53 protein-coding genes, 1 tRNA gene, 4 pseudogenes and 1 riboswitch (1 of these 59 running past the window's edge) are annotated in these 56,405 nt (G+C 63.2%); of the genes and pseudogenes, 32 read left to right on the forward strand and 26 right to left on the reverse strand.

What is annotated here, in order from left to right:
• The first annotated feature begins 11 nt into the window (after positions 1–11).
• Both AC3WLT_RS26625 and AC3WLT_RS26630 read left to right on the forward strand, forming a co-directional pair.
• A complete protein-coding gene (locus AC3WLT_RS26625) occupies positions 12–1,106 on the forward strand; it encodes a YheT family hydrolase (RefSeq protein WP_492594727.1) in 1,095 nt (364 codons plus the stop codon).
• Positions 1,099–1,671: a DUF2946 family protein gene (locus AC3WLT_RS26630; RefSeq protein ID WP_492594672.1), complete on the forward strand. Its 573-nt coding sequence runs from the start codon at positions 1,099–1,101 to the stop codon at positions 1,669–1,671. Before AC3WLT_RS26625 ends, AC3WLT_RS26630 begins: the two co-directional genes overlap by 8 nt.
• Before the next feature lie 120 nt (positions 1,672–1,791).
• Here the strand turns inward: AC3WLT_RS26630 and AC3WLT_RS26635 are convergent, their stop codons facing one another.
• A complete protein-coding gene (locus tag AC3WLT_RS26635; RefSeq protein WP_492594673.1) occupies positions 1,792–3,528 on the reverse strand; it encodes a M48 family metalloprotease in 1,737 nt (578 codons plus the stop codon).
• 230 nt (positions 3,529–3,758) lie between these two features.
• Between AC3WLT_RS26635 and moaC (AC3WLT_RS26640) the strand changes: the two genes are divergently transcribed.
• A complete protein-coding gene (gene moaC / locus AC3WLT_RS26640; protein ID WP_492594674.1) occupies positions 3,759–4,238 on the forward strand; it encodes a cyclic pyranopterin monophosphate synthase MoaC in 480 nt (159 codons plus the stop codon).
• A 217-nt stretch (positions 4,239–4,455) separates the two neighbouring features.
• Here the strand turns inward: moaC (AC3WLT_RS26640) and AC3WLT_RS26645 are convergent, their stop codons facing one another.
• A complete protein-coding gene (locus AC3WLT_RS26645) occupies positions 4,456–4,968 on the reverse strand; it encodes a hypothetical protein (protein ID WP_492594675.1) in 513 nt (170 codons plus the stop codon).
• 189 nt (positions 4,969–5,157) lie between these two features.
• Here AC3WLT_RS26645 and moaC (AC3WLT_RS26650) point away from each other — a divergent pair.
• Positions 5,158–5,250: pseudogene (moaC, locus tag AC3WLT_RS26650) on the forward strand (cyclic pyranopterin monophosphate synthase MoaC); the annotation flags it as partial.
• Between the two features lie 57 nt (positions 5,251–5,307).
• Here moaC (AC3WLT_RS26650) and AC3WLT_RS26655 read toward each other — a convergent pair.
• From AC3WLT_RS26655 to recA, 8 genes are all read right to left on the reverse strand, one after another.
• A complete protein-coding gene (locus AC3WLT_RS26655; protein WP_492594676.1) occupies positions 5,308–7,092 on the reverse strand; it encodes a PglL family O-oligosaccharyltransferase in 1,785 nt (594 codons plus the stop codon).
• A 122-nt stretch (positions 7,093–7,214) separates the two neighbouring features.
• The gene (locus tag AC3WLT_RS26660; protein WP_492594677.1) at positions 7,215–7,838 is read right to left on the reverse strand and encodes a pilin; all 624 of its coding nucleotides are present in this window, start codon (positions 7,836–7,838) and stop codon (positions 7,215–7,217) included.
• A gap of 135 nt (positions 7,839–7,973) precedes the next feature.
• Positions 7,974–8,678: a TerC family protein gene (locus tag AC3WLT_RS26665; RefSeq protein ID WP_492594678.1), complete on the reverse strand. Its 705-nt coding sequence runs from the start codon at positions 8,676–8,678 to the stop codon at positions 7,974–7,976.
• Positions 8,679–8,823: 145 nt separating this feature from the next.
• On the reverse strand, positions 8,824–9,705 hold the full coding sequence (gene sucD, locus AC3WLT_RS26670; RefSeq protein ID WP_492594679.1) for a succinate--CoA ligase subunit alpha: 882 nt from the start codon (positions 9,703–9,705) through the stop codon (positions 8,824–8,826).
• Positions 9,706–9,820: 115 nt separating this feature from the next.
• The gene (gene sucC, locus AC3WLT_RS26675) at positions 9,821–10,987 is read right to left on the reverse strand and encodes an ADP-forming succinate--CoA ligase subunit beta (protein ID WP_115098982.1); all 1,167 of its coding nucleotides are present in this window, start codon (positions 10,985–10,987) and stop codon (positions 9,821–9,823) included.
• Positions 10,984–11,757, reverse strand: a complete 774-nt coding sequence (locus tag AC3WLT_RS26680; protein ID WP_492594728.1) for a DUF2889 domain-containing protein — start codon at positions 11,755–11,757, stop codon at positions 10,984–10,986. The genes sucC and AC3WLT_RS26680 overlap by 4 nt, the downstream gene beginning before the upstream one ends.
• Positions 11,758–12,009: 252 nt before the next feature.
• Complete coding sequence (gene recX, locus AC3WLT_RS26685) at positions 12,010–12,690, reverse strand: recombination regulator RecX (RefSeq protein WP_492594680.1); 681 nt, start codon at positions 12,688–12,690, stop codon at positions 12,010–12,012.
• Between the two features lie 7 nt (positions 12,691–12,697).
• Positions 12,698–13,774 carry a recombinase RecA gene (gene recA / locus AC3WLT_RS26690; RefSeq protein ID WP_492594681.1) on the reverse strand — a complete coding sequence of 359 codons (1,077 nt, stop codon included), beginning with the start codon at positions 13,772–13,774 and terminating at the stop codon, positions 12,698–12,700.
• Between the two features lie 232 nt (positions 13,775–14,006).
• Here recA and AC3WLT_RS26695 point away from each other — a divergent pair, with 232 nt between their 5' ends.
• The 4 genes from AC3WLT_RS26695 (at position 14,007) to AC3WLT_RS26710 (ending at position 18,367) form a co-directional block, all read left to right on the forward strand.
• Positions 14,007–14,765: a response regulator gene (locus tag AC3WLT_RS26695; RefSeq protein WP_492594682.1), complete on the forward strand. Its 759-nt coding sequence runs from the start codon at positions 14,007–14,009 to the stop codon at positions 14,763–14,765.
• A 13-nt stretch (positions 14,766–14,778) separates the two neighbouring features.
• A complete protein-coding gene (locus tag AC3WLT_RS26700; RefSeq protein ID WP_492594683.1) occupies positions 14,779–16,317 on the forward strand; it encodes a sensor histidine kinase in 1,539 nt (512 codons plus the stop codon).
• Positions 16,318–16,545: 228 nt separating this feature from the next.
• Entirely contained in the window at positions 16,546–18,204 is a 1,659-nt protein-coding gene (locus AC3WLT_RS26705; protein WP_492594684.1) for an MFS transporter, read from the forward strand.
• Positions 18,205–18,290: 86 nt separating this feature from the next.
• A tRNA-Met gene (locus AC3WLT_RS26710) sits at positions 18,291–18,367 on the forward strand.
• A 179-nt stretch (positions 18,368–18,546) separates the two neighbouring features.
• Here the strand turns inward: AC3WLT_RS26710 and mqo are convergent.
• Positions 18,547–20,193, reverse strand: coding sequence for a malate dehydrogenase (quinone) (gene mqo / locus AC3WLT_RS26715; RefSeq protein ID WP_492594729.1), 1,647 nt, complete (start codon positions 20,191–20,193; stop codon positions 18,547–18,549).
• Between the two features lie 492 nt (positions 20,194–20,685).
• Here mqo and AC3WLT_RS26720 point away from each other — a divergent pair, with 492 nt between their 5' ends.
• Positions 20,686–21,009, forward strand: coding sequence for a hypothetical protein (locus AC3WLT_RS26720; RefSeq protein WP_492594730.1), 324 nt, complete (start codon positions 20,686–20,688; stop codon positions 21,007–21,009).
• A gap of 149 nt (positions 21,010–21,158) precedes the next feature.
• Here the strand turns inward: AC3WLT_RS26720 and AC3WLT_RS26725 are convergent.
• Positions 21,159–21,284 (reverse strand): annotated as a pseudogene (locus AC3WLT_RS26725) (MarR family transcriptional regulator); the annotation flags it as partial.
• A gap of 23 nt (positions 21,285–21,307) precedes the next feature.
• Between AC3WLT_RS26725 and AC3WLT_RS26730 the strand changes: the two are divergent.
• A pseudogene (locus AC3WLT_RS26730) lies at positions 21,308–21,415 on the forward strand (multidrug transporter); the annotation flags it as partial.
• A gap of 23 nt (positions 21,416–21,438) precedes the next feature.
• Here AC3WLT_RS26730 and AC3WLT_RS26735 read toward each other — a convergent pair.
• Positions 21,439–22,116: a FadR/GntR family transcriptional regulator gene (locus AC3WLT_RS26735; protein ID WP_492594731.1), complete on the reverse strand. Its 678-nt coding sequence runs from the start codon at positions 22,114–22,116 to the stop codon at positions 21,439–21,441.
• Positions 22,117–22,341: 225 nt separating this feature from the next.
• Between AC3WLT_RS26735 and dgoD the strand changes: the two genes are divergently transcribed.
• The 3 genes from dgoD (at position 22,342) to AC3WLT_RS26750 (ending at position 24,317) form a co-directional block, all read left to right on the forward strand.
• A complete protein-coding gene (gene dgoD / locus AC3WLT_RS26740; protein ID WP_492594685.1) occupies positions 22,342–23,490 on the forward strand; it encodes a galactonate dehydratase in 1,149 nt (382 codons plus the stop codon).
• Positions 23,491–23,773: 283 nt separating this feature from the next.
• Entirely contained in the window at positions 23,774–24,076 is a 303-nt protein-coding gene (locus tag AC3WLT_RS26745; protein ID WP_492594686.1) for a hypothetical protein, read from the forward strand.
• A gap of 28 nt (positions 24,077–24,104) precedes the next feature.
• A complete protein-coding gene (locus AC3WLT_RS26750; protein ID WP_492594687.1) occupies positions 24,105–24,317 on the forward strand; it encodes a YodC family protein in 213 nt (70 codons plus the stop codon).
• A 171-nt stretch (positions 24,318–24,488) separates the two neighbouring features.
• Here the strand turns inward: AC3WLT_RS26750 and AC3WLT_RS26755 are convergent, their stop codons facing one another.
• Positions 24,489–25,418, reverse strand: coding sequence for a CopD family protein (locus AC3WLT_RS26755; RefSeq protein ID WP_492594688.1), 930 nt, complete (start codon positions 25,416–25,418; stop codon positions 24,489–24,491).
• Positions 25,415–25,792 carry a copper homeostasis periplasmic binding protein CopC gene (copC, locus tag AC3WLT_RS26760; RefSeq protein ID WP_492594689.1) on the reverse strand — a complete coding sequence of 126 codons (378 nt, stop codon included), beginning with the start codon at positions 25,790–25,792 and terminating at the stop codon, positions 25,415–25,417. Before copC ends, AC3WLT_RS26755 begins: the two co-directional genes overlap by 4 nt.
• 391 nt (positions 25,793–26,183) lie before the next feature.
• Here copC and AC3WLT_RS26765 point away from each other — a divergent pair, with 391 nt between their 5' ends.
• The 4 genes from AC3WLT_RS26765 to AC3WLT_RS26780 all read left to right on the forward strand — a co-directional run bounded on the left by AC3WLT_RS26765 (position 26,184) and on the right by AC3WLT_RS26780 (position 30,778).
• On the forward strand, positions 26,184–26,915 hold the full coding sequence (locus AC3WLT_RS26765) for a c-type cytochrome (protein WP_492594690.1): 732 nt from the start codon (positions 26,184–26,186) through the stop codon (positions 26,913–26,915).
• 21 nt (positions 26,916–26,936) lie between these two features.
• The gene (locus tag AC3WLT_RS26770) at positions 26,937–28,235 is read left to right on the forward strand and encodes a c-type cytochrome (protein WP_492594691.1); all 1,299 of its coding nucleotides are present in this window, start codon (positions 26,937–26,939) and stop codon (positions 28,233–28,235) included.
• Between the two features lie 132 nt (positions 28,236–28,367).
• Positions 28,368–28,988 carry a PAQR family membrane homeostasis protein TrhA gene (trhA, locus tag AC3WLT_RS26775; RefSeq protein ID WP_492594692.1) on the forward strand — a complete coding sequence of 207 codons (621 nt, stop codon included), beginning with the start codon at positions 28,368–28,370 and terminating at the stop codon, positions 28,986–28,988.
• Positions 28,989–29,230: 242 nt separating this feature from the next.
• Positions 29,231–30,778 carry a DEAD/DEAH box helicase gene (locus AC3WLT_RS26780; RefSeq protein WP_492594693.1) on the forward strand — a complete coding sequence of 516 codons (1,548 nt, stop codon included), beginning with the start codon at positions 29,231–29,233 and terminating at the stop codon, positions 30,776–30,778.
• A gap of 41 nt (positions 30,779–30,819) precedes the next feature.
• Here AC3WLT_RS26780 and AC3WLT_RS26785 read toward each other — a convergent pair whose 3' ends face one another.
• The 5 genes and pseudogenes from AC3WLT_RS26785 to AC3WLT_RS26805 form a co-directional block, all read right to left on the reverse strand.
• A complete protein-coding gene (locus AC3WLT_RS26785; RefSeq protein ID WP_492594694.1) occupies positions 30,820–31,344 on the reverse strand; it encodes a hypothetical protein in 525 nt (174 codons plus the stop codon).
• 125 nt (positions 31,345–31,469) lie between these two features.
• Entirely contained in the window at positions 31,470–32,297 is an 828-nt protein-coding gene (locus tag AC3WLT_RS26790; RefSeq protein ID WP_492594695.1) for a ferritin-like domain-containing protein, read from the reverse strand.
• Positions 32,298–32,644: 347 nt separating this feature from the next.
• Positions 32,645–32,974, reverse strand: a complete 330-nt coding sequence (locus AC3WLT_RS26795; protein WP_492594732.1) for a hypothetical protein — start codon at positions 32,972–32,974, stop codon at positions 32,645–32,647.
• Positions 32,931–33,131, reverse strand: a pseudogene (locus AC3WLT_RS26800) (MFS transporter); the annotation flags it as partial. The gene AC3WLT_RS26795 and the pseudogene AC3WLT_RS26800, both read right to left, overlap by 44 nt.
• Positions 33,132–33,190: 59 nt before the next feature.
• On the reverse strand, positions 33,191–34,828 hold the full coding sequence (locus AC3WLT_RS26805) for a gamma-glutamyltransferase family protein (RefSeq protein WP_492594696.1): 1,638 nt from the start codon (positions 34,826–34,828) through the stop codon (positions 33,191–33,193).
• A gap of 308 nt (positions 34,829–35,136) precedes the next feature.
• On the opposite strand from AC3WLT_RS26805, the gene AC3WLT_RS26810 reads away from it, so the two are divergent.
• The 3 genes from AC3WLT_RS26810 to AC3WLT_RS26820 all read left to right on the forward strand — a co-directional run bounded on the left by AC3WLT_RS26810 (position 35,137) and on the right by AC3WLT_RS26820 (position 37,254).
• A complete protein-coding gene (locus AC3WLT_RS26810; protein WP_492594697.1) occupies positions 35,137–35,916 on the forward strand; it encodes a DeoR/GlpR family DNA-binding transcription regulator in 780 nt (259 codons plus the stop codon).
• 310 nt (positions 35,917–36,226) lie between these two features.
• The gene (locus AC3WLT_RS26815) at positions 36,227–36,424 is read left to right on the forward strand and encodes a hypothetical protein (RefSeq protein WP_165847895.1); all 198 of its coding nucleotides are present in this window, start codon (positions 36,227–36,229) and stop codon (positions 36,422–36,424) included.
• 203 nt (positions 36,425–36,627) lie between these two features.
• The gene (locus tag AC3WLT_RS26820) at positions 36,628–37,254 is read left to right on the forward strand and encodes a TetR/AcrR family transcriptional regulator (RefSeq protein ID WP_492594698.1); all 627 of its coding nucleotides are present in this window, start codon (positions 36,628–36,630) and stop codon (positions 37,252–37,254) included.
• 61 nt (positions 37,255–37,315) lie between these two features.
• Here the strand turns inward: AC3WLT_RS26820 and AC3WLT_RS26825 are convergent, their stop codons facing one another.
• Positions 37,316–37,690, reverse strand: a complete 375-nt coding sequence (locus AC3WLT_RS26825) for a hypothetical protein (RefSeq protein WP_492594699.1) — start codon at positions 37,688–37,690, stop codon at positions 37,316–37,318.
• A 202-nt stretch (positions 37,691–37,892) separates the two neighbouring features.
• On the opposite strand from AC3WLT_RS26825, the gene glpD reads away from it, so the two are divergent.
• From glpD to AC3WLT_RS26845, 4 genes are all read left to right on the forward strand, one after another.
• A complete protein-coding gene (glpD, locus tag AC3WLT_RS26830) occupies positions 37,893–39,428 on the forward strand; it encodes a glycerol-3-phosphate dehydrogenase (protein ID WP_492594700.1) in 1,536 nt (511 codons plus the stop codon).
• Positions 39,429–39,595: 167 nt separating this feature from the next.
• On the forward strand, positions 39,596–41,095 hold the full coding sequence (gene glpK, locus AC3WLT_RS26835) for a glycerol kinase GlpK (RefSeq protein ID WP_492594701.1): 1,500 nt from the start codon (positions 39,596–39,598) through the stop codon (positions 41,093–41,095).
• 94 nt (positions 41,096–41,189) lie between these two features.
• Positions 41,190–41,903 (forward strand): MIP/aquaporin family protein, encoded by a 714-nt coding sequence (locus AC3WLT_RS26840; RefSeq protein WP_492594702.1) that lies wholly within the window; start codon positions 41,190–41,192, stop codon positions 41,901–41,903.
• Between the two features lie 140 nt (positions 41,904–42,043).
• Positions 42,044–42,730: an HAD family hydrolase gene (locus AC3WLT_RS26845; protein WP_492594703.1), complete on the forward strand. Its 687-nt coding sequence runs from the start codon at positions 42,044–42,046 to the stop codon at positions 42,728–42,730.
• A 159-nt stretch (positions 42,731–42,889) separates the two neighbouring features.
• Here the strand turns inward: AC3WLT_RS26845 and ribB are convergent, their stop codons facing one another.
• The 4 genes from ribB to AC3WLT_RS26865 form a co-directional block, all read right to left on the reverse strand.
• Entirely contained in the window at positions 42,890–43,663 is a 774-nt protein-coding gene (ribB, locus tag AC3WLT_RS26850) for a 3,4-dihydroxy-2-butanone-4-phosphate synthase (RefSeq protein WP_492594704.1), read from the reverse strand.
• Positions 43,664–43,807: 144 nt separating this feature from the next.
• Positions 43,808–43,991, reverse strand: a riboswitch (FMN riboswitch).
• A 135-nt stretch (positions 43,992–44,126) separates the two neighbouring features.
• Complete coding sequence (locus tag AC3WLT_RS26855) at positions 44,127–44,816, reverse strand: helix-turn-helix domain-containing protein (RefSeq protein WP_492594705.1); 690 nt, start codon at positions 44,814–44,816, stop codon at positions 44,127–44,129.
• Between the two features lie 177 nt (positions 44,817–44,993).
• Positions 44,994–46,160, reverse strand: coding sequence for an MFS transporter (locus tag AC3WLT_RS26860; RefSeq protein WP_492594706.1), 1,167 nt, complete (start codon positions 46,158–46,160; stop codon positions 44,994–44,996).
• A gap of 16 nt (positions 46,161–46,176) precedes the next feature.
• Positions 46,177–46,584 (reverse strand): VOC family protein, encoded by a 408-nt coding sequence (locus AC3WLT_RS26865; RefSeq protein ID WP_492594707.1) that lies wholly within the window; start codon positions 46,582–46,584, stop codon positions 46,177–46,179.
• 117 nt (positions 46,585–46,701) lie between these two features.
• On the opposite strand from AC3WLT_RS26865, the gene AC3WLT_RS26870 reads away from it, so the two are divergent.
• The 7 genes from AC3WLT_RS26870 (at position 46,702) to lnt (ending at position 54,662) form a co-directional block, all read left to right on the forward strand.
• Positions 46,702–47,685: a LysR family transcriptional regulator gene (locus AC3WLT_RS26870; protein WP_492594708.1), complete on the forward strand. Its 984-nt coding sequence runs from the start codon at positions 46,702–46,704 to the stop codon at positions 47,683–47,685.
• A gap of 186 nt (positions 47,686–47,871) precedes the next feature.
• Entirely contained in the window at positions 47,872–49,245 is a 1,374-nt protein-coding gene (gene miaB / locus AC3WLT_RS26875; protein WP_492594709.1) for a tRNA (N6-isopentenyl adenosine(37)-C2)-methylthiotransferase MiaB, read from the forward strand.
• 94 nt (positions 49,246–49,339) lie between these two features.
• Positions 49,340–50,407: a PhoH family protein gene (locus tag AC3WLT_RS26880; RefSeq protein ID WP_492594710.1), complete on the forward strand. Its 1,068-nt coding sequence runs from the start codon at positions 49,340–49,342 to the stop codon at positions 50,405–50,407.
• Between the two features lie 69 nt (positions 50,408–50,476).
• Entirely contained in the window at positions 50,477–50,938 is a 462-nt protein-coding gene (ybeY, locus tag AC3WLT_RS26885; protein WP_492594711.1) for an rRNA maturation RNase YbeY, read from the forward strand.
• 58 nt (positions 50,939–50,996) lie between these two features.
• Entirely contained in the window at positions 50,997–51,782 is a 786-nt protein-coding gene (locus AC3WLT_RS26890) for a gamma-glutamylcyclotransferase (RefSeq protein ID WP_492594712.1), read from the forward strand.
• A gap of 245 nt (positions 51,783–52,027) precedes the next feature.
• The gene (locus AC3WLT_RS26895; RefSeq protein ID WP_492594713.1) at positions 52,028–52,921 is read left to right on the forward strand and encodes a CorC family transporter; all 894 of its coding nucleotides are present in this window, start codon (positions 52,028–52,030) and stop codon (positions 52,919–52,921) included.
• A gap of 49 nt (positions 52,922–52,970) precedes the next feature.
• A complete protein-coding gene (lnt, locus tag AC3WLT_RS26900; RefSeq protein ID WP_492594714.1) occupies positions 52,971–54,662 on the forward strand; it encodes an apolipoprotein N-acyltransferase in 1,692 nt (563 codons plus the stop codon).
• Positions 54,663–54,888: 226 nt separating this feature from the next.
• On the opposite strand, the gene AC3WLT_RS26905 is transcribed toward lnt, so the two are convergent.
• A complete protein-coding gene (locus AC3WLT_RS26905; protein WP_492594715.1) occupies positions 54,889–55,503 on the reverse strand; it encodes a glutathione S-transferase C-terminal domain-containing protein in 615 nt (204 codons plus the stop codon).
• Between the two features lie 327 nt (positions 55,504–55,830).
• Between AC3WLT_RS26905 and AC3WLT_RS26910 the strand changes: the two genes are divergently transcribed.
• A protein-coding gene (locus AC3WLT_RS26910) for an aminopeptidase P N-terminal domain-containing protein (RefSeq protein WP_492594716.1) crosses the window boundary here: on the forward strand, positions 55,831–56,405 show its 5' portion. Its footprint extends 832 nt past the window's final position; 575 of the gene's 1,407 nt are visible here — the first part of the coding sequence; its start codon is at positions 55,831–55,833; the stop codon falls past the right edge of the window.

The raw sequence follows: 56,405 nt of genomic DNA on the forward strand, positions 1-56,405 counted from the left end.
GGATTGGGGGATTGGGGGGTTGGGGGACGACGCACGACAAATCCGCTTCTTCCGGCACGGCGCACGCCGCGGCTGCCGTCGAGGCAACGGTCCATCTGCTCTACCGTGCGCCGCTCTGGCTGCCGAACCGGCATATGCAGACCATCGTCCCGTCGCTGTTCGCTCGCCGTCCGGCGGTCGCGTTCCGGCGCGAGCGCTGGGACACGCCGGACGGCGACTTCATCGATCTCGATTGGGTGGTGCATGACGATCCGTCCGCCGGTCTGTCAAGCGCTTCCGTTCCTCGGCTAGCTCCTGCCGACGAGGCCCCGCTGTTCGTGCTGTTTCATGGGCTCGAAGGCAGTTCGGCATCGCACTATGCGATGTCGCTGATGGCCGGGGCGCGCGAGTGTGGCTGGCATGGCGTGGTGCCGCACTTTCGCAGTTGCAGCGGAGCGTTGAATTTGCTGCCGCGTTTTTACCATCTCGCCGACAGCAACGAAGTGGACTGGGTGCTGCGGCGGCTGCGTGCTGCGCATCGCGGGCCGATCGTGGCCGCTGGCGTGTCGCTCGGCGGCAATGTGCTGCTGCGCTGGCTCGGCGAGCGGGGCGAGGACGCGTCGTCGGTGATTTCGGCCGCCGCCGCGATTTCGACGCCGATCGACGTGCATGCCGGCGGACGCGCGCTGTCGCAGGGATTCGGCATGGTCTATACGCGCAGCTTCCTGAAGACGCTCAAGCAGAAAGCCGAACAGAAGCTCGTCCAGTTTCCGGGTCTGTTCGACCGTGACGCGATGCGCGCGAGCCGCACGATGTATGAGTTCGACAACGTGGTGACGGCGCCGCTGCACGGCTTTCGCGATACCGACGACTACTGGAGCCGCGCGACCACGTGGCCGTTGCTGCCGCACATTGCCGTACCGACGCTAGTGCTGAACGCGCGCAACGACCCGTTCCTGCCGGGCGAGGCGTTGCCATCGCGGCATGACGTGTCGGCGGCCGTGGAACTCGATCAACCTAGGCACGGCGGCCACGCCGGCTTTATGACCGGACCGTTCCCGGGCCGCATCGACTGGTTGTCGCGGCGCGTATTCGGCTACCTGGAGCGGTACCTCGATCATGGATGACATCGTCAAGCAGGCCTTGGCCAAATGGCCGAATGTGCCGAGTTGCACGGGCTGGCTGTTGCTCGACCGGCGCGGCAACTGGCGCATGAGGGATGAGGCTGCGCAGGCTAGCGGCGCTGCCGGCACGCCGATCCGGCATACGGCGCTGCTGGCGTTCATCAATCGGAATTACGAGGCGGATGAAAGCGGGCAGTGGTTCTTTCAGAACGGGCCGCAGCGGGTTTATGTCGAATTGGGTTATACGCCGTGGGTGGTGAGGTTGTCCGCCGATGCTGGCGGAGCGCTTTCCTTGACTGATCAGGCTGGCGGTGTCTTCGAGCCTTCGGCAGTGTATGTCGACGATGAAGGCGGGCTTCTGTTTGTCGATCGCTCGGCGCCGCAGAGAGTGGCTGTTTTGCATGATCATGATCTGGAAGTTTTTTCTGATCATGCACAGTTGGCTGACGACGCCGTCAGTGGAGAGTTTTTCTGGCGAGACGGGGTTGTTTTGCCGCTGCAGGCTGTGCGGCGGGCGGATGTTGCCGGACGGTTTGGATTTGTTGTCAGCCCGGCAACGAGGGCTTAGATTTTTGCCTTTGGCTGCGGCATGGTCTGGTGTTCAGGGACCTCGGGACGCGCGGCGCGCGGGACCACCTGCGGCGTAGACACAACAACCCGCGCCACCGGCAAAAGTAAAAACCCCCGCTTAACTCTTCTCATCGAGCCGCTCCTCCCGATAGCGGCTCTCCATCTCATGTAACCGCGCATCGACGGTGGCGAGATCGTAGTATCCAATGGCCTTCATATCCCGTGCCTCCTTCAGTTGCCGGATGGCAGAAAGCCAGACTCCCTCGAGAGCGAACTTTTCAGCCAACGCGCGATGCTGCGCCAGCGCATCCCCCTTCCCGGCACTCGCCTGCGCGAGATACAACCACCACGCCGGCTGCTCCGGATCAGCTCGCGTTTCCTTCAACGCCAACGCCTGCGCATCGGCAAACCGCCGCATCGTCAGCAAGGTTCGAATATGTATGTCGATCGCCGCATTCGACTGCGGCCAGCGCTTCTGCGCAAGCGCGGCAAGACGAGTGGCCTCGTCATCACGCCCGGCGCGGCGCGCAATATCGGCAGCCAGCACATCCAGACTCGGCGAACTGCGCGCCGCCTCGCCTTCACTGCGCTCGCCGGCGACAAAAACCGCACGCGAAGTAGCCAGCGACGCCGCTGCGTCGTCATAACGCTCGAGCAGCATCTGCCCATACGCTATGCCGTACCAGTTCGCGGCAACGTTCAGCGCCGTACGGTCCTCGATCTCGGAGCGCAGCCGCGAAATCTCATCGGCGTATTCACTACGCGAGCGATCCTGCAGCAAGCGTGCCCTCGCCCGCACGAAACCATATTCGGACGCCTGGTGCGGTTGCCGGTACGGCGCGCGACGCGCACGGTCCGCCATGTCGGCGATCCGCTCACCCGTCAGAGGATGCGTGCGCGCGTACGCCGGCACGCCCGTGTCGCTCATCGAAGCACGATCGAGCCGGTCGAAAAACGTCGTCATCGCGTACGGGTCGTAGCCGGCGCCGGTCAGCAACAGAAAACCGACGCGATCCGCCTCGTGCTCGGCGGAACGCGAAAAGCGCAACTGATTGTCGACCGCATACGCCTGGCCGCCGATCGCAATCGCACTGCCAAGGTCGCCGCTATGCGCGAGGACGCCCGCCAGCACGCCGAACAACACGCCGGCGAGCGCCGCATAACCGCTGCGCTCGCCGGTCGTGATCATCCGCGAAATGTGCCGCTGCAAGACGTGCCCCATCTCGTGCCCGAGCACGGCCGCGAGTTCCGACTCGGTCTGCGTCGTCACGATCAAACCGGTGTTCACGCCGATGAAGCCACCCGGCATCGAGAACGCGTTGATCTGCGCGTCGCGAACCGCGAATAGCTCGAAGTCCGGCCGATAGCCGCCGATGTATTGCGCGCTCGCCGCCGCGGCAAGTTTCGCAGCGACCGAGTTCAGGTAGTCGCGCACCAGCCAGTCATCGAGATAGTCAGGGTCGCGGCGCAACTCGCGCATCACGCGCTCGCCGAGCTTGCGCTCGGCTTGCGGCGTCAGCGAACCGGTGCCGCCATTGCCGAGATCGGGCAGTTGCTGCGTGACGATCGGCGCGCGCCAGCCGTTGTTCGCGCCGGCGCCCCGAAGGAAGTCCCCTTGGGGGACGTTACCCGAGAGGCGGCTCTGCGCGCCACCGTAGACGCCGAACACGCCCTGCGCGATCGCCGGCGGCACGACGGGCTCGGCATAAGCATTCAGCGGGCCGATTTCCATCGGCGGTTCTTCAGTCTGCGTGTTGGGGCCGACGGCCGAAGCGCTGCGGGATTGCGCGAACGCGCCCGGCTGCGCGAAGAGCGCGACGGACAGCAACGCAGCAAGAAACCGTTTCGGACGCATCGCGAGATCGGTAGAACGGAGTCGAAAGGCGACGCTCGCCACTCGGACTAAGATAGCGGGCATACGGCAATTGTAGTCAGTCACCGCGGCGATATGAGCCATTCCGGCGCGAGGCTCATGACCAGGCTCGTGAAGTGCGACCTGCCGACGCGCTCAAATCCGCATCGGCGCCAGCTGCCGGCCGGCGTCGTCACGCTGCTATGATAGGCGCCCTCTGAAGGAGCCCAACCATGCCTGAACTCACCCATTTCGACGCCGCCGGCCAGGCGCATATGGTGGACGTCGGCGGCAAGCAGGAGACCAGGCGCATCGCTGTCGCGCGCGGCTCGATCCGCATGCTGCCGGACACGTTCGCGCTGATCCGCGACGGCAACGCCAAGAAGGGCGACGTGATCGGCATCGCGCGCATCGCCGCGATCCAGGGCGCAAAGCGCACCGCCGACCTGATTCCGCTATGTCATCCGCTCGCGCTGACGCGCGTCAAGGTGGACTTCGAACTCGATGAAACGCTGCCCGGCGTGCATTGCACGGTTCAGGCGGAGACGCTCGGACGCACCGGCGTGGAGATGGAAGCGCTAACCGCCGTGCAGGTCGGGCTGCTGACGGTCTACGACATGTGCAAGGCGGTGGATCGCGGGATGACGATCACCGACGTCAAGGTGCTGGAGAAGCACGGCGGGAAATCGGGGGATTGGGTGGCGGCGGGTTAAAGACCGACAGGGCGACGTCGCCGCACACTATCCGTTGTGACGACGGGGCCAAGATCCGCTTCGCAAGCTAATCGTTAAAGACGCGTTCCGAAATCCAGAGACAAAACGCGTACAAAGTCTGGATGCACCATCTGACCTTCGATGATGCCGCGCGCGCAAATCGTCCGCGGCCGCTTGCGCCAGTCCTTCAGCGCCCTTCCTGGCAGCGTCTTGTGCGTCAGTCGTCAATCGGCATTCCGGCCACCAGCGCGATACCGTTCGCTGCCTGTTGACCGACCGCTTCGGCGACGTCCGTAATGGTGCGAAAGCCCGTAAAGAGCCAATACATCCAGGTGTCTTCCTCAACCTGGAAACTCTTGTCGCCCACCTGAACGACGGCACTGAGATGGTCCGCCCCATCCATATACCCGAAAAGGATTCGAGCCGTTTCGGACCGACTTCTTACCCCGGTAATGCGAATGGTTACCGGCACTCCGTCCCCGTTCTGATTGACTTTCAGTCCGAGGTGCGCCGCTCTCTCGTAGAACGCATGCATCATCGTGACGCGTATCCATGGCGTCACCAGATAGCCGTTTGCGTCAAACTTCGGGGGCTGGATGCCGTTGGCAATCGCATGTTTTGTCTCGACGCTCGCAGCGAGTTGGGCGTCAATTTGAGGAACAGTGGTCATGCAGCCAGCAAGGAGCGCGCATGCGAGTCCTAACGTCCAGGCCAGAAGTTTGCTTCTCATGCGTCACCTTTGTGGTGAGTAGTCTGTGTCAATCTATATTTACGACCGATGGCCTGTTTTTCTTTAGGCTCAGGGTGAACATCACGCTGTCCAGATTCATCAACGAAATTGGGCAAGATCGAACCGGGTGCGTTCCGGACGTCTTTGATTTATATGACCGTCACCTCAGGCTACGAACGGTACCCCGGCATGTGCAAGGCGGTGGATCGCGGGATGACGATTAACGACGTCAAGGTGCTGGAGAAGCACGGCGGGAAGTCGGGGGATTGGGTGGTGGCCTGATACGGCCACCATCGGCGCCCCGCTCCAGCGCTGAAGCTCACGGACGACAGCGCGGCATCACTCCTCTTCGCTGTCGTCGTCCTGATTGACATCGCTCGGCGGCATGCCGTACCGCTTCATCAATGCTGCCTTGAAGCCGGTCAGCGTCTTCTGCTCGTCGCACAGTTCATACAGATAGCTGAGCTGCGACGGCCAATCCTTCAATTCCTCGGCAAAAATCTTCAGGCGTTCGACCGTGTCGAATGCCGCCGCCGTATCGCCGCTCAATGCCTGCAGCACCGCGTAACGGCGCAGCACGGTTTCGCCCGGCAACAGCGCCATCGCCTGCTTGTGCATCGCGAGCTTGTGTTGCAGGTCCATTGAATTCATCGGCAGCAGCGTCGCGAGGCCATACTCGCCCCACGCCTGGAACAGGAATGACGGGTCCGCGCGGTACTGTTCGGCGGGACGCGAGCCGTAATACAGCACCTCGGCGCGGGCATAGTCGCGATACACCGGATACAACGCCGCCAGCCCGCCGAACACCACCACCGCGAACGTACCGAACGCCAGGCGGCCGGGCACGAGGCGCAGCGGACGCGTCTCCAGCAAACCGAACACGAACATTGCCGGCAGCAGAAAGAACATGTACTGCTGCGGATACTCGACCAGCGCATGCATGACCAGCACGCCGATCAGCGCAATGCCGAACACGCGCGCGGAGGTGTGCGGCACACGCACCACGCGCACCAGCCAGGCGACCAGGCCGAACAGCACGATCGCGAGGCCGATCAAGCCGGTTTTCGCGAGCAGATCGATGAAGATGTCATGCGAGTTATTGGCGATCTCGACACCGCCGAGCGTCTTCGCATACTCGTACTGGTAGTTTGGAAATTCGCCCCAGCCGACACCCAGCAACGGATGCGTCTTGAACATCGTCCAGCCGTACTTCCACAGCGCGAGGCGTGGCGCGATCTGGCCGGCGTCCTTGAAACGATCGGCAGCCGACTGCCCGAGCTCGAGGTGGTAGTGCACGTTGGCCCAGCGGATCAACGCGTTGATGACAAAGAACAGCACCGCCAGCGCGATCGGGATCAGCCATTCGCGGTTGCTGCGGCGTAGAAGCGGCTCATTGCGCGTCTGCGCAAACGCCATCCAGAAACCCGCCACCACGATCACCCCCATCTGCAGCCAGGGACCACGCGACACGGTCAGCGCGAGGCCGACCGCGAAGATCGTCGACACCAGCAGCCAGACGCCGATAGCAAGTTGCCGCGTCTGCGCGAGAAACAGCGTGCCCGCCATGGCGAATGCAATATAAGTGGCGAGGTGATTCGCCTGCGCCATATTGCCGAACGGCCGGCGCTCGACGGTCACGTTATAGGCGACGACGAGCGGCGACACCTTCGCTTCGAGGTGAAACAACTGGATGACCTGGCAGAACACCGCGTAAAGGCAGCCGATGATCAACGCCCAGGCCGCCCAGCGCAACGCGGTTTCGGTAAGTTTTGCGCGTGTGAAGCCATAGCCGGCATGCGCGGCCACGAAAGCCGCGAGCAGATAGCCGCCGCCGAGCCAGTTCATCGACGGCTGCCTGACCGGCAGCAACACCGACTGCGCGACCAGCACCAGTCCGAAAAACAGCGGCACCAGCGCGACGACCGGCGATGCGAACGAAATACGCGGCTTGGCGCTCCACACCAGCAGCACGACGCCCGCGCCGGTCAGCAGGTACAGCGCGAGCGCCGTGAATTCAGCGTAGAACGTCGGAATCGGATATGTGTGGTTGACGACTGCATAAGGCAGCACCAACGCGAGAGCCAACAGAATGAGAGACAGGTAGCGCGCGAATGGGGTGGGCATTGAGTAACCGGAGGCGTCAGCAACCGGCGCACTATACAAAAAAATTCTTCTGCTGTGCGCCGGGCGCGCCGAAATATCCTGAGAATCAGCCTTTTACGTTCGACTACCTCTCACACAGCGGCTCATGCGCGGCACTCCGGTGGTGCAAGATTCGACGGCAACGTCGGCGCATCGGCCGGCGCGGGACCGGCACCCGGCGCAGGCAACGAAGACGCCGTCTTGCCGCCGGCAAAACATTCCCAAGTGACCGCGCCAGGCTGCACCGAACTCTTGCTCAACGCGATCCGCGCGGTGGGCGCGTCCACGTTGTCGGGCACCGAAGGCACCAGCGTGAGCGTGTTCGAACCGGCCTGCGCCACGCGCGTCGTGAAGGCGACGGTGATCTGGCCGGTGTCGTCGTCGACGCGAATCGATTCGACGTTGCGGGTGGCCGGCGGCGACGCATAACCGCCGCCGAACGCATTGCCGCTGGCGGCGTTCTCGGACACCGCGAGACGCGCGGACGCAGCCAGCGACAAGCCTTCGCCAACGCGGCTGCGAGCCAGATAGTCCTGATACGCCGGAATCGCGTAAGCAGCGATTACGCCGACAATCGCCAGCACGATCATCAATTCGATCAGCGTAAAGCCGAAGCCGACACTGCGGCAGGCGCGTGCGATTCGCGCAGGCCACTGCGCTCGCCGGGAGCTTGAGCGCGGGGAACGCGTGGAGTGTGGATAAGGGGAATACGGCAAAGTAACGATCATCGGCAGGCTCCTGAAACGAAAAACGCCTGCCCCGCGAATCGGGGACAGGCGTTTCCATCGTAGCCAGCAGCGCTTGCTCTACACAGTCAGCCGGATGGCTAACGTTGCGCTATCACCGCGATGTTCCGCCAAGGTTCAGGCCGCCGCGCGTTTGGCGTTGCGGCGCTTGAGCAAATAGCCCAGCACCACGACGAACACCGCACCCGCGATGCTCGTACCGTATTCGGCCACCGGCGTATCGAGGATCGGCCAACGGTCGCCGGCCGGGTCGTTGATGATCAATCCACCCGCAATCCAGCCGAGCAACGCGGCGCCGAGCGTGACGACGATCGGAAAGCGGTCGAGCAGCTTCAGCACCAGCTGGCTGCCCCACACGATCAGCGGAATGCTGACCACCAGCCCGAAAATCACCAGCGCGAGACGATGTCCTGGATCCGCTGCCTCGGCCGCGCCGGCAATCGCGATCACGTTGTCGAGGCTCATCACCGCGTCCGCAATGATGATGGTCTTGATCGCCGACATCAGCTTGTCGGCCGGCTTGATATTCTCATGAACATCGTGCGCGGGCGCCAGCAGGCGCACGCCGATCCACAGCAGCAGCAGACCGCCGGTAAATTTGAGCAGCGGCACGTCGAGCAGCGCGACCGCGAACGCGATCAGCACGACCCGCAGCAGGATGGCGCCGGCCGTGCCCCACAACACGCCTTTCGTACGCTGCGCGGGCGGCAGCTTGCGGCAGGCCAGCGCGATCACGACGGCATTGTCGCCCCCGAGCAGGATGTCGATGACGATGATCTGGATGACTGTGCCCCAATGGAGCGTGGAGAAGAACTCGAACATGAGTGGAAGAATAAGAGGAGGTCGAACGCGCGGCCAACAAAAAAGCGGAGGAGTCGAAAACTCCCCCGCTTTTTAAGACCGCACGCTTACGAAAGGGTTTCGTAAGCGTATCAAAAACGCGCCGCTACAGCACGCGAATTTCGATTTACAGCATCGCCTTCAGAAGACGCGCCATTTCCGACGGGTTCTTCGTGACCTTGATGCCGCAGGCGTCCATGATTTCCAGCTTCGCTTCGGCCGTATCGGCACCGCCCGAGATCAGCGCGCCGGCGTGGCCCATGCGCTTGCCCGGAGGCGCCGTCACACCGGCGATAAAGCCAACCACCGGCTTCTTCATGTTGTCCTTGATCCAGTACGCAGCGTTCGCTTCGTCCGGACCGCCGATCTCGCCGATCATGATGACGGCGTCCGTGTCCGGATCGTCGTTGAACATCTGCATCACGTCGATGTGCTTCAGACCGTTGATCGGGTCGCCGCCGATACCGACTGCCGACGATTGGCCGAGGCCGATCGCCGTCAATTGACCGACCGCTTCATACGTCAGCGTGCCCGAACGCGACACGACGCCGATGCGGCCCTTGCGGTGGATGTGACCCGGCATGATGCCGATCTTCAGTTCGTCCGGCGTGATCGTGCCCGGGCAGTTCGGTCCGAGCAGCAGCGTCTTGCGGTTTTCGCGACGCATACGGTCCTTGATCTCGATCATGTCGCGCACGGGGATGCCTTCCGTGATACAGATCGCCAGATCCAGATCGGCTTCGACCGCTTCCCAGATCGCGGCAGCAGCGCCTGCCGGCGGCACGTAGATCACCGACACGGTCGCGCCCGTTTCAGCCTTGGCTTCAGCGACGCTCGCGTAGATAGGAATGCCTTCGAAGTCTTCGCCGGCGCGCTTCGGGTTCACGCCCGCAACGTAGGCTTCACGGCCGTTTGCATATTCACGGCAAGCACGCGTGTGGAACTGACCGGTCTTGCCGGTGATGCCCTGCGTGATGACCTTGGTGTCTTTGTTAATCAGAATCGACATGTATTGACCTCTGTTCGTTTGGCGTCGCGCGATTGCGCCACACGGCGAAACGTTCTCCGCCCGCGTCGCTCACGCGCCGCCATTCGTAATCCTGGGTTCCTGGTAAACGCGCTCTTTACTTGCCTTGAGCGGCCGCGACGACCTTCTGAGCAGCTTCTTCCATGCTGTCCGCCGAGATGATCGGCAGGCCGGATTCAGCGAGCATCTTCTTGCCGAGGTCTTCGTTCGTGCCCTTCATGCGCACGACGAGCGGCACCTGCAGATGAACCGCCTTCGACGCGGCGATCACGCCTTCCGCGATCACGTCGCAGCGCATGATGCCGCCGAAGATGTTGACCAGGATCGCCGTCAGGTTCGGGTTCTTCAGCATCAGCTTGAACGCTTCGGTGACCTTCTCGGTCGTGGCGCCACCGCCCACGTCGAGGAAGTTCGCCGGTTCGCCGCCGAACAGCTTGATGGTGTCCATCGTCGCCATGGCGAGGCCAGCGCCGTTCACGAGGCAGCCGATGTTGCCGTCGAGCGAGATGTAGGCGAGGTCGAACTTCGATGCTTCAACTTCAGCCGGATCTTCTTCGTCCAGATCGCGGTACGCGACGATTTCCGGGTGACGGAACAGTGCGTTCGAATCGAAGTTGAATTTGGCGTCCAGCGCGATGACCTTGCCGTCGCCGGTCAGGATCAGCGGGTTGATTTCCGCGAGCGATGCGTCGGTTTCCCAGAATGCCTTGTACAGACCTTGCAGGATCGCGCGCGCTTGCGGGATCGATGCGTCGGGCACGCCGATTTTCTTCGCGAGGTCGTCAGCTTCAGCGTCCTTCAGGCCGGTCGACGGGTCGACAGCAACCTTGTGGATCAGCTCGGGCGTCTTTTCCGCGACTTCTTCGACGTCCATGCCGCCTTCGCTCGATGCCATCACGACGATCTTCTGCGACACGCGATCGATCACGAGGCCGACATACAGTTCCTTCTTGATGTCAGCGCCTTCTTCGATCAGCAGGCGATTCACCTTCTGGCCTTCCGGACCGGTCTGGTGCGTGACGAGCTGCATGCCGAGGATCTGGTTCGAGTATTCGCGAACCTGTTCCAGCGACTTGGCGACCTTCACGCCGCCGCCCTTGCCACGGCCACCCGCGTGGATCTGAGCCTTCACAACCCATACCGGGCCGCCGAGCTCTTCCGCGGCCTTGACCGCATCATCCACCGAGAAGACCGGCTTGCCGCGCGGTACCGCGACGCCGAATTTCCGCAGGATTTCCTTACCCTGGTACTCGTGAATCTTCATGCGTGATTCCCTTCAGTCTGAGAGTTGGATTGAACTTCGTTTCCGCTGCCGTCGTTCATGCCGGACGCGCCGCTGCCGTTGCCAGTCAGACGGGACGCTCCGTCGTCCGAGCCGGCCGCGCGATCCGCTGAACGCGGCGCGTGGCCATACCAGCGCGGATAAAACTGTTGCACCGCCTCGCCGTCGAAACGCAGCGCGTGGCAGCGTCCCAGCTGGAATGGCAGTTTGTCGTTGGAATGCTCGCCAGCGCCGTTTGTGCTGTCTGCGCTTGTGGCCTGCCCGGTCCCTGAACTCGCCGCTGCGCGTGGCGTGCCTTCGCCAGGCGCGCCGTCATCGGTGTTCCATACATCGCCGGCGAACGCCTGAATCGCGGCAGTCGGCAAAAGCGCGCACAACTCGGTGAGATGCGTGCAGCCAGCCGTGCCGGCCAGCAAACGGGCGGCATCGCGACGGAAGTTCTGGAACAGATTGAGCCCGATAAGGGCACGGTAGGCGGGATTACTGGCTTGGCACAAACCTGGATAGGGCACCCAGTCGGACGACGCTTCTGCGTCGACGACATTGAGCTTGCGATCGATGGTGATGCGAAGCCAGAGTTCATGGATCGGCTGACCCTTGGGCCGGACGCCCGACGCAAGCACCACATCGCGCGGTTTTTCGTCGGTCAAGCACGCCTCCACATCCCACAGGCCATCGGCTCGCTCATAGGCTTCCGCTCTGATTGCGCGACGATGGCGCAACTGACGGGAGACTGGTGGAGAGAGCGGCATGCGGAAAGGAAAGGCCGGATTGGAAAACCAGCGAATTTTAGCATACTGGGTATTTGAGACAGGTCGGAATGCGCTGGGCCGCTGGCGGGCGCGCTCGAGCACGAGGGACCTTATCTCGAAGGGGGGCTGGCGATAAGGCGAAGCGTGGGTTTGCTTCGCGCGGCGCGCGCCAGGTTGACGGCAAACGGCAAGGCGCACCGCGGCCGGCATGTCATTCGAAGCGCTGACCGGACTACGCAGCGAGTCGCCGCTTCACTCTTCGTCGATACCTTTGAGGATTTTGCCGATCGTGGCGCCCGAGAAACCGCGCGACGCCAGAAAGCGCGCCTGCCTGGCACGCTCGGCGGGGGTTTCGGGAAGCTGACCGAACTTCTTTCGCCAGACGGCTTGAGCGCGCGCCAGTTCGGTTTCGCGCAATTGCGCGCTGACTTCTTCGACCAGCGCCTGGTCGACTGCATGCTGCTTCAGTTCGCCGACAATCCGACTCGCTCCCAGTCGCGACGAGCGCCGATGGATCAGACTTTCTGCAAAACGCGAATCCGACAGCCAGTTTTCGGCTTCAAGTGTGTCGAGCAAGGTGTCGAGCGAATCGGTTTCTTCAACGAAAGGCTTGAGCTTGCGCGCGAGTTCGGCGCGGCTGTATTCACGCCGGGACAGATAGCCGAGCGCGCGGCCTTTTAGAGAGCGGGCGGGACGCTGGGATTTTTTGGAATCGTCCTGATCCGGTTTCGCTTCGCCTGGTGCGCGGCGCGAACGAGTGTAGGTAGTTTCAGATGGATCCGCTGCGGACCGTGCGGAAGAATCGGGCTGCCGGCTCCGGCCTGCGGCCCGATCATGTGCGTCAAACGACTCAAACGGATCGAACGGATCGTCGTCACGCGGGCCGCCCGCGTGATGTCCAGCATTGGACAACGGCCGGCCCTTGCGTATCACGTGATGGTTACTCTTTTTCGTCCGCGACTTCGGCGCTTGCGCCGGTCACCGTTTCCGCCATGGCATTCACGCCCAGCGACTCACGGATACGGTTTTCGATCTCACGGGCGATGTCCGGATTTTCGCGCAGGAATTCGCGCGCGTTGTCCTTACCCTGACCAATACGTTCGCCGTTGTAGCTATACCAGGCACCGGCCTTGTCGACGATCTTCGCCGACACGCCGAGGTCGATGATTTCGCCCTGACGCGAAATACCTTCGCCGTACAGAATGTCGAAAATCGCTTCGCGGAACGGTGGCGACACCTTGTTCTTGACGACCTTCACGCGCGTTTCGTTGCCGATCACTTCGTCGTTCTTCTTGATCGAACCGATCCGGCGAATGTCCAGACGCACCGACGCGTAGAATTTCAGCGCGTTACCGCCCGTGGTGGTTTCCGGGTTGCCGAACATCACGCCGATCTTCATGCGGATCTGGTTGATGAAGATCACGAGGCAGTTCGTGCGCTTGATCGTACCGGTAAGCTTGCGCAGCGCTTGCGACATTAGACGCGCTTGCAGACCCGGCAGCGAGTCGCCCATTTCGCCTTCGATTTCAGCCTTCGGCACGAGTGCCGCGACCGAGTCGATCACGATCATGTCGATCGAGCCCGAGCGCACCAGTGCGTCGGCGATTTCGAGCGCCTGTTCGCCGGTGTCCGGCTGCGAAACCAGCAGGTCGTTCACGTTCACGCCGAGCTTGCCCGCGTACTGGATGTCCAGTGCGTGTTCCGCGTCGATAAACGCTGCCGTGCCGCCGATCTTCTGCATTTCGGCGATGACTTGCAGCGTGAGCGTGGTTTTACCGGACGACTCCGGGCCATAGATTTCGACCACACGGCCACGCGGCAAACCGCCGACGCCCAGCGCGATGTCGAGGCCGAGCGATCCGGTTGAGACCACCTGGATGTCTTCGACTACCTCACCTGCGCCGAGCCGCATGACCGACCCTTTGCCGAACTGCTTTTCGATCTGCGCGAGTGCGGCAGCGAGTGCCTTGCTCTTTTCAGCAGTCAGTCCAGCCGAGCCTTTCTTGCTTTCTTCCATGAATCGTCCTTTGCTATGATGAACGGCGTCTGAGGCAGATGTGCAGCCCCCTTCTAGCGGACAGCACACGAAACCCAGACACTGTATAAAAAAACAGTAGTTTTGGCAAGCGCGATTCTCATGTGAACGCGCATTTTTACCGTCGCGCTGCCCAACTACCCACAATTATTTTCGGAGACCGCTGTGCGCCGGGGGACACCCCACGGTGCCGGCAAAGGCAGGCTGGCGCATCATGCGAATTCTGATTGCCGAAGACGACAGCATACTCGCGGACGGTCTGGTTCGATCACTCCGCCAATCGGCCTATGCTGTCGATCACGTGAAGAACGGCGTCGAAGCGGATACCGCGCTATCGATGCAAACTTTCGACCTGCTGATTCTCGATCTCGGCCTGCCGCGCATGTCCGGGCTCGAGGTGCTGCGCCGTCTGCGCGCGCGTAATTCGAACCTGCCGGTGCTGATCCTGACCGCTGCGGACAGCGTCGACGAACGCGTCAAAGGACTCGATCTCGGCGCCGACGACTACATGGCCAAACCCTTCGCGCTGAACGAACTCGAAGCGCGCGTGCGCGCCTTGACGCGGCGCGGCGCGGGCGGCGGCCCGACGGTGGTGCGGCATGGCTCGCTGTCGTTCGATCAGGTCGGCCGGATCGCCTCTGTCAATGAGCAGGTAATCGATCTGTCGGCGCGCGAACTGGGTTTGCTCGAAGTACTGCTGCAGCGGATCGGCCGGCTGGTGTCGAAGGAACAGCTCGTCGACCATCTGTGCGAATGGGGCGAAGAAGTCAGCAACAACGCGATCGAGGTCTACGTGCACAGGCTGCGCAAGAAAATCGAGCCGAGCGGCGTACGCATCATCACCGTGCGCGGCTTAGGTTACTGTCTCGAGAAAGCCGCGCAGCCCGTGAATCCGACGCCCCCCGCAGCCGACCCCGAGCCGCCCTCCTCGCCCTTGTCCGGCGCGATGCCGGCGAGCCACCACTACAAATAGAGGGAGGTCGCCCATGTCCGCACGCGCAGACCGCGCTACGGCGCACGCGGCGGACCTCGACGAAGCGCGCGACGAGCGCTACGCCAATCCGTTCGCCCCGCCCGACGAAACCGAAGCCGCCGCCGAGGCGCGCCCACGCTCGCTGTTTGGCGAGATTCTCGACTGGATGCTGGCGCCGCTGCTGCTGCTCTGGCCGATGAGCCTCGCGGTCACCTATCTGGTCGCCAAGTCGATCGCCAATGGGCCGTTCGACCGCGCGCTCGAAACCGACGCCTACGTGCTCGCCCGGCAGATTCATCCGGTCAACGGCGTAGCGGAGTTGTCGCTGCCCGACTCCACCCGCGACTTTCTGCGCGCCGACAACGTCGACAGCGTGTTCTACCAGGTGCTCGGCACCCGCGGCGAACTGGTGGGCGGCGAGCGCGACATGCCGCTGCCGCACGAGGAAGACCGGCCGCAGCCCGGCCTCGTCGAATTTCGCGACGACGTGCTGCGCGGCAACGATATCCGCGTCGCCTATACGACCGTCGAGTTTCCGCAGACGCCCGGCGCGCAACCGGTGCTGGTGCAAGTCGCCGAGACGCTCGACAAACGCAGCCAGTTGGCCAACGACATCATCAAAGGCGTGATCCTGCCGCAGTTCGTGATTCTGCCGCTGGCGATCCTGCTGGTGTGGTTCGGCCTGTCGCGCGGCCTCGCGCCGCTGCACGCGCTGCAAGCGCACATCCGCGCGCGCCGTCCCGACGATCTGTCGCCGCTCGAAGCGCGCCGCGCGCCGCCGGAAATCGAACCGCTGGTGACGTCGTTCAACGATCTGCTGACGCGCCTCGAACAGAACATGGAACTGCAAAAGCGCTTCATCGCCGACGCCGCGCATCAGATGAAAACGCCGCTCGCCGGACTGCGCACGCAGGCCGAACTCGCGCTGCGCCAGGACGCCTCTGATGAAGTACACCGCTCGCTCGAACAGATCGCCACCAGTTCCGAACACGCGGCGCGCCTCGTCACGCAGCTGCTGGCGTTGGCGCGCGCGGAAAACCGCATGTCGGGGCAGATTTTCGCGCCGGTCGAAGTGATCGAGGTAGCGCGCAACGCCGTGCGCGACTGGGTTCAAGCCGCGCTCGTCAAGCAGATGGATCTCGGCTACGAAGCGCCCGACGAACCGGTCGAAGTCGACGGCAATCCGGTCATGCTGCGCGAAATGCTGTCGAATCTGATCGACAACGCGATCCGTTACACGCCGGCTGGCGGGCGCATCACAGTGCGGGTACGTCATGACGCGGCGGCGCGGCTCGTGCATCTGGAAGTGGAAGACACCGGACTCGGCATTCCGATGGCGGAGCGTGCGCGTGTCATCGAGCGCTTCTATCGGATTCTCGGCCGCGAAGGCGACGGCAGCGGCCTCGGGCTTGCGATCGTCCGCGAGATTGCGACGATGCACGGCGGCGAGCTGTCCATCGACGACAACGTCTACCAAACCTCGCCGCGGCTCGCCGGAACGCTGGTGCGCGTCAGCTTGCGCGTGCTCGAACGGGCACGGGACTTACCCTAAGGCGCGCACGACGCAAAACACCAGATCAATAAAAATACAGACACTTAGAGACAAATTAACGAAATTTGCCATTTGTTGAACGACGTTATCAAAATCTCTCGAGATCACCCCACCCTGGCATTTCACCCTGCCACGTCAGTACGCCGTAAGTTTCCACTCCAATAATCGGTTCCACGGGAACGCCTTTGCCGGCGAACCGCGTGCACATATCAATATTGGAGACGATATATGGCTACCGTTGGCGGGCAACTCTCGCATGCGCCGATGACACGCGAAGAGAAGCGGGTGATCTTCGCATCGTCGCTGGGTACGGTTTTCGAGTGGTACGACTTCTATCTGGCCGGGTCGCTGGCCGCCTTCATCAGCAAGAGCTTCTTCTCCGGCGTCAATCCGACCGCCGGCTTCATCTTCACGCTGCTCAGCTTCGCCGCGGGTTTCGCGGTGCGGCCGTTCGGCGCGATCGTGTTCGGGAGGCTCGGCGATATGGTCGGACGCAAGTACACCTTCCTCATCACGATCGTGATCATGGGTCTGTCGACTTTCCTGGTCGGCTTCCTGCCGGGCTACGCGACAATCGGCATTGCATCGCCGGTGATCTTCGTCGCGATGCGGATGCTGCAAGGCCTCGCGCTCGGCGGCGAGTACGGCGGTGCTGCAACGTACGTGGCCGAACACGCGCCTGCGGGACGCCGCGGCTTCTACACCGCATGGATCCAGACGACCGCCACGCTCGGCCTGTTCCTGTCGCTGCTAGTGATTCTCGGCGTGCGCACGGCGATGGGCGAGGACGCGTTCGGCGTCTGGGGCTGGCGCATTCCGTTCGTCGCGTCGGTCATCCTGCTCGGCGTGTCGGTGTGGATCCGGCTGCAACTGAATGAATCGCCGGTATTCAACCGTATCAAGGCCGAAGGCAAGACCTCGAAGGCGCCGCTGACCGAAGCATTCGGCCAATGGAAGAACCTGAAGGTCGTGATTCTCGCGCTGATCGGCCTGACCGCCGGCCAGGCCGTGGTCTGGTACACGGGCCAGTTCTACACACTGTTCTTCCTGACGCAGACGCTGAAGGTCGACGGCGCCACCGCCAACATCCTGATCGCGATCGCGCTCCTGATCGGCACGCCGTTCTTCGTGTTCTTCGGGTCACTGTCGGACCGGATCGGCCGCAAGCCGATCATCATGGCCGGTCTGCTGATCGCCGCGTGCACGTACTTCCCGCTGTTCAAGGCGCTCGCGCACTACACGAACCCGGCATTGGAAACCGCCACTGCGAAGTCGCCGATCGTCGTGATCGCGAATCCGGACGAGTGCTCGTTCCAGTTCAACCCGGTCGGCACGTCGAAGTTCACGACCTCGTGCGACATCGCGAAGAGCGCGCTGTCGAAAGCAGGCTTGAACTACGAGAACGTCGCGGCGCCGACGGGCACGCTGGCGCAGATCAAGGTTGGCGATACCGTGGTCAATACGTATGACGGCAAGGCAGCCGACGCGAAAGACCAGGGCAAGGTGTTCGACAAGACCCTCGCCACGACGCTGAAGACCGCCGGCTACCCGCCGAAGGCCGATCCGTCGCAGATCAACTGGCCGATGAGCGTGGTGATCATGACGATCCTGGTGATCTACGTGACGGCGGTGTACGGGCCGATCGCGGCCATGCTGGTGGAGATGTTCCCGACGCGCATCCGCTACACGTCGATGTCGCTGCCGTATCACATCGGCAATGGCTGGTTCGGCGGGTTCCTGCCGGCAACCGCATTCGCGATCGTCGCGGCGAAGGGCAACATTTACTCGGGACTGTGGTATCCGATTGCGATTGCGTTGATCACCTTCGTGATCGGCATGCTGTTCGTCAAGGAAACCAAGGACTCGGACATCTACGCCCGCGACTAAAAACCTTGGCGGACCGGCCAAGTTGAAAAAATTGGGTGCTGGGGGTTGACAGCCTCCGGCCCCATCCGCATAATCTCGCTTCTTTCGGCGAATTAGCTCAGTTGGTTAGAGCGACGGAATCATAATCCGCAGGTCCGGGGTTCGAGTCCCTGATTCGCCACCAGTTGCAAGAAAAAGCCGCTGCTTCTCACGAAGCAGCGGCTTTTTTGTTTCCAACGACCCAATACTCCTAAAGCGGCGCGCGGTGTTGGCTGCTACAGCTACGCAGGACCATTCCCGCGCTCCGAAGAACTTGCAGCATCGAAAGCGGCCGTATGACCGGCCGCTTTCCCATCCCGAAATTTAAAGCGCCATGTCAGCCGCAGCCTTGGCCGGCCGCGGTGCCGTGGCCTGGGGCTTCGAACCCGGCGTCGTGGCGAGGTCGATCTGCGGCGGCGGCGTCAGCTGCAGCACGTCGCTGGTATAGGTCCATTCCTGATAGACCTTGGCCGGGCTGTCGTTGAGTTGGGTCCCGTAGCTCGGGACGATCTGGCGGATCTTCTCCTGCCACGCCGGCGTAGCGACCTTGTCCCTGAACACCTTCTCGAGCAGGCTGAGCATGATCGGCGCAGCGGTCGAGGCGCCCGGCGACGCACCCAGCAGACCGGCGATACTGCCATCCTGCGAGCTCACGATTTCCGTACCGAGCTTGAGGACACCGCCCTTCGCGCCGTCGCGCTTGATGATCTGGACACGCTGACCGGCTTGCCACAGGCGCCAGTCTTCCTTCTTAGCGAGCGGGAAGTATTCCTTCAACGCATTGAAGCGATCGTCATCGGTCAGCATCAGCTGACCTGCCAGGTATTCGACCAACGGAAACTCGTCGATGCCCACGTGCACCATCGGCACGACGTTATGCACATTGGTGCTGCTCAGGAGATCGAGGTACGAGCCGTTCTTCAGGAACTTGGTCGAGAAGGTCGCGAACGGTCCGAACAGAATGATCTTCTTGCCGTCGATGATGCGCGTGTCCAGGTGCGGCACCGACATCGGCGGCGAACCGACGGACGCCTTGCCGTATGCCTTGGCCAGGTGCCGGCTCACGACCTCCGGATTTTCCGTCACCAGGAACGAACCGCCGACCGGAAACGCACCGTAGTCCCTGGCTTCCGGAATGCCTGACGCCTGCAGCAGGTGCAACGCGCCGCCGCCTGCGCCGATGAACACGAACTTCGCGTCGACGTCCTGCTCGGAATCACCGGTCTGAGTCTTCACGTAGGACACCCGCCACGTGCCGTCAGCATTGCGCTTGATGCTGCGCACTTCGCTGGAGAGCGAGAGATTGAAGCCGGGCTGGCCCTGCAGGTAGCCGACGAACTGGCGCGTAATCTCGCCGAAGTTCATGTCGGTGCCCACCGGGGACCAGGTCGCCGCGACCTTCTGTTTCGGATCGCGGCCTTCCATCATCAGCGGAACCCACTGCTTGATCTGCTCGAAGTCGTCCGAGTACTTCATGCCGCGGAACAACGGGCTCGCCTGCAGCGCGTCGTAGCGCTTCTTGAGGAAACGGACATTGTCGTCGCCCCAGACGAAGCTCATGTGCGGCGTCGAATTGATGAACGATCGCGGATTCCTGAGCACGTCATTCCTGACCTGCCAGGCCCAGAACTGGCGCGACACCTGAAAGGCCTCGTTGATTTCGACGGCCTTCGAAATGTCGATCGTGCCGTCCGGCTTCTCGGGCGTGTAGTTGAGCTCGGCCAACGCGGAATGCCCGGTGCCGGCATTGTTCCAGCCATTCGAGCTTTCCTTGGCCACGCCGTCCAGACGCTCGATCATCATCATCGACCAGTCGGGCTGGAGCTCATGAAGCCACACGCCCAGCGTCGAACTCATGATGCCGCCGCCCACCAGCAAGACGTCCACCTTTTTCGTCTCGCCGGCTTGCGCGGAAAGCGCACCCACCGAAACAACCAACCCCAATAAAACCGCTCTTATCGTCTTAACCAAAATGAACAACCTTTCTCAACGTGCACAAAATCCTTACGGAACTTCCGATTGAACGGTTTCGGCAAAAAGCCTTCCCACATCTCAATCGGAGTCCCGATCAGAGGAATCGAATGCGCCAATAAAAGCCTGCGCGCAGGAAGCTCAACGACTTCCTATCGCGTACGGCGACAAATTTTTTGTGTCTCGGGTGCGTGTTGCGTCGCTGGATATGGACGCCGCTTGAAATGAAAACCAACTGCCACAAACGTGAACGGGGCTAGAGCCGACGACACTCAACAGCGCGCGCACCAAAAAAGCGCACTGACCGCAATTGCCGAGCGCGCGGGAGCGACTCGTGGAAACCACCGGATAGCTGCCCCATTGGGGGTATGGGGGCAGCGGGTGCGTAATATAACTGAAATCGAGATAGCTGAAATCGACAGCAAAAAGATTTTTGCGCCCGGCCCGCTGTCCTATCGATGCCCAACCCTGCAACTTCAAGGAGGTTTCTTGATGACATTCCGCTCCACCACGGCTACCGCTTCGGCAGTCATTCTCCTCGCCGCGTCTTCGTTCGCCGCTCACGCCGAGACAGCACCAGCCGACGGCCAGTGGCGCGCCAGCCCGCTCGTACTCTCCACGCTTTTGCAGGACGGCTACAAGATCGTCGCCGTGGTCAATGGCGCGCACGGCAGCACCGGTATGGCCGATACCATTTTCGTCCAGCGCGACCAGAGCGCATTCAAATGCATCGACCCATCGCAACCCGATGCGAAGACAAAGGCAGCCTGCTTCGAACTGGTTCAGCCCTCGGGCGCAGCGTCTGAAGCGAAATAAGCAGCGAACCCTGCCGATGCGATCCATCGGCGCATGCCACGAAAAAAGGAGCTAGCACGCGCTAGCTCCCCCCGACATACCCTGATTCGCCCGCCCGGTACGGGCCCGCTGATTGCATCACGCAAGCCGCGCATCATCACAATCGCCATTCATCGATCGACCAACCGGCTCAGGTTTCCATGCACCCGTTGCAACAGCGCGATCAGCTGCTTCGCGTCGTCGTCGCTGAAACCGTTCAGGGCTTCCATGGCGACTTCGTCGCCGACTCGTTCAGATAGGCAATCATTGACGCCTGCACTTCAAGCTGATGTTCATGGCGACGCTACTGGTGATTCCGCTGCTGTTGCTGATCCGGCCGGCGCGCAAACAGCCGGATGCATCGCACGCGCACGCGGCGATGGATTGATTCGACGACCGCCTGCACGGCGGTCAGCCTTCGATTCTTCCTCGTGTGACGCCCAGCAACGCCGCCATCGCCGCGCGCGCCGCCGCGGCATCGCGTTCGCGGATCGCCTCGAACACAGCCGTATGCTCGGCCAGCGACGCGTTGAACACCTCCGCGCGTTTCGCATTCAGCCGCAGTTGCGCTTCCAGCGTGCGCTCGATCAGCGTGCCGAGCGGAATCAGCAGTTCGTTGCTGCAGGCGCTCAGCACGCTCAAATGAAACTGCAGATCGGCGCGCACCCATTCATCGACATTGCGTGCCGCGACCATCGCCGCATATGCCGTTGCGAGCGCATCGAAAGTTTCGTCCGTGTGCGAGGCCGCCGCCAGGCCCGCCGCGTACGGCTCGATCATCTCGCGCATCTCCTGCAGCTTCAGCGCGAACGCCATCGGCTCGGCAACGCGCGAATACCAGTCGAGCACATCGACATCGAGCAGATTCCATGCATTTTTCGGCCGCACGCGCGTGCCCACGCGCGGCCGCGATTCGATCAACCCTTTCGACGTCAACGTGCGCAGCGCCTCGCGCAACACCGTGCGGCTCACGCCGAACGTATCCATCAACTCCGCCTCGCGCGGCAGGATCGAATCGGGCGCGTAGTCGCCGCGCAGAATCGCGGTCGCCAGCAGATGGGCGACGCGCCCATGCAGATCGTGCTGAATAGTTTTCTCCCAGCAGCCTTGCGGCGCTATGTGATATCGGAACCCAGGCCGGAACGAGCGGGATTATCCGGCATCCCAACCCTCGCACCCAATGCGCTGAATCCGCCGATCCGATCCCAAATTTTCACCAATAGTACTATTAATAGTACTTAAACGAGGTTTTGTTGTAGCATATGAATCCTCGAAATATTCCGCAGGCACCCAAGCCGCAAGGAGACGCACACCATGAAAATCACCAGGCTCGAAACCTTCATCGTCCCGCCGCGCTGGTGCTTCCTCAAGATCGAGACCGACGAAGGCATCGTCGGCTGGGGCGAGCCGGTGGTCGAAGGCCGCGCGCATACGGTGGCGGCCGCCGTCGAGGAACTGTCCGACTATCTGATCGGCAAGGACCCGCTGCTGATCGAGGACCACTGGCAGGTGATGTACCGCGCGGGCTTCTACCGCGGCGGCCCGATCTCGATGAGCGCGATCGCCGGCGTCGACCAGGCGTTGTGGGACATCAAGGGCAAGCATCACGGCGTGCCGGTTCATGCGCTGCTCGGCGGCCAGGTGCGCGACAGGATCAAGGTGTACTCGTGGATCGGCGGCGACCGCCCGAGCGACGTCGCGAACAACGCGCGCGCCGTGGTCGAACGCGGCTTCAAGGCGGTGAAGATGAACGGCTCTGAGGAGTTGCAGATCATCGACACCTTCGACAAAGTGCAAGGCGTGATCAACAACGTCGCCGCCGTGCGGGAAGCGGTTGGGCCGAACATCGGCATCGGCGTGGACTTCCATGGCCGTGTGCACAAGCCGATGGCGAAAGTGCTGGCGAAGGAACTCGACCCGTACAAGCTTCTCTTCATCGAAGAGCCGGTGCTGTCGGAGAACGCGGAAGCCTTGCGCGACATCGTCAATCAGACCAACACGCCGATCGCGCTCGGCGAGCGTCTGTATTCGCGCTGGGACTTCAAGCACATTCTGTCCGGCGGTTACGTCGACATCATTCAGCCGGATGCGTCGCACGCAGGCGGCATCACCGAGTGCCGCAAGATCGCGTCAATGGCCGAAGCGTACGACGTCGCGCTCGCCTTGCATTGCCCGCTCGGGCCGATCGCATTGGCGACCTGCCTGCAGATCGACGCGGTGAGCTACAACGCGTTCATCCAGGAACAGAGCCTCGGCATCCACTACAACCAGGGCAACGATCTGCTCGACTACATCAAGAATCCGGAAGTCTTCAAATACGAAGACGGCTTCGTGTCGATTCCGCAAGGCCCGGGCCTCGGCATCGAAGTCAACGAGGAGAAGGTGCGCGAGATGGCGAAGGTCGGCCACCGCTGGCGTAATCCGGTGTGGCGCCATGAGGATGGCAGCGTCGCCGAATGGTAATTGCGTGAACTGGAACGCCGCCTGAGGGCGGCGTTCTGTTTTGAAGAACCATCCATGACGCCGTCGCGCGTGTTACGCAACGCGTAGCGCGCGCCGTCTCAGTTACGTAACATCCCGGACCGAAACGCTCGAAACACGTCGTCTCCGGCTCTTTGCCCGCCCCGCCGCGGATCGCGCAGAGCCTTACCCAGAAAGGCTTTCACGCCATCTGTTCGGCACCGGACATACGCTTGGCCCACGCCTTGCTCAAATGCATTTAAACGACAATGCATCGGGGAACATCATGGGCGAATTCCTTCCTGACTATCTGATCCGCGAACAGGCCGCCGTGGGCGCGCTGGTGGCGTTCGGTGTGCTTCGCATCATCGGCGCGGCGCTCGCGTTCGAACGCGGCTGGCGCATCCAGGCGGTCGAGAAATGCTTCATCGCCGCCGCCGTGCTGTACTGCCTGCCGCAACTCTTCGACCTGCTGACACACATGTACGGCTCGCGCGCCGCGGCTGCGGAACTGGAAGGCAAGGCAGCGGGCTGCGCGATGGCGCTGTTCTGCGCGCCGATACTCGGACATCGGCTCGGCTTCGAATAACCCCGCATTCATCGATCGGATGTTCTGCATGCGACTGGCAAGAACACCCGCGTACCGCCCCGGCGACGTACTGACGCTGAAGTCCGGCGGACGTCCAATGACCGCCACCTGGGCCGGCCCGGTGGTGTTCGCGCCCGGCAACTGGCTGATCTGCCAATGGTTCGGCGACGATGGCGAACTGCATCAGGAAATGTTTCCGGAAGCAACGCTGGAACGGGCGCGGAACGCGCTCGCTGCCTAGAGGGCAGTAACGGATCAGCCGGCCACGGCCGGGCGACCGTGTGTGTTGCGCCGCACGCGTTTGGGGTGCGGCGCTTTTTTATGTCGCGCTTATGCCGCGCTTATCTCGCGCGCAGGTAGCGCCGGCGCGCCCCCAGCCCGCTCGCCGCGCCAGCCGCGAGCGCGACAGCGCTCAGCCCAGCGCGGCGAACGCCGGCACGCTATGTGACAGCGCGGCCGCCGCGACGAGCACGCCGATCATCGCCAGAGCTTCCAGATACAGCACGTTGACGAAGGTATGCGCATCCATCGTCGATGCGGTGCGGCGCAAGCGCGGCAGCGCGAGGAAACGATTGAGGCCGCCGAGCACCAGCGCCAGCGCGACCAATGCGAGCTTCAGCGTCAGCACATGACCCCACGTGCTGATCTCGATCGCCTCGAGCGAGCCGCCCGAACCGCGCACGCCGTTGAATATGCCGGTCAGCAACACGAAGCCGACCGCCACCACCGACACGTTCGACACCTGCGTCGCCGTTCGGATCAGCATGCCGCGCGCGGTGGAGGTGCCGAGCGCGGGCAACACCGACAGCCCGGCCGCCATCGTGAGGCCGCCCCATACGCTCGTGACCAGCACATGCAGCGTCTGCATGCCGATCGCTGCCGAAGCCGGTCCGGCATCGGCAGCATGCCCGAGCGACGCCTTGCCCGCGGCGACCGCAATCACCGCGAGCCACAGCAACGCGTTGCGCACCATGCCCGTGTGATGTGCCATGGCTGTGCCGAGCAGGACCAGCGCGCCGGCGAACGCCACGCTCCAGCCGTAGCCGACATGCGTTTGCGTCAAGACGGTCGGCACGACGCCGATCGCGGCGGGCAACCCGACGCCGCTCATCGACGCCGCCTGATACAACAGCCAGCCGAGATCCGCGAGCACCAGCACGACGGCGGCCGTCAGCATCGACCGTTGCGCGCGCAACCAGGCGGGCCGCGCCGGGGCGATCTTGGCCTGCGCGTCCTTCGCGAGCCACGCGCCGAGCAACGCCGAACCCACGGCAAACGCAAACGCGACATTCATGAGCGCGGCCATGGCAACCTGCCCGATCCACAGTCCGTCGAGGCTCATTTGACGGTGAACGCGAAGTCGCCGTGCGTGCGGTGGCCGTCCGTGGCGACCGCGGTCCAGTGCACCACATAGCGGCCCGCCGCCAGTGACGGCAGCGCCAGGTGCAGGACCTTGGCGTCGCTTCTATCGACGTGCGAGGCAGCCGGCGCGACGGCCTTACCGCTCGCATCGCTCATTGCGATCTTGCTGAAGGCCGGCTCGAGCGGCTCGGTGAAATGAATCGTCACTTCCGCGGGCGCGGCGACTTCGGCGTTCGCCGCCGGCTCGCTCGACACGAGATGCGCATGCGCAAAGGCCGTGGACGTCAAAGCCAGCGCCGCGACGCCAAGCGCCAACGCACGCAGCGCCGGACCAGAAAAATTGAATAGCTTCATGAAAGGCCGATAGCTTGTGGAAAAGAAAAACCGTGAACATTGAGCCGATGGGCGCTTCTGCAGCAGAGATGCCGGCGCGCCCGGAAGTGTACGCTTCGATGGCCGAGGCGCGAGTCGGTTCAACCTGCTTTGTCATTCGCGCTTGTTCGAACTGATGCGAGCCCCACGCGCACACTGCCTGCGAGTTCCATCGCGCATCCAGAATCGAGACGACCGGCGAGCCGTTGAAGCCGACATCCGCGTCAAACTGTCGCATACCCGTGACAACTGGGACCTTCTCTAATGTGGCAAATAGTCACCATCACCCTTCGATGATAGAATGCTGCGTCGCCGCAGCGCCGTCTGCCCTTCACACCGAGCCGCTCGAAGTTCGGTCAGGTCCCCGATTTTGATGGAGTTACGCGTGTCTTCAAGACGCATTTTCCGCCCGTTGCTTGCCCTTCTGTTGATCGGCTCCGCGGGTGTCTATAGCGCTGCGAAAGCGCAGACTCAACCGAAGGCCCCCGATACGATGGAAGCGCGCGTGCAAGGTTGCACGGCCTGCCATGGCTCGCACGGCCAAGGTACTGACAACGACTACTTCCCTCGTCTGGCGGGCAAGCCTGCCGACTATCTGTACAACCAGTTGCAGAACTTCCGTGAAGGGCGCCGCAAGTACCCGCCGATGAACTACCTCGTCACGTATCTCTCGGACGATTACCTCCATCAGATCGCTACGTACTTCTCGCAACAACGTCCGCCGTATCCGCCGCCGGCCAAGCCGACGGTGTCGTCGGCCACGCTCGCTCGCGGCCAGCAGATCGTGCTGAACGGCGATGCGTCGAAACAGATTCCGGCTTGCGCGGCTTGCCACGGCAAGAGCCTCACCGGTATGCAACCGGCTATCCCGGGTCTGGTCGGCCTGCACGCCGACTACATTAGCGCGCAGCTGGGCGCATGGCGCTCGGGTTCGCGTCACGCCATCGCACCGGATTGCATGCACACCATCGCCACCCGTCTGACCGACGAAGACGTGAACGCCGTCGCTGCATGGCTTGTTACGCAAACGGCTCCACAAAACCCCGTGCCGGCTCCGGCCCGCTCGATGAAGACTCCGCTTGCCTGCGGCAGCGAACCGCAATAAGGCACCGGGAGAGACACTCAAATGAAACGCAAGTCTTTGTTCGCCCTCTCGGCAGTCGTCGTCGTTGCGGCTGCCGCACTCGTTCCCGTCCTGTGGTCGGGCGGCGACAACCTGCATAACGGCACGGCAATGGCGGCAACGCCCGCCGACCAGGCCGCACTGATCAAGAAGGGCGAGTACCTCGCCCGCGCCGGCGACTGTATCGCCTGTCACACGGTGCGCGGCGGCAAGCAGTTCGCCGGCGGCCTGCCGATGGCCACGCCGTTCGGCACGATGTTCACGCCGAACATCACGCCTGACGACCAGTACGGTATCGGCAAGTGGACGCAGGACGACTTCTACCGCGCGATGCACACCGGCCGTTCGAAAGACGGCAGCCTGCTGTATCCGGGCTTCCCGTTCACGAGCTACACGAAGGTCACGCGCGCCGACTCGGACGCGATCTACGCGTACCTGCGCTCGGTCACGCCGGTCAACGTGGCGAGCCGTCCGCACGAACTGAAGTTCCCGTTCAACAACCGTAACCTGCTGATCGGCTGGCGCACGCTGTTCTTCCGTGAAGGCGAGTACAAGGCCGATCCGACCAAGTCGGTCGAATGGAACCGCGGCGCGTACCTGATCGAAGGCCTCGGCCACTGCGGCATGTGCCATACCTCGATCAACGCGATGGGCGGTCCGGTCAATTCGGCGGCGTTCGCGGGCGGTCTGATCCCGCTGCAGAACTGGTATGCACCTTCGTTGACGTCGAACAAGGAAGCGGGCCTCGGCGACTGGGAAATCAAGGACATCTCGGATCTGCTGAAGACCGGCGTGTCGAACCGTGGCGCGGTGTTCGGTCCGATGGCTGAAGTGGTTCACAACAGCCTGCAGTACATGTCGGATGAAGATATCCACGCCATGTCGACGTATCTGAAGACGATCCCGCAAAAGAGCGAAGCGCCGGAAGCGCTGCAACTCGAAACGTCGGAAAAGTTTGGCGGCGAACTGTTGAAGCAAGGTCAGAAGATCTACGCTGACAACTGCGCGAAGTGTCACGCGGAAAATGGCCTCGGCATGCCGCAGGCCTTCCCGCCGCTCGCGAACAATCAGTCGATCCAGATGCCGTCGGCGGTCAACCCGATCCGTATGGTCCTGAACGGCGGTTATCCGCCGAGCACGGATGCCAATCCGCATCCGTACGGCATGCCGCCGTTCGCTCAGTCGCTGTCGAATCAGGAAGTGGCGGCCGTTGTGACGTACATCCGGATGTCGTGGGGCAACCACGGTACGGCTGTGTCGCCGCAGCAAGTGTCTGATCTGCGTTCGGCGCCGCTCGATTAAGCAGCGTTAGATGCACCCGGGGCGCGGCCAGCGGAATAACGCGGCCGCCCCCTTCGTTTTTTCAGGACCGGTATCATGTGGGCGCATTTACCCCGCATTTGCCCTGATGATGCCGCGCAGGAGGAAAGAGCCGTGCATATCGGTGAGCGTTTCAACAGCATTACCCACCTCGTCGGCGCCGTGCTGTCGGTGGCGGGGCTTGCAGCGCTCGTCACGATGGGCGCGCTCGACGGCGACGCGTACAAGGTGGTCAGTTTCAGTGTCTACGGTGCGATGCTGTTCGTGCTGTATGCTATCTCGACGCTTTACCACAGCGTACGCAACCCGCGCGTGAAAGCCGTTCTGCAAAAGTGCGACCATTCGGCGATCTACCTGCTGATCGCCGGCAGCTACACGCCGTTCACGCTAGTCACATTGCGCGGACCGTGGGGCTGGTCGCTATTCGGCGTCAGCTGGGGGCTCGCCGCCCTCGGCATCGTGCAGGAACTGACGCTCGGGCGACGCACCCGCAGCGTTTCGATGGTGCTGTATGTCTTGATGGGATGGCTCGCGCTCGTTGCCGTCCGCCCGCTGGTTCACGCCTTACCGGCAGCGGGTACCGCATGGCTCGTGGCCGGCGGGGTCATCTATAGCGCCGGCATCTACTTCTTCATCAACGACGAGCGCATCCGGCACGGACATGGTATCTGGCACCTGTTCGTACTGGCGGGCAGTCTGTGTCAATTCGTCAGTGTCGCGCGCTACGTCGCGTGACACGCCACGGCGGCGAAATGCAACTTAAGGCCAGTCAACGTGTCTGCATAGCGCGTTGAAGCATTCGGCACGCGTTTGAGCGTGCCGCCGATTTCTCTGCGACCGGAACCGGGCTTCGGCCTCGAGTACGCCATGCGGGCGTGTTCATGCCGTGCTTGTGCCCACTTGGGCCCGCTTGGGCCCGCTTGTGGCTGTTTGTGCCCGTTTGTGCCGATCGCGAAACTGCATTGCAAAGAGCATTTATGTCTTTTGATTCCCTCGGCTTGTCCGAACCGTTGGTCCGCGCTGTACACGAACTCGGCTACACCACCCCGACTCCGATCCAGACGCAAGCGATTCCCGCCGTGCTCAACGGCGGCGATCTGCTGGCCGGCGCGCAGACCGGCACCGGCAAGACCGCCGGCTTCACGCTGCCGATCCTGCAGCGTCTGAACACCATGCCCGCCGCCACGGCCTCGGGCAAGCGCACCGTGCGTGCGCTGATCCTCACGCCGACGCGTGAGCTGGCCGCCCAGGTCGAAGAAAGCGTGCGTGCCTATGGCAAGTACCTGAAGCTGAAGTCGACCGTGATGTTCGGCGGCGTCGGCATCAATCCGCAGATCGGCGCGCTGCGCAGCGGCGTGGACATCGTCGTCGCGACGCCGGGCCGTTTGCTCGACCACATGCAGCAGAAGACCATCGACCTGTCGCATCTCGAGATTCTCGTGCTCGACGAAGCCGACCGCATGCTCGACATGGGCTTCATCCACGACATCAAGCGCGTGCTCGCGAAGCTGCCGCCGAAGCGTCAGAACCTGCTGTTCTCGGCCACCTTCTCCGACGAGATCAAGACGCTTGCCGACAACCTGCTCGACTCGCCGGCGCTGATCGAAGTCGCACGCCGCAACACGACCGCTGAAACGGTCGCGCAAAAGATTCACCCTGTGGATCGCGACAAGAAGCGCGAACTGCTCACGCATCTGATCAAGCAGCACAACTGGTTTCAGGTGCTGGTGTTCACGCGCACCAAGCACGGCGCTAACCGCCTTGCCGAGCAGCTGACCAAAGACGGCATCAGCGCGCTGGCGATTCACGGCAACAAGAGCCAGTCGGCCCGCACGCGCGCGCTCGCCGAGTTCAAGGACGGCACGCTTCAAGTGCTGGTCGCCACCGACATCGCCGCACGCGGCATCGACATCGACCAACTGCCGCACGTGGTCAATTTCGATCTGCCGAACGTGCCGGAAGATTACGTGCACCGCATCGGCCGCACGGGCCGCGCAGGTGCGACGGGTGAAGCGATCTCGCTCGTGTGCGTCGACGAACTGCAGTTGTTGAAAGACATCGAGAAGCTGATCAAGCGTCCGGTGCCGCAGGAGGTGATCGCGGGCTTCGAGCCGGATCCGAATGCGAAGCCGGAGCCGATTCTGCGCCGCGGCCAGGGCGGCGGTGGCGGCGGCGGTGGCCGTCAGCCGCGTCAGGGACAAGGTGCGCCGAAACGTGACGGCGCCCGACGCGACGACGCATCGGCGAAACCGGCGCAACGTTCGGGTCAGCGTCCGGCGAATGGCCAGCAGCAGCCGAAGCCGCAAAGTGCGAAGCCTGCGGGCGCCGGCGGCCAGCCGCGCCGGGACGGCAAGCGTCACGACGACAAGCCGCGCGCAGCATCCCATGAAGGCAGCGCCGCGCAACATGCGCCACGCAAACCGCAAGGCGGCAATCCGGGCGCCTTGCTGGGCGGCGGCGCGAAGCCGCGCAACGATGCGCCGCGTGGCGGCCAGCCGACGCGCAGCGGCCAGCGCGGCCGCTGAGATTCAACGCCGCCGACTGGCTGGGCGCGGGGCGTGAGCCCCTAACGCTTAGCCGCAGCGGCAGCTTGCTTCAGGTGCTCGATCTGCCGTTCCCATCGATCGAGCACCGCCCTCCCTTCCCCTTCAAGCTCAAACGTAATGCCGCCTGTCAGGCGCGCATAACGAACGCTCTGCGCCTCACCGGTATCGATCGAACCGATCAGATACGCGAGGCCGCTGTCATCGCCTTTGACGGCCGTGAGCGGCGTCACGCGCAACTGCACCTGATAAAACGCCTCATCGCAGACAAACGTCAGCGCTGCCCGGCCGCTTTGCGCCATCGCGCGCGCGGCCCGCGCTTGCGGCCATAACGCGATGCACAACGTGCGCGAATCGGGCGCATACAACTCGCCGACGCCGAGCAGCGACGTGCGCACATGACCGTTCGTATCGACGGTCAGCAGCGACGCGGTGAAGCCCTTCTTGCTCGCGAGCGACGAGCCGTCGAACAGCGTGCGGACAGCGTCGGGCCATTCGTCGAACACGATCTGTTCGAGCGGAGGTTCGGGTGTGAGTGAATCGCTCATCGTCTTGATCCGATCAAAGAGAGGGTGACGAGGATCAATCATGCCTTGAAAAGCAAATGGCCCGCGCATATGCGGGCCATTGGGCCATTTGTCGTCATATCGCTACGCCGAGTTCCGCCGGCGGCTCAGCGGAAAAACACATGCTGCGTGATTTTCGCGAGCGGGTAATGCACGCCCGGCTGAATCCTGGCCGGCAGATCGAGCGGCTTGAGCAGCATCTTCACGCACATGTCCGCCGACAGATTGCGGCGCACCAGCGCGTTGATACGCGCCGCGCGCTCACGGTTATAAGCCGAATCGTGCACGCGCTCAGGATAACGAATCGCGAATACATGCCGCAATGCGATCTCCGAGTCTTCGTTCTTGATCTCCATCACGCGGCGCATCAACGCGCCGAGCACGGCGAGACGGCCGTTGCCTTCGATCTTGTTGTACTTCTTGAAGTACTTGAAAAAGTGCTTGTAGTGGCGGACTTCGTCGGTGCGGATGTTGTCCGTGATCTGCTTGAGCACTGGTTCATCCGAACATTCGCCGATCGCGCGATACAGCGTAGCCGTGCCCGTTTCCACGACACAGCGCGCCACCATCTCGAGCGCGCGGGTCTTTTCGAAGTCTTCCACCGAGCAGGTCAGCGAATACTCTTCGAAGAAATTGCGGAACGCCGTATCCCAGTCGAACTCCGGCCAGACGTAAGCGACATACGTCTTGAGCGCCCGGCCGTGCTGCAACTCTTCCGGCTCCCATTCGTTGTTGAGCCAGACCGAGACTTCCGGATCGCCGTCGAAGAAGGTGCTCAGATTGCTGGTGTAGAGATCCGAGCCGCTTTCGATAAATGAAGCGGCGCACAACAGAAGCAGCAGATCTTCGTTAGCGACCGCTTTCTGGCGATCTATGCGGGTGAGGTCAATATCCTCGATCCGCCAGGGCATCACATGGTTCAGCTCAGTGTGCATTGTGTCTTGCTCCGAAAGCTGTATCGACTCGTGGAGCATGCTCGAAACCGCCCGCTCTCGCCAGTGCGGTCCGCCGTGTCAGATACAGCGCCTTGAATTAGAGTTAACCCCTTGTATCTTGCATCTTAGCCGGTGTTTCGCAACTTTGCAGATAACCCAGCACAGACCATGCCGGATCGCCGCAGTTCCAATTCCAGGGTAGTCGAATTATTCAGTCAGAAATAATCGGTGCGCGGACGACGCAAAAAAGCGAGCTCGGGGAGCTGGCTCAGGTATGGATGCATTGCCTCGAAGTCAGGCGCGGCAAGGCTCGCGGCGCCGCAGGGAGCCGCCGCCAAAGCGCAGGATCACGCGTGCTGAACTCGTTCGGCGTGACGCACACGCCGCATGCGCCACGCGACGACAACGTGCGATACGCCCGACAGCATCGCGGCAATCAACACGTGGTAACTCGGCGCAAGCTTGTCGCCGGTCAAATGTATAAACGTCTCCACGATCATCGGCGCAAAACCGCCGTTCAGCACTACCACGCCGAACGACGCCGCCGCCGGCATATGCCGTTGCTTGACGGCACACATCGGCATGTAGCGTTGCAGCACATACACGCCGACCGTCGACTGGACGACGATGCCGCGTCGAAAGCCACTCGTTCTGCAGCGGGAAAAACTGTTTCGCAATGATGGTCGCGAAGTAGCCGTAGACCAGAAAATCGAACCACTCGAGCGCATTGCCGACCGACGACGAAAACACGATGCGCCGCACCGTTGCTTTGGAAAGCGGGGCGGGCGTGGAATGCGAGGAAGCTGTCGCGGCTTGCGACACGGGGGTGGGCATCGTCGACGGATACAGCAAAGCGCGGCCGCTAAAGCGGCGCCGCGCTTCGTTTGAACCGGTCAGAATCCGGCTGCCAGCCCGTCGCGACGGCTATCGCTCGCCGCCACGTAACCACGCTCCGGATCGTTGCGGTCGAGCTTCCAGATGTACTGGCCGGAGCCGAAGTCCATGTACGGATCGTCGACCGACTTGATCGTGTGGCCGAGCTTCTGCAGCGCCTCGGCGGTGTTCGGGTCGAGCGTCGCTTCGACGTCGATCGTGAAGTCGCGGTTGACCTTCCAGCGCGGCGCGTCGCACGCGGCCTGCGGCTGCTGGCCGTAGTCGAGCATCCGCACGATCGATTGCAGATGACCTTGCGGCTGCATGTCGCCGCCCATCACGCCGAAGCTCATCACCGCTTGTTGCTTGCCGTCCACCTGTTGCGTGAGGAACGACGGGATGATCGTGTGGAACGGCCGCTTGCCGCCTTCCACCACGTTCGGCGACTTCGGGTCCATCGAGAAACCGCAGCCGCGGTTCTGCAGCGCGATGCCGCTGTCCGGCACCACGATGCCCGAGCCGAAGCCCATGTAGTTCGACTGGATGAAGCTGACCATCATGCCGCGTTCGTCGGCCACCGACATGTAGATCGTGCCGCCGGCCTTCGGCATGCCGAAGTCGAAGTGCGTGGCGCGTTTGGGATCGATCAGTTTGGCGCGCGACGTGAGGTACGCGTCGTCGAGCATCTGCTCGGGCGTGACTTCCATCGAACGCGGATCGGCGACGTAGCGATAGACGTCGGCGAACGCCAGCTTCATCGCTTCGATCTGCAGATGCTGCGACTCAACGTTGTCCACCGTCAGCTCCTTCACATCGAATTTTTCGAGGATGCCGAGTGCGATCAACGCCGCGATGCCCTGGCCGTTCGGCGGAATCTCGTGCACGGTGTAGCCGCGATAAGCCTTGCCAATCGGCTCGACCCAATCCGCGCGGTAGTTGCGCAGATCGTCGACGGTTAACGCGCCGCCGCCTTCGCGCGCAAATGCGGCAATCCGCTCGGCGATCTCGCCTTCGTAGTACGTGCGCGGGCCTTGCTCGGCGAGCTTGCGCAGCGTCTTCGCATGGCCGGGAAAGCGCACCAGTTCGCTGACTTGCGGCGCGCGGCCGCGCGGCATGAAGGTTTGCGCGAAGCCTGGCTGGTCTTTCAACTCCGGCACCGCCGCCGCCCACTTGTAGGCGACGATGCTCGCCACCGCATGACCGCGTTCGGCGATTTCAATGGCCGGCTCCATCAGATCGGCAAACGGCAGCGAGCCGAATTTCTGATGCAGCGCCTCCCAGCCGGCGATCACGCCCGGCACCGTCACCGCGTCCCAGCCGCGCTTGGGCTGTTTCGCGAGACCGTTTTCCTCGCCGTATTTGCGCTTGAAGTAATCGACATCCCACGCCGCCGGCGCCACGCCCGACGCGTTCAGGCCATGCAGCTTCTTGCCGTCCCACACGAGCGCGAACGCGTCGCCGCCCAGGCCGCACGACACCGGCTCGACCACCGTGATGGCGGCAGCCGCCGCGATCGTCGCATCCACGGCATTGCCACCCTTCCACAGCATGCGCAGCCCGGCTTGCGCGGCGAGCGGATGCGAAGTCGAAACGATGTTACGCGCGAATACGGGCAGACGCGGCGTCGAATAGAGGTTTTGCCAGTTGAAGCCAGTCATGTCGAACACTCTCGAAAGGCGCGGCCCGGTGCCATCCAGACGCCGGAAACCATGGGAAGACAGTGAAACGGAGAACCAAGGATTGCAGCGCGATCCGGCACAAAAAACAAATTCATTTATCACATGAATAAATGCACAAATGGCCTGAATGGGTCGGCAGGGATGTCGTGCATGTCGCACGAGTTGGCAGACAACGGGTGCGATGGTCTTACAATACCTCACTCCTGTTCACGCATCGATCGCTCTCCGGCAAGGCGCACCGCGTCGGCGGCCGGGCGGCGCCGAGCCAAACCCACCACCCGAGACACATGACCCGAGACCCCCGCCTGACTCTCAATGCCCGGCAACAGGAACTGCTGGAGTGGGTGCAACGCGACGGCTTCGTGACCGTGGACGACCTCGCGGCCCACTTCGACGTGACGCCGCAGACGATCCGCCGCGACGTCAACTGGCTCGCCGACATGAACCTGCTGCGCCGCTATCACGGTGGCGCGAGTCTGCCGACCAGTTCCGAGAACGTCTCGTACACCGCGCGTCAGCGGATGTTCCATGAAGAAAAACGGCGCATCGCGGCGCTAGTGGCCACTCACATTCCCGATCAGGCGTCGCTCTTCATCAATCTCGGCACCACCACCGAAGAAGTCGCTCGTGCGCTCAACCGGCACCGCGGTTTGCGCGTGATCACCAACAACCTGAACGTTGCCAGCATGATGAGCGGCTATCCGGATTGCGAAGTGCTGGTGACAGGCGGCATCGTGCGCCCGTGGGACAAAGGGATCGTCGGCGAACTGGCGATCGATTTCATTCGCCAGTTCAAGGTGGACTTCGCGATCATCGGCACGTCGAGCATCGAGACGGATGGCACGCTGCGCGATTTCGACACCCGCGAGGTGCGGGTGGCCGAAGCAATCATCCAGCATGCGCGCACGGTCTTCCTCGCCGCCGACAACTCGAAATTCGGCCGCCCCGCGCTGGTTCGCCAAGGCCACCTGGACCAGATCGACGCACTGTTCACCGACGCCGCCCCGCCCGCCGAGATGGCCGAAACCCTGGCCGCCGCGAACTGTCAGGTGTACATCGCGGAGTGAGGCCAGGCATTCTCCGCCATGTTGCAGCGCACGCCGAACTTCGAGTGAAATCAAGGATTTGCTCGCAGCCTCGGACCGCCTCTGCGGCGCCCAATTGTCAAAGGGAAAATTTACTGGGGCGGATTTGGTGTTTAACGAGCGGTTGACTACACTCCAGTTCCCCGGCGTCCGTTCCGCGTTACGCGTAGCGCCGGTTGTGTGACCGAACCTGTGTATGAGCCGTACCTCCCGCCTGATCCTCTAGCGGACTCCACTGGCGCCTGCCAGTTGCCGGCCTGGCTGTCCGCGTTTGCTTGACATGGAGAGAACGATGCTGAGTCCGCATGAATTCGCCACGTTGTTGCTCGTCAAGGACGCTCCCAATCAAGTCGACATGGAGCGAGAAGAACTCGACGCCCTGCTGGAACGCCAGCTCGTGCAGCTCGAACGGCTCGCGTCGGGCAACGAACAATGGCGCGTGACCGAAACCGGCGACAGCGCAATCCGAGCCATCAAACGTTTCTCCTAGTTTTCCCCGTCGGCCTGTGCGGTCGACGTTCGACAGCATGAAAGCGGGCGGCGCGCCGGTTGTCATTGGCGGTATAAGGCGCGCCCTGGAAAACTGCCTCGCATTCTCTTTCAGCAAAACTGCTGGTCCGCTCACGCGGACGCGTTATTGTGCCCAATTCATTTACACAGTAAATTGACGCGACGGATCCTCTGCCTTCGCGCATGCCCAAAACACTCTCCTCCGACGACATCCAGCAATTCCGCGAAACCATGCGGCGCGTGGCCGAGAACGCCTTCGCCACGCGCGGCGCGCAGGGCGTGACGATGCGCGAACTGGCAAAAGAGCTGGGTTGCAGCGCGATGACGCCCTACCGCTATTTCCGCGACAAGGACGAGATCCTCGCGATGGTCCGCGCCGCGGCGTTCAACCGTTTCGCGGCGCGTCTGGAAGCAGCCGCCGGGCAGGCGCCGGACACCCACCCCTCGGCCGTCAGCGACGCGTACGTGGCGTTCGCGCTCGACGAACCGCACGCCTACCGTTTGATGTTCGATCTAACGCAGCAGGAACACGGCTACCCGGAACTCGCGGCCGCGTCGCAGCGTGCGTGGCACATGCTCAGTTCGCACTTCGAGCGGCTTGTTGCGGCCGGCGTCCTGGAAGGCGATCCGCAATTGATCGGCTACGCGTTCTGGGCGAGCCTGCATGGCTTCACGATGCTCGCGCTCGCCAATCATCTGCCGCTGCCGCAAGCGCGCCAGCCCGCCGCGAGCAAGGCGCCGACGCGCGAAGCCGTACTCGCGCAGATTCGCCAGATGTTGTGGCGCGGCGCGCTGCCACAGCGCACTTAACCTTGAACGCGAAAATTCAGGAAACCTAGCAGGAAATCAGGCACGGCACCGGGCGAAAAATTCAGCCGCTGCGCAAGGTCGGATCGACCGCCGCGCGCCAGCTCAGCGCCTTGGCACGCTGGTCGGTGAAGAACATCACCCATTGATTGCGCGCCTGCGGGTCGCTGCTCGCGCCCAGGCTCCTGTAATGCTGCGCAATCGACGCCTGGAACACGCAGTAATCGTCCTTCGACAGCTTGCCGCGCCGGTTCGCCACGTACGCGTCGAACAGCGTCACATAGACGCCTTGCGCGTCGTTGCCGTAGTCGACCGTCTGGGCACTGCACATCTGTTGCAACGACGCGAACGACGGCGCGCCCATCGTCCCGTTCAGGCTCGGCGTGCCGACGCATCCTGCGGCAAGCGCCGCCGCGCCGATCATCCAAAGTCCACGCATGAATTCACCTCGATATGGCTGCTGCCGAGAGTATCGTCCGTGCCCGCGCGTCACGCCACCACCCTAGCCAACCATTAGAGGATCTCTCAGACAAACCGAACTTTACTTTTTCGAATATGTTCATTAAAGTTCGAAAACGAACACTATCGCTTCGATAGATTTTCCCAACGGCTTTCCGAATACGACGCAGGGGACACAGCAGGTGACGCAAGGCTCAAAGTACGATTTGCTCGTCGTGGGCGGCGGGATCAACGGCGCAGGCATCGCACGCGATGCGGCGGGCCGTGGCCTGTCGGTGTTGCTCTGCGAGCAGGACGATCTGGCGGCGCACACGTCGTCGGCCAGCACGAAGCTGATTCACGGCGGCCTGCGCTACCTCGAATACCGCGAGTTCGGGCTGGTGCGCAAAGCCTTGCAGGAGCGTGAAACGCTGCTGCGCGCGGCGCCGCACATCATGTGGCCGCTGCGCTTCGTGATGCCGCACATGCCCGATCTGCGTCCGGCCTGGCTGATCCGCGCCGGCCTCTTCCTTTACGATCACCTCGCCAAACGCGAGCTGCTGCCGGGCTCGCGCGGCATCGTCATGCGCCACCATCCGGCGGGCGCGCCGCTGGTCGATTCGATCAAGCGCGGTTTCGTGTATTCGGACGGCTGGGTCAATGACGCGCGTCTGGTCGTGCTGAACGCGCTGGATGCGCAGGAACGCGGCGCGAAGATTCTCACGCGCACCAGGCTGATCAGCGCGGTGCGCGCCGGCGGCGAATGGCGCGCGCAACTCAGGCGCGCCGACGGCACGATCCTCGACGTGCGCGCCGCTTCGATCGCGAACGCGGCCGGTCCGTGGGTCGGCGAACTGCTGCAAGGCGCGCTCGGCCGGGAAGCGACGCACAGCGTGCGCCTCGTGAAAGGCAGTCACATCGTCACGCGCCGCCTGTTCGAACACGATCACGCGTACATCTTTCAGAACCCGGACAAGCGGATCATCTTCGCGATTCCGTACGAACACGATTACACGCTGATCGGCACGACCGATATCGAGTATCGCGGCGACCCTTCGCTAGTCGCGATCACGCCGGACGAAACGCAATATCTGTGCGATTCGATCAACCGCTACTTCAAGCAGAAGATCACCCCGCAAGACGTGCGCTGGACCTACTCGGGCGTGCGTCCGCTGCTCGAAGAAGAAGGCGCGGACAACCCGTCGGCGGTCACGCGCGACTACTCGCTCGAACTTGACGCACCCGCGGGAGAAGCGCCGCTGTTGTCGGTGTTCGGCGGCAAGATCACCACATTCCGCAAGCTGGCCGAAGAAGCCGTGGACAAGCTCGCACCCGCGCTGCAAAACAACACGCCTTCGTGGACAGCCGGCGCGCCGTTGCCCGGCGGCGATATTCCGCGAGCGAACTTCGAGCGCTTTCTCGCCCAGTTCAAGCAGCAGCATGCGTGGCTGCCCGCCGACCTCGCGCATCGCCTCGCTCGAGCGTATGGCACGCGAGTCAAGAATGTGATCGGCAACGCAAGCTCGCTGGCTGAACTCGGCAACGCATTCGCGCCGGGTCTTTACGAAGCCGAACTCGTTTATCTGCGCGACGTCGAGTGGGCGCGCAGCGCGCAAGACGTGTTGTGGCGCCGCTCGAAACTCGGTTTGCACGTCGAGCCGGGCACGCTCGATTCGGTCACGCACGACATCGACACGTGGTTCGCGCACGAGCCCGTCAGACAAAAGCAGAACGCGTAAGGCCGTTGCAACGCGGCCCGATCGCACAACCCGAAACGCTTCACCCCTCGGCTACGGACAAAGCCGGGACGCACCACCGCAAGCTGTTGCACACCGCTTAAAACAACAAGCCGTTCCCGTCGCCGGTTCGCAATCCGGCGATTCATAAAACGCATGGAGAAGAGACAATGCAGGATCAATACATCCTCGCGCTTGACCAAGGCACCACCAGCTCCCGCGCAATGCTGTTCGACCGGCTCGGCAATATCGTGTCGACCGCTCAGAAGGAGTTCCAGCAGATCTATCCGCGCCCGGGCTGGGTCGAGCACGATCCGCAGGAAATCTGGGCAAGTCAGGCCGGCGTCGCCGCCGAGGCCGTCACGCGAGCCGGCATGAACGGCACGTCGATCGCGGCGATCGGCATCACCAATCAGCGTGAAACCACCATCGTGTGGGACCGCGAAACCGGTCACCCCATCTATAACGCGATCGTCTGGCAAGACCGCCGCACCGCCGACTTCTGCGACCAGCTCAAGGAGCAAGGTCTCGAAGAGAAGGTTCGTGCGAAAACCGGCCTGCCGATCGACTCGTATTTCTCGGCGACCAAGATCCGCTGGATTCTCGACAATGTCGAAGGCGCGCGCGAAAAGGCCAGGCAAGGCCGCCTCGCGTTCGGCACGGTGGATAGCTGGCTGGTGTGGAATTTCACCAAGGGCGGCCTGCACGTCACCGACGTGACCAACGCGTCGCGCACGATGCTGTTCAACATCCACACGCTGAAGTGGGACGACGAACTGCTCGAAGCACTCGATATTCCGCGCAACATGTTGCCGGAAGTGCGTGCTTCGTCGGAAGTGTACGGGCCGACCAAGACCACCGTGTTCGCCTCGAAGATTCCGCTCGCGGGCATCGCCGGCGACCAGCACGCGGCCCTCTTCGGCCAGATGTGCACGCAATCGGGCATGGTGAAGAACACCTACGGCACCGGCTGCTTCCTCGTGATGAACACCGGCGACAAGCCGATCGAATCGAAGAACAATCTCGTCACCACGATCGCGTGGCAGATCGGCGACCAGATCAATTACGCGCTCGAAGGCAGCATCTTTATCGCGGGCGCTGTCGTGCAATGGCTGCGCGACGGTCTCGGCATCATCAAAAGCGCGGCGGACATCGAAACGCTGGCGCGCAGCGTGCCGCATGGCGACGGCGTGTATCTGGTGCCCGCCTTTGCCGGCCTCGGCGCGCCGCACTGGAATCCACGCGCTCGCGGCACGCTGTTCGGCGTGACGCGCGGCACGACCTCGGCGCATATCGCACGCGCCGCGCTCGATTCGATCGCGTACCAATCGCTCGACGTGCTGAAGGCAATGGAAGCCGACTCCGGCATTCGCATCGGCGAATTGCGCGTGGACGGCGGCGCCTGCGCGAACAATCTGCTGATGCAGTTCCAGGCGGACATTCTCGGCGTCGACGCGGTACGCCCGCAAGTTTCGGAAACGACCGCATTGGGCGCGGCGTATCTGGCCGGTCTCGCGGTCGGTTACTGGAAAGACGTGGACGAGCTGCAAAGCCAGTGGAAGCTCGACCGCCGCTTCACGCCTGCCCTGCCGCAGGCCGACGTCAAGGAATGCCTCGACGGCTGGCAGCGCGCGATTCGCGCCGCGAAGGCCTGGGCCGACACGCCCTGATCACACCTATCGCCGTTCCATAAAACAGCTTTCGACATAACGAAGCCGCTTTCTCAAGCGGCTTCCCTAATAACTATATTTCGGATAACCAACAATGTCTCCTTACATTGCGGAATTCATCGGCACAGCCCTCGTGGTGCTGCTCGGCGACGGCGCGGTCGCCAACGTGCTGCTCGCGCGCACCAAAGGCAAGGGCGCGGATCTGATCGTGATCGTGATGGGCTGGGCAATGGCCGTGTTCATCGCCGTCTATGTGACGGCGTCGTTCAGCGGTGCGCATCTGAATCCGGTGGTGACGATCAGCCTCGCACTGGCCGGCAAGTTCGCATGGGCCAAGGTGCCCGGCTACGTCGCGGCGCAGATGCTCGGCGGCATGGCGGGCGCCCTGCTCGTCTGGATCGCGTATCGCCAACACTTTGCGAAGGAGGGCGATGCCGACGTGAAGCTCGGCGTGTTCTGCACGTCGCCGGCGATCCGCAGCGTGCCGCACAACCTGCTCACGGAAATGATCGCGACCTTCGTGCTGATTCTCGGCGTGCTGTATCTGGCGTCGCCGCAAGTCGGTCTGGGCGCGCTCGACGCGTTGCCGGTCGGCCTGCTGGTGCTCGGCATCGGCATCTCGCTCGGCGGCCCGACGGGTTACGCGATGAGCCCGGCACGCGATCTGTCACCGCGTCTGATGCACGCGCTGCTGCCGATTCCGGGCAAGCGCGACAGCGATTGGCGCTATGCGTGGATTCCGGTGCTCGGGCCGCTCGCCGGCGGCGCGGTGGCCACCTTGCTGTACCTGTACCTGCATACGCATTGACCGTGCGGCACGCGTAAGCACTGACGGACAGCGACGCCGCCGCGCAGGCGGCGTCAAAGCACGTATCATGTCGCTTTCAATCTCCGCGCATGAGCTTGCAACAGTCTTGCCCATGCGCTTCTCGCTTTCCGTTTCAACGCATGATCGACCATCTCATCTGTGACTGCGACGGCGTGCTCGTCGACAGCGAAATCATCGCTGACCGCGTGCTCTTCGACACGCTGTCCGCCGCCTTCCCTGGCCTCGATTTCGAACCCGTCGTCAAAACGGCGTTTGGCCAGCAGACCTCGCGCTTTCTCGAAGGCATCGAAAAGTCGTTCGATGTCACGCTGCCCGCGGATTTCCTTGAAACCGTCGAGCACAACGTGGAACTCGCGCTTGCCGCGTCGCTGAGTCCGATCAACGGCGTGCGCGACGCCTTGCAACGTGTGACGCTGCCGGCCGCGGTCGTGTCGAACAGCCGGATGGCGCGCGTGAATGCGTCGGTGCGGCGCGCGGGTTTGCAGCAGATTTTCGGCGAACGGATTTTCAGCGCTGAACAGGTGGCGCGGCCGAAGCCTTTCCCGGATGTGTATCTGTTCGCCGCCAGGACGCTGGAGGTGGAGCCTTCGCGATGCATCGTCGTCGAAGACAGCGTGGCGGGTCTGAATGCGGCGCGCGCGGCGGGTATGAAGACGATCGCGTTCGTCGGCGCGAGCCATATCCCCGACGGCTATGCGGATGCGCTGCGCAAGATGGGCATGACGCGCATCATGAAACATATGGACGAACTGCCCGCGCTGATCGAAGCAGGCGTGCGCGGCGAGTTCGGCGACGTGCGGTCGTAACGGCCCCCGTGGCCATGGCCATTGCCGCAACCGTAATCGCAACAAAAAAACGGCTAGTGAACTGCACCCCAAATCGTTGGACGGGTGTCCAACTTTTGGGGTGCAGTTCATAGCTAGTCGGCTTTTTTTACCGAACACGCGTCAGCGCGTATCCGCAACTCAAGCCTCGTCGGCCACGCATTCACGTGCCGTCGCCAGCGACTCGCGGAATTCCACCAGTTCGGCGATCGTCAGCATCGGCAGATTGTGTTGCGCGGCGAAGCGCTCGACGTCGGCGCCGCGCGTCATCGTGCCGTCCGCGTTCATCAGTTCGCACAGCACGCCGGCCGGCTTCAGACCCGCGAGAATCGCCAGATCGACCGTGCCTTCGGTGTGGCCGCGGCGCGCCAGCACGCCGCCGGGCATCGCGCGCAACGGGAATACGTGGCCCGGACGCACGATGTCGGCGGGCTTCGCCGTATCGGCGATCGCAGCGCGGATCGTCGTCACGCGGTCGAGCGCGGACACACCCGTCGTCACGCCGTCGCGTGCTTCGATCGAGACAGTGAACGCGGTGCCATGACGGCTTTCGTTGTTGATGGCCATCGGCGGCAGTTCGAGCGCGCGGATCTTGTCGTCGGGCAGGCACAGGCAGACGATGCCGCTGCATTCGCGGATCAGCAACGCCATGGTTTCGACGGAAAGACGCTCGGCGGAAACGATCAGATCGGCTTCGTTCTCGCGGTCGTGGTCGTCTTGCAGGACGACGGCGCGGCCATCGCGCATCGCTTGCAATGCGGCGGCGATACGGGGCGGGACAGGCTCGGTGGCAAGCAGCGGGAAATCGAGGAATGCATCGCCCCCCAAGGGGGCTTCTTTCGGTCCGTCCCACAAGGAGACTTCCCTCGGGGCGTCTGCAATCGTCGACGGTGCAGGAAAAGTAGCAAAGGACATGTGAAACGCTCATCGCAAAAGTTGGGCGAAAAACGTTTCAGGGCATTGCAAACAGACAAAGACGCGCCGCTGAACGCCGCGCAAAGCGACGCTCGCGCACCGCTCCAACCCCAGGCGGCGCCGCGGAAACGAACATGACTATCTGCACATCTTCTTCCATCCGGACTCTAACCGTCGGCTCTGGCTTCTCACCAGATCTGCTGACCCCGCCGTGTCTTCGATGCTGCGAAGACGCTTGCCAAGCGGGCGCTCGCGGGCTCGCCGGCTCACGCTTTCGCGTTGCCGGCATACCGCCGGTGGGGAATTTCACCCCGCCCTGAAGACGCACTGATTGCCGGATCGACCGGCTGGCAAAGCATACAACAGCCGCGCCGCACGTGCAGCGCAACCCCTACAGACCAGACGGACATCTCCGTCTGGCAACGCAAGTGGAACCACGCTCGCGCCGCGCAACCTCATCGCATCAAACCGGTGCGCTCTGCCGCGTCGCCTCGTGCGAGGCGGGCACGTCCCAGCGCGGCGGCGATTCCGCCTTCAGCGTCACACGAAACGCGCGCGCTTCGGTGTCACCAGGATTGCGCAGACTGTGCGGCTGATCGGCATCGAAGACGATCGCATCGCCCGTGGCCAGCAATTGACGCTGATCGTGCACGCTGACTTCCAGCGTGCCTTCGCTCACCACCAGGTTCACGGTCGTACCCGGCGCGCGGCGCGTGCCGGCCTCGGTATGCAGCGGCGCGACGCGCAACTCGTGAAACTCGGCGGCGGTCGGCTCGGCGTCGGGATAAAGCGGCCGGGCCGAATAACGGCCGTTCGAACTGACCACGCGCGACGAGCGTTCGGCCGGCAAATGCTCGAAGCCGTTCGTCGCGTGACGCCGCAAGAACGCCGCCACCGACACCTTCAGCGCCGCCGCGACCTTGCACAGCACCTTGATCGACGGCACGCTGCGCGCCGACTCGATCTGCGCGAGCATCGCTCGCGAAACGCCCGAAGCGCGCGCCAATGCGTCGAGCGACAGTTGCCGCTCGGCGCGCAAACGGGCGAGATTCACGCCGACCAGATGTTCCAGTGCATCGAAGGGTTCGGCGGCACGCGGCGACGCTTCGGTGTCAGCCGCGGGATCGCGAACCAGCGCAAGCGGGGAATGCATGATTGCCTCCAGGAGCGCCGCCGGACGGCGGGCAAACGATTAGTGGAAGCAAGATAGCATCGCGCCTGACTGAGCCCAACGAAGTTATCTTCACACTGTTATCAGCATTGCGGAGGACGATTCTCGCAAAGCTTGTGCGAATTTTTCATATGCGCGTTCGCATGCAGATTCGCACGCTCAGGCCCGCTGCGCCACGGTCGACGCCGGCGCATCCATCCGCGCGGCGAACCACGTCAGCAGCACAGCCACCGCGCTGACGGCTGCCGCCACCCACGGCAGCGTATCGAGCGCATGGCCGTGATTGATCACCAGACCGCCGAGCCACGCGCCGCCCGCATTGCCGACGTTGAACGCGCCGATGTTCAACGTGGACGCCAGATTCGGCGCCGCGGCCGCCTTCTCGACCACGCGCATCTGCAACGGCGGCACGGTCGCGAACGCGGCGATGCCCCACACGAACACGGTAATCGCCGCCGCCACCTGCGAATGGCTGGTGCGCGCGAAGATCGCCATCACCACCGCGAGCGCGACCAGAATGCCCATCAGCGAAGGCATCAGCGCACGGTCCGCGAGCTTGCCGCCCACCGTATTGCCGATCGTCAGGCCGAGGCCGAACAGCACCAGAATCAGCGTCACGCCGCGCGGCGAGAAGCCGCTCACCTGCTCGAGAATCGGCGCGATGTAGGTGAACACCACGAACACGCCGCCAAAGCCGAGCACCGTCATCGCGAGCGCGGTCCAGACTTGCGGGTCCTTCAGCACGCGCACTTCATGGCCGAGGCCGACCGGCCCGGAATCGTGACGATTCGGCACCAGCGCCGTCACACCCGCCAGCGACAACACGCCGAACGCGCTCACGATCCAGAACGCGGCGCGCCAGCCGAACTCCTGACCGATGAAGGTGCCGAACGGCACGCCGAGCACGTTGGCGAGCGTCAAGCCGGTGAACATCAGCGCAATCGCGCTCGCGCGCTTTTCGGCCGGCACAAGCGAAGCCGCCACCACCGCGCCGATGCCGAAGAACGAACCATGCGCGAACGAGGTCACCACGCGCGCGATCATCAGCACCGAATAACCGGACGCAATCGCACACAGCGTATTGCCGACGATGAACACGCCCATCAGCAGTTGCAACGCGAGCTTGCGCGGCATCTTGCTGGTGATCACCGCGACGAGCGGCGCGCCGACCGCGACGCCGAGCGCGTAGCCGCTCACGAGCAAACCGGCCGACGGAATCGACACCGCCAGATCGTGCGCGACCTCGGGCAGCAAACCCATGATCACGAACTCAGTCGTGCCGATCGCGAATGCGCTGATCGCCAGCGCCAGTAGTGGAATGGGCATCCTTCTTCTCCAGGTTCTAAAGTTGAGCGCGGTGAACATGACGCAGCGCGATCACGAATTCGACGACCACACCCGGCGCGAGCGCGACGAACAGTTGCAATCCGGCTCGCTGCGGACCCATCTGCGGCACTTCGGCGAGCTGATAGGGCACGTCCGCCGCATGCAGCCGGCCAAGCAGCGCCTGCCATTCGCCGGCGCTCTCCAGCCGGAACGCGATGTGGTCGATGCGCGGCGCCGATCTTCCCGCCAGAGCCGGCACCGTCGCGTCGATCAGATGAATCACCGGCCGGCCGTTCGCATACAGCCAATTGCCGTCGATCGAAAACGGCGGACGCGCGCCATCCGTCAACCCGACGACGTCGACGAAAAAACGTCGGGCGGTGTCGAGTTCGGCGGTGACGATCGTCGCGTGATCGAGTTGCATGATGTCGGCGGCTCGGTGCACATCAGGGTTTTCGAGGCGTGCATTGTCGGTGGCCGGCGTCGATTTGATAATTGGCGTAGCATTTGAAGCATTTTCAAATTCTTTTGAAATATCGCGATGGATAACCTCGGTGACATCCGCCTGTTCGTCGAAGCGGCGCAGCAGGGCAGCCTGTCGGCAGCGGGCCGCAAGATGGGCCTGACGCCGGCCGCCGCCAGTGCGCGTCTCGCCAAGCTCGAAGCCGGCCTGAAAGCGCGTCTGTTCGAGCGCACCACCCGCCAGTTGCGGCTCACCGACGAAGGCCGCCTGTACCTGAATTGCTGCCGCCAGGCGCTGCAATCGCTCGATGACGCCGAAGCCGCGCTGCAAGCCGGTCAAGGCGTGGTGCGCGGCAAAGTGCGGATTTCCGCGACGTCCGATTTCGGCCGCAATCTGTTGATGCACTGGCTCGACGAGTTCAACGCGCTGTATCCGGAGGTGACGTTCGCGCTGACGCTGTCGGACTCGCTGTCGAATCTGGTGCAGGAGGACATCGATATTGCAATCCGCTTCGGCGTGCCGCAAGACAGTTCGCTGGTCGCGCGCAAGCTGGCGCCCAATCGGCGCGTGCTGTGCGCGTCGCCGGATTACATCGCGCGCCGCGGGGAGCCGAAAGACCCGCACGATCTGGCGAATTTCGACTGCATCGTGCTCGGCACCGCATCGGGGCCGGTCAACGAATGGCGTTTTACGCGCGGCGACGAAGTGCAGCATTACACCGTGCCGTTCGAGAGCGCCCGCGAGACCAACGACGGCGCCGTCGCCCGCGAATGGGCGCTGCGCGGCTACGGGATCGTGATCAAGTCGATGTGGGACGTGGAAGCGGACCTGCGCGCCGACGGCCTGAAAATCCTGCTGCCCGAGTGGCGCTATCCGGACGCGCCGCTGCACGCGCTCTATCACCGCAACCGCTTCATGGCGCCGCGCGTGCGCGTGCTGCTGGATTTCCTGAGCGAGCGCTTCGCGCAGGTGTCGGACGAACTGGAGGGCCTGCTGGGCTTGCCGCCGGAGCGGCCGGAAGCAAAGGCCGCAGCAGAAACCGCACCCGATGAAGGGCTATAATATTGAGCTACGCTGCAAACGTGCATTGAAAGTGGCCCAAGCGAAGTGGCCCAAGCGTGGCCCATGTCAGTGACAAATCACTGGGAAGCGCCGCCCCGCGGCTGGTTCGCACGCTGCCCGCACGTTTGGCCCCTCTTCACCTTTAAACGACGCCCCCAGGTTAACCACTGCGACCGGCGAAATTCGATGACCAAGAAAGTTTATGTAAAGACCTTTGGCTGCCAGATGAACGAGTACGACTCCGACAAGATGGTCGACGTACTCGGCGCGGCTGAAGGACTCGTCAAGACCGACACGCCGGAAGACGCGGACGTCATTCTGTTCAACACCTGCTCGGTGCGCGAAAAAGCGCAAGAGAAAGTCTTCTCCGACCTCGGCCGCGTGCGCGAGCTGAAGGAAGCGAATCCCGATCTGATCATTGGCGTAGGCGGCTGCGTGGCGAGCCAGGAAGGCGCGTCGATCGTTGCGCGCGCACCATATGTCGATCTGGTGTTCGGTCCGCAAACGCTGCACCGTCTTCCGCAGATGATCGACAAGCGCCGTGAAAGCGGCCGCGCGCAAGTCGATATTTCGTTCCCGGAAATCGAAAAGTTCGATCACCTGCCGCCGGCGCGCGTCGAAGGCCCGAGCGCGTTCGTGTCGATCATGGAAGGCTGCAGCAAGTACTGCAGCTACTGCGTCGTGCCGTACACGCGCGGCGAAGAAGTGTCGCGCCCGCTGGACGACGTGCTGACCGAAATCGCCGGTCTCGCCGACCAGGGCGTGCGCGAAGTCACGCTGCTCGGCCAGAACGTGAACGCGTATCGCGGCGGTCTCACGCTCGGCTCGACCGAAATCGCGGACTTCGCCACGCTGATCGAGTACGTCGCCGATATTCCGGGCATCGAACGGATTCGCTACACCACGTCGCATCCGAAGGAATTCACGCAGCGCCTGATCGACACCTACGCCAAGGTGCCGAAGCTCGTCAGCCATCTGCATCTGCCGGTGCAGCACGGTTCCGACCGCATCCTGATGGCGATGAAGCGCGGCTACACCGTGCTCGAATACAAGTCGGTGATCCGCAAGCTGCGCGCGATCCGCCCTGACCTGTCGCTGTCCACCGACATGATCGTCGGCTTCCCCGGCGAAACGGAAGAAGACTTCGACAAGATGATGACGCTCGTGCACGAGATGAAGTACGACACCAGCTTCTCGTTCATCTACAGCCCGCGCCCCGGCACGCCGGCCGCGAATCTGCACGACGACACGCCGCGAGAAGCGAAGCTCAAACGTCTGCAACATTTGCAGGCCACCATCGAAGAAAACGTGCAGCGCATCAGCGACGCGATGGTCGGCAAGGTCGAGCGGATTCTGGTCGAGCGCCCGGCGCGCAAGGACCCGAACGAACTCGCGGGCCGCACCGAGAACAATCGCGTGGTGAATTTCCCGGCGCCAGTGGCGTCGCACGCGCGGCTGATCGGCCAGATGGTCGACGTGAAGATCGTCCACGCGTATCCGCATTCGCTGCGCGGCGAGCTGGTGCTGGTGCACGACGATGCGCTCGCGACCACCCACTGAATTCGCTGAGCTACGTCACTGAGCTACGTAAGCGCACGACGCCGCCAGGTTACGCAACTGAGCGTTTTGAAACCGACAGGATCGATCCACCGCCTTGAAGACCACTCAGCAGCATCTGGAATTCACAGCACCGCGCGAAGACAACGCGCGGCTCGCCAACCTCTGCGGACCGCTCGATGAAAATCTGCGGCAGATCGAGCAGGCGCTCGACGTGACGCTGCAACGCCGTGGCCATCGCATCACGATTCGCGGACGCGGTGCGAAACTCGCGCTCACCGCACTCGAAAACTTCTACAACAACGCACGCGAGCCGCTGTCGGTCGACGACATCCAGCTTGCGCTCATCGAAGTGCGCCATCCGGCGCGCCAGCGCACGAACGGCAACGGCAGTGAAGAAGGCGATGCGCGTTTCCCCGGCAATCCGGATCATCCGTTCGACCAGCCTGCCGACAACGGCGACGACGACCTCGAAGAACTCGGCCCGAAGCTGTACACGCGGCGCGCCGATCTGCGCGGCCGGACGCCGGCGCAACGCGAGTATCTGAAGCAGATCGTCTCGCACGACGTGACCTTCGGCGTCGGTCCGGCCGGCACCGGCAAGACGTATCTCGCGGTGGCGTGCGCGGTGGATGCGCTGGAGCGCGATCAGGTCAAGCGCATCGTGCTGACGCGCCCGGCCGTGGAAGCGGGCGAGCGCCTCGGCTTCCTGCCGGGCGATCTGGCGCAGAAGGTCGATCCGTATCTGCGCCCGCTCTACGACGCGCTGTACGACCTGCTCGGCTTCGACAAGACCGCGAAGATGTTCGAGCGGCAGATGATCGAAATCGCGCCGCTCGCGTACATGCGCGGCCGGACGCTGAACCACGCGTTCATCATCCTCGACGAAGCGCAGAACACCACGCCCGAACAGATGAAGATGTTCCTCACGCGGATCGGCTTCGGCTCGAAGGCGGTGGTGACCGGCGACACGACGCAGGTCGATTTGCCGCGCGGCGCGAAGAGCGGGCTGATCGAAGCACAGCAGGTGCTCTCGGACGTGCGCGGCATTGCGCTCACGCGCTTCACCAGCGCGGACGTGGTGCGGCATCCGCTGGTCGCGCGAATTGTGGAGGCGTACGATGCGCATGCGCAGAAATCCGTCAATCCGGCGGATTCCCGCTGATCGACGTCGACTGCCGTTGAAAATGCGGTTGAAAATGCCGTCGCCAGGAAAGCAAGAAATCGAAAAAGCATGAGCCGCGCCCCGAAACTGACGTTGAATCTGCAATTCCCTGCCGCCAAGGCCTGGCCGGAACACAAGGCGCTGCTGCCGCGCGCCACCGTGGCCGGCTGGATCAAGGCGGCGCTTTTCGCGGACGGCGAACTGACGGTGCGTTTCGTCGACGCCGAGGAAGGGCGCACGCTGAACCGCACCTATCGCGGCAAGGATTACTCGACCAACGTGCTGACCTTCGCGTACGCCGAATCCGAAGACGATCCGGTGACGGGCGATCTGATCCTGTGCTGCCCGGTGGTCGAGAAAGAAGCCGCCGAACAGGGCAAGCCGCTCCTCGCGCACTACGCGCATCTGCTGGTGCACGGCACGCTCCACGCGCAAGGCTACGATCACGAGGTCGAGGAAGAAGCCGAGGAAATGGAAGCGCTCGAAACCGAAATTCTCGGCAAGCTCGGTTTCCCCGATCCGTATCAATAGCCACCGACAGCCACCGACAGCCACCGACAGCCACCGACATCATCGCTTGAAGCCCACCGTGAGCACCTCTTCCCCCGAAGCCGACACCCGAACGCCCTGCCCTGACTACCCACCGGCGCTCGGCGAATCGCGGCTGCTGACGGACGAGGAACTGCGCGCGTCGCTCGAATGTACGTTGCGCGACTGGAACCGCAAAAGCGATCTGTGGCTGTTCGGCTATGGCTCGCTGATCTGGAATCCCGGTCTGCCCACCGTCGAAGCGACCCGTTCCAGGGTGCATGGTTATCACCGCGGGCTCTATCTGTGGTCGCGGGTGAATCGCGGCACGCCGGAACAGCCGGGCCTCGTGCTCGCGCTCGATCGCGGCGGTTCCTGCACGGGGATCGCGTTCCGGCTCGCCGCCGAGGGCGCGATGCCCCATCTCGACGCCTTGTGGCGCCGCGAAATGGCGATGGGTTCGTATCGCCCGGCATGGCTGCCGTGCGTGCTCGCCGACGGCCGGCGTGTCGATGCGCTCGCGTTCGTGATGCGCCGCGACGTGCCGAGCTACACCGGCAAACTGCGCGACGAAGTCGTCAAAACCGTGTTCGGTTGCGCCTGCGGCCGCTACGGCACGACGCTCGATTATGTCAGCCGCACCGTCCATGCACTGCGCGAGAGCGGCATGCCGGACCGCGCGCTGGAAGCGCTGCTCGAGCGTTGCCACGAGGAAAGCGGTAACGAAAGTCGTGATGAAAGCCGCGACGAAGGCCGCGGGACAGGCGGCGAAGCGGGCAGCGAAGCGGACAATCAGGCGGACGGCCACGCGCGCCTGGCCGTCCGCCGGCAAGCGCGTTCCGAGTAAACCTCCGCGCAGTCCGCGCAGGCGCCGCGCCATCGCGCGCAACCGCCGCGAGCCGCGTTTTTTTGCTCCCGAACGTCTTTTGCCGCGTAATCAGTTAGGATTGACGTACGTCCCTCTGCTAGCGGAGGGGCGGTTTCACAGCGGCTTCGCTCATCGGCCAGCCCGGCGGGACACGGTCCTGCCATGTGCCTGGTGTATCCTTAATGCTCTGCAACAGCGCGCCCAGTCTCGCGAGGCGCACTACCATGAACGACACGTATCCCAGTCGACGCCATACCGACAAACCGCAAGAAAAGCGCTCACTTCTCGAGCGACTGACCGACTTCATCTCGCCTGAGCCCGACTCGCGCGGCGAACTTCTGGAAATTCTGCAGGACGCGCATGAGCGCAACCTGATCGACGCCGACTCGCTGTCGATGATCGAGGGCGTGTTCCAGGTTTCCGAACTGTGCGCGCGCGACATCATGGTGCCGCGCGCGCAAATGGACGCGATCAACATCGCGGACAATCCCGCCGAATTCATCCCCTACGTGCTGGAAAAAGCGCACTCGCGTTACCCGGTCTACGAGGGCAATCGCGACAACATCATCGGCGTGCTGCTGGCCAAAGACCTGCTGCGCTATTACGCCGAAGACGAATTCGACGTGCGCGGCATGCTGCGCCCCGCTGTCTTCATTCCGGAGTCGAAGCGCCTGAACGTGCTGCTGCACGACTTCCGCGTGAATCGCAATCACCTCGCGGTGGTGGTCGACGAATACGGCGGCGTGGCCGGTCTGATTACGATCGAAGACGTGCTGGAGCAGATCGTCGGCGACATTGAAGACGAATACGATTTCGACGAGGAAAGCGGCAACATCATCGCCTCGCCGGACGGCCGGTTCCGCGTGCGCGCGCTCACCGAGATCGAGCAGTTCAATGAGGCATTCGGCACACATTATTCGGACGAGGAAGTCGATACGATCGGCGGCCTTGTCACGCATCACTTCGGACGCGTGCCGCATCGCGGCGAAAAGGTCCGCATCGACGATCTGATCTTCGAGATTCTGCGCGGCGACGCCCGCCAGATCCACATGCTGCTGGTGCGCCGCGATCCGCTTGCCGGCCAGCGCGAGCGCGACGCACAGCACGTGCAGACCTGAACCTCCTCAATTTTTCGTTTCTTCAACTCCTCACGCCGACCGCGCAACAATGGCCGACCCGATTACTTCCCGTTCGCGCCGCGGCGTGAGTGCGCCTGCCGCCCAGGAAACACGCGGTCGCGCGCTGCCCCGCTGGCACTATCTCGTTGCTTTGGCCGCCGGCGCGGCCAATACGCTTTCGTTTGCGCCCACGCCGCACGGCGGCTGGCTCGAACTCGCGATCTTCACATTTTTCTTCGCCTGGCTCACACGCACGACCGGCTGGAAGAGTGCCGCGCTGACGGGCGGCGCATTCGGCTTCGGCAACTTCGTCACCGGCGTGTGGTGGCTGTACGTCAGCATGCATGACTACGGCGGCATGGCCGCGCCGCTGGCGGGCGCGGCGCTCGTGCTGTTCTCGCTGTATCTGGCGGTTTATCCGGCGCTGACCGCGGGCGTCTGGTCGTTCTGCGCCGGCCACGCGCGCAACGGCGCGCTCGACAACGACCCACCCTTCTCGCCGACCTGGCACGGCGCGCTGGCTTTTGCCAGCGCCTGGGCGATCGGCGAATGGCTGCGCGGCACCGTGTTCACCGGCTTTCCGTGGCTCTCGAGCGGCTATGCGCAGGTGGACGGTCCGCTCGCCGGGTTTGCGCCGATAGCGGGCGTGTACGGCGTCGGCTGGATGCTGGCGCTGGTGGCGGCGTTGCTCGTGCAGGCTCTGGTGCACCTGCGCGAGCGGCCTGGTGCGGCCACCGGCGGCAATGGAGAGAAGCGCGGTGGCGCGCGTGCCGTCGCGCCGGCGCTGGTTGCGCTCGCGCTGCTTGCAGCCGGCCTGCTGCTGCCGCTCGCGCATTGGACTGTGCCGGCCAACGCGGCGCTCTCCGTGCGCCTGCTGCAAGGCAACGTCAAGCAGGAGATGAAGTTCGAAGAAGCGGGCATGCGCGCTGCGATCGACCAGTATCAGCAGATGATCACGTCGAAGCCGGCCGACCTGATCGTCACGCCGGAAACGGCCGTTCCGGTACTGGCGCAGCAATTGCCGCTGCCGTTCGCGTCGGCGGTGCGCAACTTTTCGGATACGACTGGCACCGCGGTCCTGTTCGGCGCGATCGGCGGCACGATTACGCCGGAAGGCCAGGTGGTCGACTATACGAACAGCCTGTTCGGCGTCACGCCGGGCACTCGCGACGTGTATCGCTACGACAAGCACCACCTCGTGCCGTTCGGCGAATTCGTGCCGTGGGGTTTCCGCTGGTTCGTCAATCTGATGCGCATTCCGCTCGGCGATTTCGCGCGTGGCGCGCCGGTGCAGAAGCCGTTCGTCGTGCATAACCAGCCGGTCGCCGTCAACATCTGCTACGAGGATATTTTCGGCGAAGAGATCGCGCGAACCGTACGCGAAAGCGATACGCCCGCGGGCGTGCTGGTCAACTCGACGAATCTCGCCTGGTTCGGCGACACGATCGCGCTGGATCAGCATTTGCAGATTGCCCGCATGCGTTCGCTGGAAACCGGCCGGCCGATGCTGCGCGCAACCAACACCGGCATGACAGCCGCGATCGATGCGAACGGCAAAGTGCTTGGACGCCTGACGCCGTACACGGTCGGCTCACTCGACGTGACGGTGCAAGGCACGTCGGGCAGCACGCCTTATGTGACGAGCGGCAACAACACGGTGCTGGCGGTTTCGTTGTTCCTGCTGGCGTTTGGGTTTGCGTTCGGGCCGGGGATCAGGCGGCGGCAAAACGGTACGAAGTGAAGCGGCGATAAAACGCCGAATATGTCGATTACATAAACCATTACGCCGCCCGACATACAAAAAAAATGCGCCTGACGAGCAGGCGCATTTTTTTACCGCAAACGTAAGCTTCAATTCAGGATGATTCGGGTTTCCGAAAGCTCGAATAACGTCATTTTGAAATCTTGCGACAATTGCAGGCAGTCGTTATTCAAACTTCACTCGCAGCGGCCCCTCCGCCGCCCGCTCAGTTCGCCGGCACCGTATCAATGAACGACTGGCGCAGCGACAGTTTCTGGAAATGCTTGTCCAGATTCGGATACGCTTCGCGCCAGTTCAGCTCGGGCATGCGGAAATCGAGGTAGCCCAGCGCGCAGCCCACGGCGATATCCGCGAGCGTGTAGTGAATGCCCGCGCACCAGGGCTTGCTGGCCAAGCCCTGCGACATCGCGATCAGGCCTTCGTCGATCTTGCGCTGCTGCCGCGCGACCCACGCGTCCACACGCTGTTCGGGCGTGCGCTGGGTGCCTTCGAGGCGAATCAGCACCGCCGCGTCCAGGATGCCGTCGGCCAGCGCCTCCCAGCAGCGCACTTCGACGCGCTCGCGCCCCGACTGCGGAATCAGCTTGCCGACCGGCGAAAGCGTATCGACGTACTCGCAGATCACCCGAGAATCGAACACCGCTTCACCGTCTTCCATGAGGAGGCACGGCACCTTGCCGAGCGGGTTGAAGGTGTGAATGGTGGTTTCCGGCGCCCAGACGTTCTCGAGCACCAGCTTGTAGTCAATCTTCTTCTCGGCCAGCACGATCCGCGCCTTACGCGCGAACGGGCTGCCGAGCGAACCGATGAGTTTCATCATCACATCTGCCCTTTTCTTGAATTCGGCGAAAGTATAAGTGGTCGGCGGCATTCCGAGCGCAGAGCCGCATCTTCGCGGGCCGCGTAAATGCTTGCTGTGGATGGATTGCAACATAGCAACATTGCCGCGCCGGAAGCCGGGCGTCTACCTGGCTAAACGGCCGATTGACTGAAAGACAGATGAGGGAGGCGCGTCGCGCCGTCGCCGCCGCGCGTCTGACCGGCGCACAGCCCCGGCCTGTCGCGCCGGGCGCCAGGTTAGCGCCGCCACCCCGGCCACCGGGATCCGCACAAAAAAAGTCCTCGCATTGGGCGCTACAATCGCACGATGAACCAGCCGACCGAACCCATCATCGCCATCGACGTTTACCGCCAGCGCCGCGAGCGCGTACTCGCCGCGCTGCGCGCAGCGGGCGGCGGCGTCGCCATCGTACCCACTGCGCCGGAAACGCTGCGCAACCGCGATGTCGATTATCCATACCGGCACGACAGCTACTTCTACTACCTGACCGGGTTCACCGAACCCGAGGCGCTGCTCGTGCTCGACGCAAGCGCGGCGCCCGGCGAGCCGGCCTCGATCCTGTTCTGCCGCGAGAAAAATGTCGAGCGCGAGACGTGGGAAGGCTTCCGTTTCGGCCCGCAAGGCGCGCGCGAGGCGTTTGGCTTCGCCGCCGCATTTCCGATCGGCGAAACCGATGCGCAACTGCCGCGCCTTCTGGCGGACAAGCCGGCGCTGTATTACGCGCTCGGCGCCTCCGCAAAACAGGACGAACAGGTGCGCGGCTGGCTCGACACGGTGCGCGCGCAAGGCCGCAGCGGCGTCGCCGCGCCCACTGCCGCGCGCGATCTGATACCGCTGCTCGACGACATGCGGCTCGTCAAGGACGACCACGAACTCGCGAT

This window comes from Paraburkholderia sp. FW306-2-2C-D06C (assembly GCF_058781505.1).

Excerpts from the sequence above, each read along its gene's own strand:
- AC3WLT_RS26630 (WP_492594672.1), top strand. The coding sequence starts at position 1,099 with ATGGATGACATCGTCAAGCAGGCCTTGGCCAAATGGCCGAATGTGCCG.
- AC3WLT_RS26635 (WP_492594673.1), bottom strand. The coding sequence starts at position 3,528 with ATGCGTCCGAAACGGTTTCTTGCTGCGTTGCTGTCCGTCGCGCTCTTC.
- moaC (WP_492594674.1), top strand. The coding sequence starts at position 3,759 with ATGCCTGAACTCACCCATTTCGACGCCGCCGGCCAGGCGCATATGGTG.
- AC3WLT_RS26645 (WP_492594675.1), bottom strand. The coding sequence starts at position 4,968 with ATGAGAAGCAAACTTCTGGCCTGGACGTTAGGACTCGCATGCGCGCTC.
- AC3WLT_RS26655 (WP_492594676.1), bottom strand. The coding sequence starts at position 7,092 with ATGCCCACCCCATTCGCGCGCTACCTGTCTCTCATTCTGTTGGCTCTC.
- AC3WLT_RS26660 (WP_492594677.1), bottom strand. The coding sequence starts at position 7,838 with ATGATCGTTACTTTGCCGTATTCCCCTTATCCACACTCCACGCGTTCC.
- AC3WLT_RS26665 (WP_492594678.1), bottom strand. The coding sequence starts at position 8,678 with ATGTTCGAGTTCTTCTCCACGCTCCATTGGGGCACAGTCATCCAGATC.
- sucD (WP_492594679.1), bottom strand. The coding sequence starts at position 9,705 with ATGTCGATTCTGATTAACAAAGACACCAAGGTCATCACGCAGGGCATC.
- sucC (WP_115098982.1), bottom strand. The coding sequence starts at position 10,987 with ATGAAGATTCACGAGTACCAGGGTAAGGAAATCCTGCGGAAATTCGGC.
- AC3WLT_RS26680 (WP_492594728.1), bottom strand. The coding sequence starts at position 11,757 with ATGCCGCTCTCTCCACCAGTCTCCCGTCAGTTGCGCCATCGTCGCGCA.
- recA (WP_492594681.1), bottom strand. The coding sequence starts at position 13,774 with ATGGAAGAAAGCAAGAAAGGCTCGGCTGGACTGACTGCTGAAAAGAGC.
- AC3WLT_RS26695 (WP_492594682.1), top strand. The coding sequence starts at position 14,007 with ATGCGAATTCTGATTGCCGAAGACGACAGCATACTCGCGGACGGTCTG.
- AC3WLT_RS26700 (WP_492594683.1), top strand. The coding sequence starts at position 14,779 with ATGTCCGCACGCGCAGACCGCGCTACGGCGCACGCGGCGGACCTCGAC.
- AC3WLT_RS26705 (WP_492594684.1), top strand. The coding sequence starts at position 16,546 with ATGGCTACCGTTGGCGGGCAACTCTCGCATGCGCCGATGACACGCGAA.
- AC3WLT_RS26720 (WP_492594730.1), top strand. The coding sequence starts at position 20,686 with ATGACATTCCGCTCCACCACGGCTACCGCTTCGGCAGTCATTCTCCTC.
- dgoD (WP_492594685.1), top strand. The coding sequence starts at position 22,342 with ATGAAAATCACCAGGCTCGAAACCTTCATCGTCCCGCCGCGCTGGTGC.
- AC3WLT_RS26745 (WP_492594686.1), top strand. The coding sequence starts at position 23,774 with ATGGGCGAATTCCTTCCTGACTATCTGATCCGCGAACAGGCCGCCGTG.
- AC3WLT_RS26750 (WP_492594687.1), top strand. The coding sequence starts at position 24,105 with ATGCGACTGGCAAGAACACCCGCGTACCGCCCCGGCGACGTACTGACG.
- AC3WLT_RS26755 (WP_492594688.1), bottom strand. The coding sequence starts at position 25,418 with ATGAGCCTCGACGGACTGTGGATCGGGCAGGTTGCCATGGCCGCGCTC.
- copC (WP_492594689.1), bottom strand. The coding sequence starts at position 25,792 with ATGAAGCTATTCAATTTTTCTGGTCCGGCGCTGCGTGCGTTGGCGCTT.
- AC3WLT_RS26765 (WP_492594690.1), top strand. The coding sequence starts at position 26,184 with ATGGAGTTACGCGTGTCTTCAAGACGCATTTTCCGCCCGTTGCTTGCC.
- AC3WLT_RS26770 (WP_492594691.1), top strand. The coding sequence starts at position 26,937 with ATGAAACGCAAGTCTTTGTTCGCCCTCTCGGCAGTCGTCGTCGTTGCG.
- AC3WLT_RS26780 (WP_492594693.1), top strand. The coding sequence starts at position 29,231 with ATGTCTTTTGATTCCCTCGGCTTGTCCGAACCGTTGGTCCGCGCTGTA.
- AC3WLT_RS26785 (WP_492594694.1), bottom strand. The coding sequence starts at position 31,344 with ATGAGCGATTCACTCACACCCGAACCTCCGCTCGAACAGATCGTGTTC.
- AC3WLT_RS26790 (WP_492594695.1), bottom strand. The coding sequence starts at position 32,297 with ATGCACACTGAGCTGAACCATGTGATGCCCTGGCGGATCGAGGATATT.
- AC3WLT_RS26805 (WP_492594696.1), bottom strand. The coding sequence starts at position 34,828 with ATGACTGGCTTCAACTGGCAAAACCTCTATTCGACGCCGCGTCTGCCC.
- AC3WLT_RS26810 (WP_492594697.1), top strand. The coding sequence starts at position 35,137 with ATGACCCGAGACCCCCGCCTGACTCTCAATGCCCGGCAACAGGAACTG.
- AC3WLT_RS26815 (WP_165847895.1), top strand. The coding sequence starts at position 36,227 with ATGCTGAGTCCGCATGAATTCGCCACGTTGTTGCTCGTCAAGGACGCT.
- AC3WLT_RS26820 (WP_492594698.1), top strand. The coding sequence starts at position 36,628 with ATGCCCAAAACACTCTCCTCCGACGACATCCAGCAATTCCGCGAAACC.
- AC3WLT_RS26825 (WP_492594699.1), bottom strand. The coding sequence starts at position 37,690 with ATGCGTGGACTTTGGATGATCGGCGCGGCGGCGCTTGCCGCAGGATGC.
- glpK (WP_492594701.1), top strand. The coding sequence starts at position 39,596 with ATGCAGGATCAATACATCCTCGCGCTTGACCAAGGCACCACCAGCTCC.
- AC3WLT_RS26840 (WP_492594702.1), top strand. The coding sequence starts at position 41,190 with ATGTCTCCTTACATTGCGGAATTCATCGGCACAGCCCTCGTGGTGCTG.
- AC3WLT_RS26845 (WP_492594703.1), top strand. The coding sequence starts at position 42,044 with ATGATCGACCATCTCATCTGTGACTGCGACGGCGTGCTCGTCGACAGC.
- ribB (WP_492594704.1), bottom strand. The coding sequence starts at position 43,663 with ATGTCCTTTGCTACTTTTCCTGCACCGTCGACGATTGCAGACGCCCCG.
- AC3WLT_RS26855 (WP_492594705.1), bottom strand. The coding sequence starts at position 44,816 with ATGCATTCCCCGCTTGCGCTGGTTCGCGATCCCGCGGCTGACACCGAA.
- AC3WLT_RS26860 (WP_492594706.1), bottom strand. The coding sequence starts at position 46,160 with ATGCCCATTCCACTACTGGCGCTGGCGATCAGCGCATTCGCGATCGGC.
- AC3WLT_RS26865 (WP_492594707.1), bottom strand. The coding sequence starts at position 46,584 with ATGCAACTCGATCACGCGACGATCGTCACCGCCGAACTCGACACCGCC.
- AC3WLT_RS26870 (WP_492594708.1), top strand. The coding sequence starts at position 46,702 with ATGGATAACCTCGGTGACATCCGCCTGTTCGTCGAAGCGGCGCAGCAG.
- miaB (WP_492594709.1), top strand. The coding sequence starts at position 47,872 with ATGACCAAGAAAGTTTATGTAAAGACCTTTGGCTGCCAGATGAACGAG.
- ybeY (WP_492594711.1), top strand. The coding sequence starts at position 50,477 with ATGAGCCGCGCCCCGAAACTGACGTTGAATCTGCAATTCCCTGCCGCC.
- AC3WLT_RS26895 (WP_492594713.1), top strand. The coding sequence starts at position 52,028 with ATGAACGACACGTATCCCAGTCGACGCCATACCGACAAACCGCAAGAA.
- lnt (WP_492594714.1), top strand. The coding sequence starts at position 52,971 with ATGGCCGACCCGATTACTTCCCGTTCGCGCCGCGGCGTGAGTGCGCCT.
- AC3WLT_RS26905 (WP_492594715.1), bottom strand. The coding sequence starts at position 55,503 with ATGATGAAACTCATCGGTTCGCTCGGCAGCCCGTTCGCGCGTAAGGCG.